This window comes from Pseudomonas sp. GL-RE-26, assembly GCF_019956275.1.
GTDB lineage: Bacteria > Pseudomonadota > Gammaproteobacteria > Pseudomonadales > Pseudomonadaceae > Aquipseudomonas > Aquipseudomonas grandcourensis.
Window position 1 is genome coordinate 1 of record NZ_JAHBDI010000083.1, and the last position, 56,808, is coordinate 56,808.

Here is a 56,808-nt window from a genome sequence, read left to right on the forward strand (position 1 = left end):
GTAATTGCTCAGCAGGCTGTCGGCCAATTTAACCAGTTCAGGATCAGGTTTGACTCGTTTGGCGCGCTTGGATTTTGGCTCGGTCATTGGATTTCCTTGGGGTAGGCAGTCTCCTGCCAAATGACCGTTTACACAAAACTAATTACACCCTCGCGGTAACGGCTACTGACGGTTTCGCTCTTACAGCGACTCACTTTTCCAAACGCCGAAAAGTAAGCAAAAGGCTTTGCCCCGACGTACGGCACCTCGCCAAGGCTCGGTGTTCCCTCGCTACGGTGTCCATCAGGGGGCATCGCCTCCGGTCTGCTTCGCGACGACCTCCTCTCGATGTGTTCGACTTCGTCGAACGGCGCTACGCGCCTAACCCCCTGATGAACACCTACGCTCGGCCTGCCGAAGGGGCAAAAGATCAAAAGCCAGATCAAGATCAAAAACCAAAGCCAAAGCCAAAGCCAAAGCCAAAGCCAAAGCCAAAGCCAAAGCAGATAGGGGTTTCTGAAAAATTGGGTACAACCAGATGGGACTCAGTTGGCTGTCAGGCCGCCATCGTCGGAACGCCGCCCGGACCAAGCCTGCTCCCACAGAAGAGCAAAGGCAGAGCAGCCCACACCACCACGTCGCTCCTCACCACTCAACAGGCCGAGCGTTAGCTCGCCTGCAGCTCTTGATCTTGATCCACCCGCCCCCTCGGCAGGCTGAGTGGAGGTGTTCATCCGGGGACTGGCGCGCAGCGCCGTTCGACGCAGTCGAACTCATTGCATGTAGGTCGAAGCGAAGCCGACCGGAGGGCAATGCCCCCGGATGAATACCGCAGCGAAGGAACGCCGAGCCTAAGCGAGGGGCCGTACGTTCGGGGCGAGACCTTTTGGTTCCTTTTGGGGCGTTTGCCAAAAGGGACTCGCTGTAAGAGCGAAACCGCCAGCCGCCGCTCCCGCAGAAACGGATATGTACTCAATCAACCAAGAACCAGGTCGGCCCGAAGGCCGCCAAGGTCAACAGCAGACTCAAGCCAAACTCTTGCTGACCACTTCAAACACATCACTGGACAACTGCCCCGAAGCCCGAATCCGCTCCAGCTCCCCCTTCATCAAAACCTGACGAGCACTGTCGTACTTGCGCCAGCGAGTCAAAGGCGCCAACTGGCGAGAAGCAATCTGCGGATTGAAGCCATTCAACTCGATCACCAGATCCGCCAGGAAGCGATACCCCGAACCGTCAGCAGCATGGAAGTTGATCAGGTTCTGCCCGGCAAACGCACCGACCAACGCCCGCACCTTGTTCGGGTTCTTGATGTTGAACGCCGGGTGCTGCATCAACGCCCTGGTCCGTGCCAGGCCACCGGGCAACACGCTGCCGGCCTGGACGCTGAACCACTGATCCATGACCAACGGATTGTCCTTGAAGTGTTCGGCGAAACTGGCCAGCGCCTTGGCCTTCTCGGCGTCGAACGGTGAATTGACCAACACGGCAAGTGCGGTCAGGCGCTCGGTCATGTTGTCGCACGCGTCGAACTGCTCCAGAGTCGCAGCCACAACTTCCGGCTTGCCGCTGAGCATCAGGTACGACAGCGCGATGTTCTGCAAGGCACGACGGGCAAAGTGCTCGGCTTCGGCCATGTACGGCGTCTGCTTCGACAATTCGCGATTGGCCTGATAACGCTGCCACAGGCCTTCGAACAACGCGTCAGCCAGTTGCTTGCGGGCAAACTCGCGTGCAGTGTGAATCGCTTCGACATCCGCCACTTCGCTGATCTCGGTCAGGTACGCCTCGCTTGGCAGCGAGAGCATTTCGGCGACCATGGCCTGATCCAGCGACTCATCCGAGAGCACCGTGCGCAGCGCCGACACCAGACGCTGATCGAGTACCAGCGCTTCGCCTTTCTGCTGCTGGGCGATCAGCTCTTGCAGCACCTGCACCGACAGTTGCTGACCGGCATCCCAGCGGTTGAAGCCGTCGCTGTCGTGCTGCATCAGGAACATCAACTGATCGCGGTTGTACGGGAAGCTCAGTTTCACCGGTGCCGAGAAGCCGCGCAGCAACGATGGCAGCGGTTGTTCGGCGATGTCGACGAAGGTGAAAGTCTGCTCGGCTTCGGTCACGGAAATGACCCGCGAGGTGCCTTGCGCGGTGGCTTCACCGGACAGACGCAGGGTAATCGCCACGCCATTGGAATCCAGCAGGCCCAGTTCGACCGGGATCACGAACGGCAGTTTTTCAACCTTGTCCGGGGTTTGCGGGCAGCTCTGGCGGAAGGTCAGGCTGTAGGTTTTTGCCGTAGCGTCGTAAGACTCGCTCACCGCCAGGCGCGGTGTGCCGGCCTGGCTGTACCAGCGCTTGAACTGGGTCAGAACAACGCCATTGGCGTCTTCCATGGCCTTGATGAAGTCATCGCAGGTCACGGCCTGGCCGTCGTGGCGTTCGAAGTACAGGTCGCTGCCTTTGCGGAAGCCTTCGGCGCCGAGCAGGGTGTGGATCATGCCGACCACTTCCGAGCCCTTTTCATACACGGTCAGGGTGTAGAAGTTGGAAATTTCGATGAAGCTGTCCGGGCGCACGGCGTGGGCCATGGGGCCGGCGTCTTCGGCGAACTGGTGGGTGCGCAGGTACGCCACGTCCTGGATGCGTTTGACCGTGGCCGAGTTCATGTCCGAGGAGAAACCGGCATCGCGGAACACGGTGAAGCCTTCCTTGAGCGACAGCTGGAACCAGTCGCGGCAGGTCACGCGGTTGCCCGACCAGTTGTGGAAGTATTCGTGGGCGACGATCGCCTCGACCCGCTGATGCGCGGCATCGGTGGCGGTTTCAGCCTTGGCCAGCACGGCGCTGGAGTTGAAGATGTTGAGGCCCTTGTTCTCCATGGCGCCCATGTTGAAGTCATTCACGGCGACGATCATGAAGATGTCCAGGTCGTACTCGCGACCGTAGACCTCTTCGTCCCAGCGCATGGATTTCTTCAGGCTGTTCATCGCGTGCTGGCACTTGTCGATGTTTTCCGGCTCGACGTAAATGCGCAGCGCCACGGTGCGCTCGCTCAGGGTGGTGAAGCTGTCTTCGACGCACCACAGGTCGCCGGCCACCAGCGCAAACAGGTACGCCGGTTTCTTGAACGGGTCTTCCCAGGTCGCCCAGTGCCGGCCTTCTTCACCGGGACCGGAAGCGATCGGGTTGCCGTTGGACAGCAGCACCGGATAGCTGTGTTGTTCGGCGACGACCGTGGTGGTGAAGGTGCTCATCACGTCCGGGCGGTCGAGGTAATAGGTGATCTTGCGAAAGCCTTCGGCCTCGCACTGGGTGCAGAACATCGTGCCGGACTTGTACAGGCCTTCCAGCGCGGTGTTGGTTTCCGGGTGGATCCGGACGCTGGTATCGACCGTGAAGGTGGTGCTGGTCGGGTGCAGGGTCAGGTGATTCTCGGTCAGCTGATACTGCGCCTCGGAAAGCGCCTGGTCGGCCAGGGTGACCGACAGCAGTTCCAGCTGCTGGCCATCCAGCACCAGCGGCGGCAGGCCCGGGCCACGCTCGGGATTGCGGCGCATCACCAGTTGCGCATGGACCAGGCTGTGGTCCTCGTACAACTCGAAGGTCAGGTGCGTTTCGTCGATCAGGTACTCGGGCGCCTGATAGTCCTTGAGGTAGATCATCTTCGGTTGTTCGGTGCGCATGCTGGAGTCCTTACTGATGCACGGCGAGCTGGTAGGCCGTGTATTTACGAATATTGATCACGCCGGTGTCGAAGATCAGGTATTGGCCCTTGACCCCCATCAGCGTGCCTTCGGCAATCGGGTTCTTGTCCAGGTTGAAGCTGACGATCTTCGCTGGGTACTGCTCGACCGGGTAGCGGATTTCCAGCGGTTCGACGTCGGTCACGGGCTGGATCGCCTGCAAGCCAAATCGCTGCTGCAACCCGAGCAAGCCTTCAGCGCAGCTGTCGAACAGCTGATCGCGGACTTCGGCCAGGTTCACCACCGCCGCATCGCCCTTGAGCAAAGCACGCCAGTTGGTCTTGTCGGCCACCTGGCTGCGGAACAGATCCTCGACGAAACCGGACTGCTGGCGGGTCGAGACGCGCATGATCGGCAAGGCCTGGCTCGCCCCTTGGTCGAGCCAGCGGGTCGGCAACTGGGTGGCGCGGGTAATCCCGACTTTCACCCCCGACGAATTGGCCAGGTACACCACGTGGTCGGTCATGCAGAACTTCTCGCCCCACTCAGGCTCCCGGCAAGTACCGGCCTCGAAGTGGCAGCGCTCCGGGCTCATGATGCACACGTCGCACTGGGCCAGCTTGGTCATGCACGGGTAGCAGTAGCCCTGGCTGAAACTGGTCTTGGTCTTGCGTCCGCAATGGGTGCAGTGGATCGCCCCCAGGTATTCCAGGCGCACCGTGGTACCGATCAACGGATTGACCGGGATCTCGGTTTCGCCCAGACGAAATGCGTATTGCACGTTCGGCCCGTCCAGGCGCGCCGACATTTTGCTGATTGCACCGCGGCCAATCTCGATCAATGGATGGCATCCGACTTGAACAGGATATTGGGCACTTGAATCGACTTGGAGCTGCATTCCTGCGGGCCCATGTAGCCCGTGCGCTGGTCCTCGGGCAGGTGCTGGACTTCCCAGGCGATCATCGCCTGCAGCGACAGCTCGCGTTGTTCGGCGGTGAGTTTGCCACCGTCGGACCATTTGCCGATTTCTACGGCCAGTTTCAGGCTCTCGTAGATATCGTGGGTGATGTTCTTGATCATTTCGTTAAAAGAGGACATTGGGTCTCCGTCTCTTTATTGCATGTTCTGAATTAGGCGGCCAGTTTACGGCGGTTATACAAACCGCCCAACAAACCGGTGAAGCATCCGATGAGTAACCCGCTGACGTGGGCCGCGTTGGCGATTTCACCGAAGCCGATCATCGACACCAGCCCGGACAGGCACAGCAGCAACCACACCAGCATCATCACCAGCACGCCACGGGGCAGGCGATAGGCCGGGTTCGGCGCCAGCAGCTGGAAGATCCAGCAATGCCCGAGCAGGCCGTACAGTACGCCGGACAAACCACCGAACAAGGTCGGGCCGCTGAAGAAATACTGGGCGAAGTTGGACACCAGGCTGAACAGCAAGGTCAGGCCGATCAGGTTGATACTGCCCTGACGCGACTCGATGCGCCGTCCCAGCTCCCAGTACCACATGCCGTTCATCGCCAGGTGCAGGATGCCGAAGTGGATCAGCATCGGCGTGACCAGGCGCCACCACTGCCCCGCCGCCAGGCTGTCGGCCAGTGGCGTGAAGTGGAGGTACTCGCCGACCACGCGGAATTCGAGGAAGGTCAGCCAGCGCATCGTTTCAAGGTTGTCGCCCAGCATGGTCACCGCGCCGACGATCATGCTAAGCAGCAATACCAGCGCGGTGGCCCTGGCGTACTTCAACTGCTCGACGAACCCCGGACGCGTGACGGTCTGTGCCAGCGGAATGTCCAGCTGCTGATCGGGGTCACCCGCCGGAAAACGTTCGTACAACGCACGCACGTCTTCACTGATGTTGTCCGGCACCCACAACACCTGCTCGCCAGCTTCCTCGCTGACCCGGTGGGGCACTTGCATGCGCTTGAGCAAGGTGACGAACCCGCTCAAGTCCACCGCCAGGGGCAGTCGCAATACCGCTACAGCACTCATTGCAGCACCTCCGGCCGCTCGACATCGACCCAGACGAATTTTTGCGGATCCAGGCGGGTTTCCTGATCCAGTCGGTAGGCAACCAGTTTGCCGTACAGCACCGCGCTGTAATCCAGGCAGGCCAGGTTCGGCCGGATCGGTGCCGGCTTGCCGCTGCGCCAGTAATGGCCGACGAACAACAGCGGCTCATCGATGCCATAGCGCAGCAAACTGTTCTTTTCGGTGGACGTCAGCGGCGTCCGGGCCACGGGTTCCGGCAGTGCATCCGGCTGGAACACGATGTCGCCGTAGGTTTTCGGATCGTCTTCCCAGAACTTGGTCCGGAAGAACGAACGTACCAGGCCGTCGCCGCTGGTCATCGTCAGGCCATGGGGCAAGCGCATGTCTGTGCCACGCAGTAGCCGGTCGAATACGGTGCAGGCAAAAGAGCCCGACTCCGCCGAGGCCTGGAGAAAATGCTCGTCGATGCAGCCGTTGGGGAACAGCGCGCGCAGCGGTTCGATCAGTCCGGCATCCCAGCAGGCGTGGACCACGCGAAAACGCCCGGCATCGACGAACAATGGCAATTTGTAGAACCATTGCTGGAAGTCCTGCCAGTCGCCCGGATGGTGTTCGAACTGGGTCAGGGTTTCGTGCAGCAGGCGGGCATGGCGCGGGGTGTGTTCGCGCACGAACTGCTTGCCGCTGCCCGGCAGCGCCGGCGTGCTCCAGCCCAGCGCATTGAACTCGTGGTTGCCCATGATGCACAGCGCCTGACCGGCCTCGACCATATCGTGGACGATATGCAGCGCCTCGCGAATCCGCGGGCCGCGGTCGATGATATCGCCGACGAACACCGCCATGCGCGAGGCATGCCGCCAGACGCCATCCTGCTTGTGATAACCGAGTCGGTCGAGCAAGTGCTCCAGGGTCAGAGCGCAACCGTGCACGTCACCGATCAGGTCGTAGCTACGCGCGGGATCGAGCATCAGTCGCCTCCACCCCCCAACTTGCTGCCCCAGCCGAGCTTGGTCCGGCAGACCTCATAGTAGTTGTGGTCCAGCGGGTGAATCAGCCGCAGTTTCTGGGCTTTCTTGCTGACGGTAATGGTGTCGCCCGGCGCGCAGGTGAAATGGTTCTGCCCGTCGCACGAGACTTGCGGGTAAATCTGCATATCCTTGGACACGACGATCTTCAGCTCACTGTTGCCATCGACCACGATGGGTCTACCCGACAAGGTATGGGGGTACATCGGCACAATCACAATAGCGTCGAGCTTGGGATGCATGATCGGCCCGCCGGCGGACAACGCGTAGGCGGTGGATCCGGTCGGCGTGGCGACGATCAGGCCGTCGGCCTTCTGGCTGCAGACGAACTGGCCGTCGATGTACAGCTCGAATTCGATCATTCGCGTGGATTTGCCGGGGTGCAGCACCACATCGTTCAGTGCATCGCCCTGGCCGATGGCCTCGCCGTGGCGACGGACTTCGGCCTGCAACAGGAAGCGGTTTTCCACCAGATAGTGGCCATCCAGCACTTCGGCGACCTTGGTTTCCAGCTCGTCGGGACGGATGTCGGTGAGGAAACCCAGGCTGCCGCGGTTGATGCCGAGCACCGGAATATTATGTTTGGCCAGTGCCCGGGCGGCACCGAGCAGGCTGCCGTCACCACCGACCACGATGACCATGTCGCAGACTTCGCCGAGCATCTTGCGCGACGAGGTTTGCAAGCCATGCCCTGGCAGCACTTCGGCGATGGTGTCTTCGAGGATCACGTGCAGGTGACGATCGAGCAGAAACCGTTTCAGTCGGCGGACGGTATCCAGCACCTGGGAACTGCCCAGGCGACCGATGATGCCGATATTGCGAAATTGCTCCATGGGGCTCCTGCGGGAATCTGCGTGGCGGCGAAATACCCGATTATGGGCGAAAGCCGCCCGTAGACAAAATCCTTTCAGCTTCAAGGGTGTGCCCGGGTTTCGGGCTATGCTCGCAAGATGATGCTATTTCCCGATTTGCTCCACCTGCCCCATCAGTTACGCCATCCCGAAGTGCGTGACCTTGCGTGGGTCATCCTCGCGCCGCCAATGCTAGGCGATACCCCGTGGCCGCAGCGTCACCCGCTGGCCGGTAGCGACTGGGTGCAGGCACCGGATCGGCTGGAGCACTGGCTGCGGCAGCTTGATCGGGACAGTTATGGCCTGCTGCATTGGCTGGCCCAGGCCCGGACCCGGCGCCTGGGTTTGTACTACGAACGCCTCTGGCAGTTCGCCGTGCAACATGCACCCGGCATTGAACTGATTGCCGCCAACCTGCCGATTCGCCGCGAAGGACACACCCTGGGTGAACTGGACATGCTGCTACGCGACCGCGACGGCGTGCATCACCTGGAATTGGCGATCAAGCTCTACCTCGGCCCGCAATCCGGTGACGGACACGACACCGCTCAGTGGCTGGGTCCGGGCTGCCACGACCGGCTCGACCGCAAACTGGCGCACCTGAGCCAGCATCAATTGCCGATTTCCGCTCGCCCCGAGAGCCGTGAAGTACTGGCGGCGCTGGATATTCAGGTGTTCAGCGCGCATTTGTGGCTGGGCGGGTACCTGCTGTATCCGTGGCCCGGTCAGGCAGCCCCGCCATCGGGTGCCCATCCGCAGCATTTGCGCGGTCGCTGGTTGCATCAAAAGGATTGGCCGGCGTTGTTGGCCCAGAGCCCGCCCGGTCGCTGGCAACCCCTGCCCCGCCACGCCTGGCTAGCGCCGGCGCATTATTCGGCGGAGCACACTTGGAACCCAGGACAGATGCAGGCGTGGCTGGATGACCTGGACCCGCTGGCGCCCGCACAACTGCTGGTACGTCTGGTGGAAAATGCCACGGGTGACTGGGAAGAGGCAGAACGGTTGTTTCTGGTGGCGGACCTTTGGCCAAATGTGCCGGGCAATGCCTGAGTTTTACTGTGTCTGAACTGGCCCCATTGCGAGCAGGCTCGCTCCCACAGGGATCTTCAGTGGATACAAAACTTGCGTATGACTGAGATCCAATGTGGGAGCGAGCCTGCTCGCGATGGGGCCAACCCGGTCTAAACGGACAACCTCGCCGAATCACATCACAAGCGAATCACATGCCCCTCCACGGGTGGGACCTGGCCATGGACCAAGCGGGAAATGACCCTTTGCGCCGCCTCGTAACCCTGACTTTCAATGACTTCCAGCAAAGGCTTTTCGCTCCCGGTCACTCGCTGGAAAAACCGCACCAACCCTTCGCCGATATGCTGGCTGACCCCTTCCGGCCCCCATTCGGCATTGCGCTTGCGGATCTGGATCGGCGCAAAAAAGAACACCGGTTGTGGCCCTTCGATAGCCGTCAGCCGTGCCTCGTCGGTACTTTGCGCAGAGCCGGCGAAACAACTGTAGAGCAGTTGTCCGGCAAAGTGCTGGTGGACCTGATCGCGCAGATTGAGGTCGCCGGAAAAATCCACGTACAGCGTAGGTCGGTCACCGGTGAGGTTGGCCAATTCGGCATAAGACACCACTTGGTCGTAACAACCGAGGTTTTCGACAAAGGCTTTGTTGCCGGCGGACGTCAGCGCCACACGCTGCAATTGCGGATGATTTTCCAGACACACGGCCGTGCCGTAGGCGGTTTTGCTGGAAGCGCTGGAGAACACCAGGCGAGTCGCATCAAAAAAATGATTGTCCGCCAGGAAGTCCGCCAACATCGATGAGGTCAGAAACAACGGCTTGAGCAGTATCTGCAGATTTTCGGTTTCAGGCCTGTAGTACAAATCCCAACTGCAGCGCGTGTATTGGTTGTACGCCGAGGTCAGCCACGACCGGTGTTCAGCTCCATCGTAAAAGCCGCGCTCGGTGACTCGTTCCGGGCGCATCCACAGGTGGCTGGCCAGCGGAAAGTAACCGTAGAAACGTTCGCCCACCTCGATGCCATCCACCGTTGATGCAATGACGTCGGCAAACCCCCAAGCCGGAACGTGACCCCAATCCACCAGGCCTGTAGGAAAGAAACCCCAGTAGTTCATTGAATCGCCATAAGCCGCGTACGTAATGTTGTTGGTGGTCAATGCGCAACGATCAATCTTCAAGATCACCTCGCCGGCTGCCGGGATCAGGCTACGCTGCTCCCGCTCTATCCGGCTCTGGTCCAGGGCGTTTTTACGGGTAATCAGCCGTGTTACCGTGGTGAAATCCTGCATGTTCGATCTCCTGCTGCGGCACAGTGGCGGGTCACTCAAGAGTAATCACAGCCGTTGAAGAGTGGGTTCGGAAACACCAAGGGCAGCTCGCCCACCCTCAATTCACGCGCCAAGCCGCTGAAACGGCCGAGTCAGGCCCGGGCGATTTTCACCGTCGAGGCCATTTACGAGGCTTTTGTTCGGATTTGGCAGTGTGTCGGCTGGTCAGGGCTGACCACCCGGGAAGTGGCATTGGAAGCCGGCGTGGCGATTGGCACGCTGTATGACTATTTCCCGAGCAAGGAAGCCCTGCTGTCGGGTTACATCCGGCATCGCCTGGATGTATTGCTGGCGCAAATGGATCAAGACGTCATCCAGCCAACCGACCTGGACTGGCAAACTCGCGTCAAGCGTCTTGTGTGCCTGACCTGCGACCCTGACGATGCCCGACAACCCCTATTCAACCATGCCGTGTCGCTCATCGAGCATCAGATCGCCGAACCCAAGCATCATCGAAGAGTGTACGAGGAACTGTCGCAAAAATGGCGTGAAGTCTTTGCTGCTTGCAGCGATTTGCCGAGAAAGCCCCCAACACCCACCATTGAAGCCTGGGTCATCATGGCTTGGGGCGGTCGCCGCTATTGCGTCACGGCGCAACCGTCGACGGAGCAAACTGCCGCCTGGCTATCGGAAATGGAAACGATGATTTGCAGCCGTTTGACGAGCGCTTCGTAGTCCGAAGCGCTGCAACGTTCAAATCAAACTTTCTTGTGCTGTTCGACCCATTGCCCATAGGCATTGATGAATTTTTGCAGGAACGGCTTGACCGACTCGGACAACTTGCCCGCCTCGTCGAACGCCGAACCGGCGTTCCCCAGATAGGCCTCCGGTTGCTGCATCACTGGCACATTGAGAAACACCATGGATTGACGCAGGTTGTGGTTTGCACCAAACCCGCCGACGGCCCCCGGCGAAACGCTGATAATGGCCCCCGGTTTACCGCTCCAGGCACTTTTGCCGTATGGACGCGACCCCACGTCAATCGCATTTTTCAACGGCGCCGGCACCGAGCGGTTGTATTCCGGGGTCACGAACAACACCGCGTCGGATGAGCTCACCTGTTGTCGGAAAGTGCTGTAGGCTGCCGGCGGTGAAGCGCCATCGATGTCTTCGTTATAGAGCGGCAGATCGCCGATTTCGACGATGTTGAGCTTGAGATTGGCCGGCGCCAACTCTATCAGGGCCCGTGCGACCTTGCGGTTGATCGATTCCTTTCTCAAGCTGCCGACCACGACGGCGATCGTATAGACGTTGCTCATAAGAGTTTCTCGACTGTCCGATATGAAGAGCTTGTAGTTATAGATGACGATTCAAGCAGTGGGCGACCGAAAACACCGCCCCTGACTATTTTTTTCCCGTAGGAAAACTTACCTCGCCCAAGCACGGTCTACAGTGCCGCAAATTGAGTGATTTATCTCCAGAGGTTCTAAGCAGATGGCAGCAGTACTCGTCGGTCAGTTCCATGCAAGAGACGCGGAAGGCCGTATTTATTCGGTGCACGAGTTCCAGGACTCCACCCCGGCGGTAGACGGTTCAAGCCCTGTCACCACCTACAAACTGGCCATTGGCGACCGTGTCAACAAGGTCGACGACAATGAATTCATGCTGGTGCAAACCGGCGTGACCATTACCCGCGAACCGCAAACCGCCAGCGTTTCATAACCCGTCGTTATGAGCAGAAGTCATATGCACGGACTTGGGGTAGGATTCAGCCACTGACTCCTCCACCTGCTGAACATGGACTTCACGCATGCGCTTACGCCATATCGAAGTGATCCAGGCGCTCTTGCAGACCGGTCACCTGGGCACCGCCGCCGAATGGCTGCAGTTGCCGGTGGCCGAAGTCGAGCGTTTGCTGCGCGACGCAGAGGATCAGTTGGGTTTCATGCTGTTCGCCAGCGTGCGCGGGCGATTGCAGGCCACCCGCGAAGCGCGGGAACTGCAGGTGGAAATTGCCCGGGTCTACGATGCGCTCGAACCGGTGCAGCGCCTGGCCAACAGCCTCCGGCAATACCTGGCGCCGCCGCTGCGCATCATCTGCACCCCGCCTCTGGCCAACCAACTGTTGCCACACAGCATCGCGGCCCTGCGCCGACGCCTGCCCGATGCGCCTTGCACGCTGCTGAGCCAGCCGACCCGCGACATCGTCAGAAGCCTGCTGCTGCGTGAAAGCGATCTGGGCCTGAGCCTGCACGACCCCGATCACGCCGACCTCGATTGCCAGATAATTGCCCAGGGCAAACTCCAGTTGCTCGCCCCCCATGGCTGGCTGCAACCGAAACAGAAATACATTTCACTGCAGGATCTGGCCGGCCAATCGATGATAGGCCTGGAGGGGCAAGACCCGCTGAGCCCGGCACTGGAAAACAAACTGCACGGCTTGCGCCCTGCCCCGGTGATCCAGACCCGGGTCCAGACGCATCAGATGATGCGCAGCATGGTCGAGGCCGGCGAAGGCCTGGCCATCGTCGACCCCTTCACCGCCCTCGGCGCCAAAGCCTCGGGACTGGACGCCTGCCCGCTGGCCCCAGCCGTCCCGATCAGTCTCTACGCCCTGACACTGAAGAACGCCGAACCTTCACCAGCCGTTCAGACCTTGTTGGCCATCATCACGGAACAAGCCGCGGCGATGCTGACGAACTGAACGGGTTTTCCAGCGGGTTTTCGAACAGTCGATACCAGAACAGCGCCACTTCGGCGGTGTTCGGATCGATGCCGCGATAGCGCAGGTGGTCGATCCCGCCAATCACGTAACCGCAGCGTTCATAGAGCCGGCAGGCCCCCAGGTTGTTGTTCTGGGTTTCGAGCATGATGCCCGGGAGTTTTTTCTTGCGGCTCCAGAACTGCGCCACATCCAGCAGGGCCTTGGCCACGCCATGCCGCCGGGCCGGTGCGTGCACCGCCAGTTCGTCGATATGGGCAAAGCCGTTCCAGTTGGTACTGACCACCAGGTGCCCCACGGGCTGGTCATCCAGATACGCCATGAAAATCGCGCTGTCGGCGCCATCGCGAAAGCTGCTGAATTCTTCGGGGTCGATGCCGTAGCACTTGCGATAAGGCGTGATCGGGGTGACCGGCCACTGTGCCACCGGCTTGCCTATTTCGGCCGCACCGTAGGCCGCGACTTCAAAACTGAAATCACTGCCCCAGATGTAGGCGGCAAAACCCTCGTCGGCAACCCGTACCGACAACCCTGGGAAATTCGGATTTATAACCGGCTGCATACTGGGAAAGGTCCTCATTCCTTGATGCAATCGACGGTGTAGCACCGCCCACTGCCCTGATCTTCGTGTTGCAATCCGTGCACATCAGCAACGAACCCCGGAAAACTGCTATCGAACGTGCGGGCAAACGCCAGGTAATCGATGATCGAGCGGGTCGACTCGGTAAAACGCTCGCCCGGCATGATCAGCGGAATGCCGGGCGGGTACGGCACCAGCATCACCGCGGCGATCCGCCCGTCCAGCGCATCGATCGACACGGCTTCGACTTCACCCCGCACCAATTGATCATAGGCGTCCGCCGGCTTCATCGCGACTTCCGGCAGTACGGTGTACATACGTTTGAGGTGCCTGGCGGTGGCATTGCTGCGATAACAGGCATGCAACTGATCGCACAGATCCCGCAGGCCCATGCCCTGATAGCGCGCGACATTCTCTTGCGCCACGCAGGGCAGGCAACTGGCCAGGCTGACGTTGGCGTCATAGCTGCGCTTGAACTCCAGCAGTTCGGTGAGCAGCGTGCTCCACTTGCCCTTGGTGATGCCCATGGAGAACAACACCAGGAACGAATACAGCCCGGTTTTCTCGACCACCAGGCCGCGCTCCCAGAGGAACTTGCTGACCACCGCCGCCGGAATCCCGCGCTCGCTGAGGGCGCCACCGGCGGTCAATCCCGGCATTACCAACGTGACCTTGATCGGGTCGAGCAACACATAATCGTCGGTCACGCCGCCAAAGCCGTGCCAGTCGGCATCGGGTTGCAGCAACCAGTCCTCGGTGACGACCCGCTCGATGCCTTGCGCCGTCGGCGGTTGCCAGATCGAGAACCACCAGTCATCGGCGGCAATGTGCTGGCGCAAGTTGGCCAGCGCCCGGCGAAAACTCAGGGCTTCGTCGAACATTTCCTGCAACAGCGAACGCCCGGCCGGCCCTTCCATCATCGCCGACGCCACATCCAGCGAGGCGATGATGCCGTACTGCGGCGAGGTCGAGATGTGCATCATGAACGCTTCGTTGAAGCGATCCCGGTCCAGCTGCCGCGCACCGCCATCGCGCACGTGAATCATCGACGCCTGGCTGAAGGCCGCCAGCAACTTGTGGGTCGAATGGGTGGTGAACACCAACGGGCTGTCTTCATCACGGGAGGTGCCCATGCCGTAGCGCCCGGCAAAGAACTCATGAAACGCCGCATAGGCGTACCAGGCCTCATCGAAGTGCAACACCTCAACGCTATTGCCCAGTTGCTGCCTGATCAGCTCGGCGTTGTAGCAGAGGCCGTCATAGGTCGAATTGGTCACCACCGCGAGCTTGACCTTCGGTGAACGACCCTTGGTCAGCGGACTGGCGTCGATCTTGGCCTGGATCGATTCGCGGCTGAACTCACTCAGTGGAATCGGGCCGATGATCCCCAGTTCATTACGCTCCGGACACAGGTACAGCGGGATCGCGCCGGTCATGATGATCGAGTGCAGCACCGACTTGTGGCAATTGCGGTCCACCAGCACCAGGTCATCGCGGGCGACCACCGAGTGCCAGACAATCTTGTTGGCCGTGGAGGTGCCATTGATCACGAAAAAGGTGTGATCGGCGCCGAAATTGCGTGCCGCGCGAGCCTCGGCTTCAGCCAGGGGGCCGGTGTGATCAAGCAAGGAACCGAGCTCGGGCACCGACACCGAAAGATCCGAGCGCAGGGTGTTTTCCCCGAAAAACTGGTGAAACGCCTGCCCGACCGGGCTTTTGTGATACGCCACACCACCGCCGTGACCCGGAGTGTGCCAGGAGTAGTTGGAGTCCGCCGTGTGTTGCACCAATGCCTTGAAAAACGGTGGCAGCAGGCCATCTAGGTATTTGCGTGCGGCGCGGGCCACCTGCCGGGCGAGAAAGGGCACGGTGTCTTCGAACAGATAAAGAATGCCGCGCAACTGATTGAGCTCGGCCATGGCGTCGGCGGGCGCGTTTTCCAGGGTCACTTTTTCGCCCAGGGCGAAGATCGGCAGATCCGGCGCGCGGACCCGCGCCAGACCGATCAGTTCGGCCATGTTTTGCAACAAATGGGAATGAGTGCTGGCGTCTTCAGAGGCAATCAACATGCAGGACAGGCCGTGGTAAGTCGACGCCACCAGACGCCCTTCGGTGTAATCCACCGCCGAAACGACGCTGAACCCCTCCTGCTCCAGCTCCCGGGCAATACCCCGCACGCGGTCGCCGGCAACACTGTCGGTCTTGATGTCGCGATGGACAATCAGGACCGGAAATTTCAAGTCTTTGTACATGAGGCTCAGTGTCCTGAGGCGGCAGACCAGAGCCTGCCAATCACCTCAGGGTAGAGTGTTGCAGAGGATGTGGCGAGCGGGATGCACCAACTTGTGGCGACAGGGGAGTTTCCCTGTGGCGAGGGAGCTTGCTCCCGCTGGAGCGCGAAGCGGTCCCATCATTCGTTCAGATAAACCGCAGAGGATGTATTTACGACTGCTTCGCAGCCGAGCGGGAGCAAGCTCCCTCGCCACAAAAAGCATTCATTGGAATGAGGAACTACGCCTGCGCTTCCGCCTCAGCCAACTGCACCCACAACGCCGGGGCACCCGCGGACTTGCCGATGATTTCCAGGCGCGCCGCATGGCGGGCCAGGTCGTCTTCGCTGGCGCGGATGATGCGCGTCGGCTGGCGGTCCGCCGGCAAACGGCGAATCTCGGTGGCCGAGTTATCCGCCCCTTCCCCCGAGCCATTGCCATCGGATGCGTTGCCGGCCAGGGACAGGCTGGTCTGCCCCCCGGTCATGGTCAGGTAGACGTCGGCGAGAATCTCGGAGTCGAGCAAGGCACCGTGCAGTTCACGGCCGGAGTTGTCGACGCCATAGCGTTTGCACAGGGCGTCGAGGCTGTTGCGCTGCCCCGGGTGACGTTCCCTGGCCATCATCAGGGTGTCGAGGATCGAGCAGTGCTGCGTGATGTCTGCGCGGTCCTGCTGGCCCATCAGGGCGAATTCGTTGTTGATGAAGCCAACGTCGAACGCCGCGTTATGGATGATCAGCTGCGCGCCCTTGATGAACTCGAAGAACTCTTCGGCCACCTCGGCAAAACGCGGCTTGCCCACGAGGAATTCGTTGGTGATGCCGTGGACACCGATGGCGCCCTCGTCACTTTCGCGATCGGGTTGCAGGTAAACGTGAAAGTGCCGGCCCGTCAGGCGTCGGCCGATCAACTCGACACAACCGATTTCGATAATCCGGTGGCCGTCGGTCACCGGCATGCCGGTGGTTTCGGTGTCGAGTACAACGGATCTGGTGGCCATCAGTGCTCAGCTCTCAATCGGTCAATCGTGCAAAAGCGCGAATCTTAACATGCTCACCGTACGGGAGGTTGATCAGCCCTGTTTGTACCCACGCACTTCATCCACGCCACGGTTGGCCAACTGGTCGGCCCGTTCGTTGCCGTGATGGCCAATGTGTCCGCGCACCCATTTCCAGGTGACTTTGTGGCGGTTGACCTGCTCGTCAAGCAGCTTCCACAGGTCAGCGTTTTTCACCGGTTCCTTCGCCGCGGTTTTCCAGCCGCGCTTCTTCCAGTTGTCCATCCACTCGTTGATGCCTTTCATCACGTACTGGGAGTCGGTCACCAGCAGCACCTCGCAAGGTCGCTTGAGTTCTTCCAGGCCACGGATCGCGCCCATCAGTTCCATGCGATTGTTGGTGGTATTGGCTTCGCCGCCCCACAGTTCCTTTTCGACGCCCTTGCACACCAGCAGTGCGCCCCAGCCGCCGGGGCCAGGGTTGCCTTTGCAGGCGCCGTCGGTGAACAGTTCTACGCTATCGCTCATGCCAATCTATCCAGAAAATGCGCTGGCCCGCCGATCGCTGACCGACGACGCCCGAAGCCGGGGCAAGCCCGGCCGCAAATGAAAAGTGTGTATTACGGTTCGATGTTGCGCCGGTTGACCTTGGCCATCGGCAACGGGATCAGCTTGCCCATCGGTTCGCGCCGCTCCTGACGGACCGGTCGCAGGCCCACCACGATCTTGCGCGCCACCAATAAATAGAAGCCGCCGCCCGACAGTTGCCAGTCACCGGCCTTGCGCTCCCAACCGGCCAGGCGGGTCTGCCACGCCGGCGACGCAAGCGGCGGACGATAGCACCCGAAGCGACGTTTCTCCAGCGCGAAGCCCAGCAGGTTCAGCCAGTCAGCGACCCGTGACGGCGAAATGCAGCGCGCCTTGCGCAGCGCATCCTGGGCAAATACATGCCGCAGACCCCAACTGCTCCAGGGATTGATGCCGATGATCAGCAAGTGCCCGCCGGGGCGTACGCTGCTGGCCGCCTCGCGAAGCAGGCCGTGGGGCGACAGGCAGAAATCCAGGCCATGCTGCAGCACCACCACATCGGTGGCATGTTCGCTCAGCGGCCAGGCCTGCTCCTCACAAACGATCTCGACCCCCGGCAACGGCGCGCCAAGGCGCACATTGCGTTGCACCTGGGGGGCCGCCGGCGGAGTCTGGGCCGAGGGACCGTAATGCACCAGATAGCCACCAAAGAACCGCCCGAGCTCGTCTTCGAGCATGCGACGCTCTTCGTCCAGCAGAAATTGCCCGAGGGGACCGGCCAGCCACTCGCGGGCCGCGCTGATCAACGCCAGCCAGTCAGGATCGGCTTGTGCGAACGCTTTATCAGTCATTGCATTCTCCAACGCGCCAGGAAGTTCTAAGATGCGCCAATGTTTTCCGCTTGGCGAATCCGACGATGATACAGATCACTGCCCTGCCCGCCTTCACCGACAACTACATCTGGTTGTTACAAGACCACGGCAGCAAGCGCTGCGCGGTCGTCGACCCGGGCGATGCCGCCCCCGTGCAAGCCTGGCTCACGGCCAATCCGGGCTGGGTACTGAGTGATATTTTGATCACTCATCACCATCATGACCACGTCGGCGGCGTCGAACAGCTGAAAAAGGCGACGGACGCGAAAGTCTATGGTCCGGCCAGCGAAACGATCCCGGCGCGGGACGTTGCGCTCAAGGACAACGACAAGGTCAGTGTGCTCGGCTGGGATTTCGATGTCCTCGCGATCCCTGGCCACACCCTGGGGCATATCGCCTATTACCATCACGGCTTGCTGTTCTGCGGCGACACCCTGTTTGCCGCCGGTTGCGGACGCTTGTTCGAAGGCACGCCACAGCAAATGTACAGCTCGCTGACACGCCTCGCCGGGTTGCCGGATGACACGCTGGTGTACTGCACCCACGAGTACACCCTCAGCAATCTGAAGTTTGCGGCGGCCGTCGAGCCGAACAACCCGGACACCGCCGAGCGCCTGGCCAAAGTCACCCGCCAACGGGAATCCGGGATCATGACGTTGCCGTCGACACTGGCGCTGGAAAAGCTCACAAACCCGTTTTTGCGCTCCGGTGAAACATCCGTTAAAGAAAAAGCGGACGAACGGACCGGCACCGATAACTCGGCGCCCGATATGGTTTTTGCTGCGCTTCGAGCGTGGAAAGACAGGTTCTAAAGGGGCTTCTCAAGATTGCAACAATTCTGAAAGGTTGACCGCGCAGGGTACGCTTTCTAGAATCGCCCGACATTTTTGCCCGGAACTTACTTCCAGCCAATGTCGTCACCTATTCGCAAAGCCATCAGTTCAGACGCATTGACCCGCTTGGCTCAAGCCATAGCGGTGGCTGTGTCCGCCACCCTGGCGGGCTGTTCCAGCCATGCGCCGCAGACCGATGCGGCGCACACGCAGAACATCGCCGCGCGCGCCAAGCAGAAGCCAATCTGGCTCAGCGAAAAACCCAGCCCGCAAATTCCCCAGGACGTCTGGGAGCGCATGCGCCAGGGCTTCCAGCTGCAGGACGGGCTGGGCGTCAACCCGCGCATCGAGCAACAGCGCCTGTGGTTCGCCAGCAATCCATCTTTCCTCGAAAACGCCGGCGAGCGTGGCAGCCTCTACATTCACTACATCGTCGAGCGCCTTGAAGAACGCAACATGCCGCTGGAACTGGCCCTGCTGCCAGTGATTGAGAGTGCCTACAACCCGATGGCCTATTCCCGGGCCGACGCGGTGGGTCTTTGGCAGTTCATCCCGTCCACCGGGCGTTATTTCAACCTGCGTCAAACCCGTTTCTATGATGGCCGTCGCGATATCACCGCGTCGACCACCGCCGCGCTTGATTACCTGACCCGCCTGCACGACATGTTCAACGGCGACTGGATGCTGGCCCTGGCGGCCTACAACGCCGGCGAAGGCACCGTCAGCCGGGCCATCGAGCGCAACGAACGCCTCGGCCTGCCGACCGACTACTGGAACCTGCCGCTGCCCTCCGAAACCCAGGCCTACGTGCCAAAGTTGCTGGCACTGTCGCAAGTGGTGATGGCGCCGGAAGCCTACGGCGTGAACCTCAACCCAATCGCCAACGAACCCTACTTCCAGGTCGTCGAAATCAACCAGCGCATGGACCTGTCCAAGGTTGCTGAAGTCGCCAACATCGACGAAGACGAACTGTTTCAGCTCAACCCGGCTTTCAAGCAACGCACCACCATCGACGGCCCGCAACATCTGCTGGTCCCGACCTCCAAGGCGCAATTGCTGACCAGCAGCCTGCAAACCATGCGTCCTGAAGAACTGATCAGCAAGAAATCGCTCAAGCCGGTCTTCGAAGGTGCCGACGACACCCAGGTCGCCAGCGTCAAGCGTTCCTACCGGGTCAAGCGGGGTGACAACCTCGGCTCCATCGCCAAGGCCAACAACGTCGACGTGCAGGACCTGCAACGCTGGAACAAACTGAACGGCAAGAACCTCAAGCCCGGCCAGACCCTGGTCATGCAGGACACCAGCAAGCGCAGCTCCGGGCGCGTCAACACCGTGATTGCAGCCAACACCAAGAAGCAACAGACCACGTACAAGGTCCAGCAAGGCGACTCGCTGTACATCGTGGCCAAGCGCTTCAACGTAGAGATGCAGCATCTCAAGCGCTGGAACCCGCGTGTCGGCCAGGCGCTCAAGCCTGGCCAGATGTTGACGGTGGCCAATCCGCATTAAAAACAGCCCCTGACTTCAGGGGCTTTTTTATGTCTTCACAGTTTTTGTGGGCTGCTCCTACAGGGTTTGTGACCTGGCCGAGATTGCGCATTAACCCCCCGTCTTTTTCCTGTCCATACAAGCTGTTACTGTACGATCCACAAAGCCCAAGCCGCCCGGACCGGATCCCCTATTTGAAGCGTCCCCTCCTCTTCCTGATCAGCCTGGCCTTGAGCTCCACCGCAAGCGCGATGATCATCGAAAGCCATGGTTATGCGCAGTTCGGCACGCTCAAGTACCCGGCACGATTTACCCACTTCGACTGGGTCAACCCGCAAGCGCCCAAGGGCGGTACGTTGCGGGTCATGGCGTTTGGCACCTTCGACACGCTCAACCCCTACACCTTCAAGGGCACCAGCCCTGTCACCACGCCGAGTTTCCTGCAATACGGCATCAACGAGCTGAACGAACCGCTGATGATCGGCACGGGGCAGTACGCGCCTTCTGGTGACGAGCCCGCGTCCAGTTATGGCCTGATCGCCCAGTCGGTGGAGTACAACGAGAACCGCAGTTGGGTGGTGTTCAACTTGCGCCCCGAAGCACGCTTCCATGACGGCACGCCGATCACCGCCTACGACGTCGCGTTCTCCTATCGCGTGCTGCTCAAGGAAGGCCATCCGCTGTATCGCACCAGCCTTCAGGAAGTGTCGCGGGTCGACATCCTCAGCCCGCAGCGCATCCGTTTCGTGTTCAAGCGTGCCGGCAATCCGCTGCTGATCCTGCGCCTGGGTGAAATGCCGGTGCTGGCACAGCACTACTGGAAAGGCCGCGACTTCAAGGCCACCACTTTCGAGCCGCCGCTGGGCAGCGGGCCGTATCGCATTACCTCGGCCACACCAGGACGACAGATCGTCTTCGAACGGGTCAAGGATTACTGGGGCAAGGACCTGGCGGTCAATCGCGGCAAGTACAACTTCGACCGCATGGAAGTCGAGTTCTACCGCGACAGCGACGTGGCGTTCGAGGCGTTCAAGGCCGGCGAATTCGATATCTACATCGAGCATCAGGCAAAGAACTGGGACACCGGCTACAACTTCCCCGCCATACGCCGCGGCGAGGTGATCAAGGCGCAGATTCCCCATCGGATCCCGACCCAGACCCAAGGCCTGTTCATGAACAGCCGCCGCCCGGCGTTCTCGGACACCAGGGTCCGCGAAGCGCTGGGGCTGATGTTCAACTTCGAGTGGACCAACCGCACGCTGTTCGGCGGCGCCTACCAACGCGCCATGAGTTACTACCCCAACAGCGAGTTCTCGGCCAGCGGTTTGCCGGTCGGGCATGAATGGCTGTTACTCAAGCCCTATCGCGAGCAACTGCCGGCCAAACTCTTTACCGAACCGTTCAGCCTGCCGCAGACCGATGGCCGCGGCATCCCCCGGGAGACCTTGCGCAAAGCCCTCGGCCTGCTTGCTGAGGCTGGCTGGAAGCTCAATGGCCAGCGCCTGCAAAACGCCGCCGGACAGCCCTTGCGCCTGGAGCTGCTGCTGGTCAACCCGAACCTGGAACGCATCCTCCAGCCTTACGTCGAGACCTTGGCCAGCATCGGCATCGATGCGCGGCTGCGCACGGTCGATCGCGCGCAATACAAGCAGCGCCTCGACCAGTTCGATTTCGACATGATTCTGATGACCCTCAACCAGACGCTCAGCCCAGGCCTGGAACAATGGCAGTACTTTCACTCCAGCCAGGCCGGGGTCAAGGGCAGCAAGAACTACGCCGGCATTGCCAACCCGGTAGTCGACCACTTGCTCGACCAGTTGCTGGCCGCCCAGACCCGCGATGAGCAGGTCGCCGCCGGCAAGGCCCTCGACCGCGTGCTGCTGTGGCAGCACTACATCGTTCCCAACTGGTACCTCAATAATCACCGTCTGGCGTACCGCAACCGGCTCGCCTTCGTCACCACGCCGCCCTACACTCTGGGCCTGAACGCGTGGTGGCTGAAATCTTCGGAGAAAGATCAATGAAACCCATCCGTGCCCTGCTCCTGCAGGCCAGCGGTCTGCTGTTCGCCGGGCTGGCCTGCGCCGCCCCGCAACATGCCGTGACCCTGTACAACGAACCGCCGAAATACCCGGCCGACTTCAAACACTTCGACTACGTCAATCCGGACGCGCCCAAGGGCGGGATTTTCCGTCAGGCCGGTTTCGGCGGATTCGACAGCCTCAACCCCTTCATCAGCAAAGGCGTGCCGGCGGACGATATCGGCATGATCTACGACACCCTGGCCAAGCAAGGCCTGGACGAACCGTTCACCGAGTACGGCTTGATCGCCCGACTGATCGAGAAAGCCCCGGACAACGCCTGGGTGCGCTTCTACCTGCGCCCCGAAGCACGCTTCCATGACGGCCATCCGATTCGCGCCGAGGACGTGGTATTCAGCTTCCAGATGCTGACCAAGGACGGCGCGCCGATGTACCGCGGCTACTACAACGACGTGGCCGAAGCGATCGCCGAAGACCCGCTGACCGTGCTGTTCAAGTTCAAGCACACCAACAACCGCGAACTGCCGCTGATCCTCGGCCAGTTGCCGGTGCTGCCCAAGCATTGGTGGGCCGACCGCGACTTCAACAAGGGCAACCTGGAAATCCCGCTGGGCAGTGGCCCGTACAAGGTCAGCGAAGTGAAGGCCGGACGCTCGGTGCGTTACGAGCGGGTCAAGGATTACTGGGGCAAGGACCTGCCGGTCAATCGAGGCTTCTACAACTTCGACGTGATGACCACCGATTACTACCGCGACAACACCGTCGCCCTGGAAGCGCTCAAGGCCGGACAGTTCGACTACTGGCTGGAAATGACCGCGAAGAACTGGGCCAATGCCTACAACACTCCGGCAGTCACCGAAGGTCGACTGGTCAAGGAACAGATTCCCAACGGCAACCCCACCGGCATGCAAGGCTTCGTGTTCAATATGCGCCGCCCGGTGTTCCAGGATGTGCGTGTGCGCCAGGCCTTGTCGCTGTTGCTGGATTTCGAATGGACCAACAAGCAACTGTTCAACGGCGCCTACGCGCGCACCCGCAGTTATTTCGAGAACTCGGAAATGGCCGCCACCGGCGCGCCTGACGCCGATCAGGTGGCGATCCTCGAACCGTTCCGCGCCAAGCTGCCGCCGCAGGTGTTCAACGAAGCGTTCCAGAACCCGACCACCGACGGCAGCGGCATGATCCGCGCCCAGCAACGGCAAGCCTATCAACTGTTGCAGGAGGCCGGCTGGCGCATCGTCGATGACAAGATGGTCGACACCACCGGCAAGCCGGTGGTCATCGAGTTCCTGTTGGCCCAGACCGAATTCGAACGGGTGCTGCTGCCGTTCAAGCGCAACCTGAGCGACCTGGGTATCGATCTGGTGATCCGCCGGGTCGACGTCTCGCAGTACATCAACCGTGTGCGCTCCCGGGACTTCGACATGATCGTCGGCAGCTTCCCGCAGTCCAACTCGCCGGGGAACGAACAGCGGGAATTCTGGATGTCGGCCGCCGCCGACAAACCCGGCAGCCGCAACTCCATGGGGCTGAAAGATCCGGTGGTCGATCAACTGGTCGAGCAACTGATCAACGCCGATTCGCGCAACAGCCTGGTGGCTCACGCCCGCGCGCTGGACCGGGTGCTGCAATGGGGCTATTACGTAATACCCAACTGGCACATCAAGACCTGGCGCGTGGCGTACTGGAATCACATCGGCCATCCCAAGGTCTCGCCTAAATACGACATCGGCACGGCCACCTGGTGGGTCAAGCCCGACATCAAGCCGGCAATAGAAGTCGAAACCACACTGCAGGCCGATCCTGCGGGCACGGAGTAATCAGATGCTGGCGTACATTTTTCGGCGACTGTTGCTGATCATTCCGACCCTGTTCGGCATCCTGCTGATCAACTTCGTGATCATCCAGGCCGCCCCGGGCGGACCGGTGGAACAGATGATCGCCAAGCTCGAAGGCTTCGAAGGCGCTACCAGCCGCATCGCCGGCGGCGGTGCCGAAGTCTCGGTGGCAGGCTCGGCCTATCGCGGCGCCCAGGGCCTGGACCCGGCACTAATCAAAGAAATCGAGCACATGTACGGCTTCGACAAATCGGCGCCGGAACGCTTGTGGATCATGGTCAAGAACTATGCGTCCCTGGATTTCGGCGACAGCTTCTTCCGCGACGCCAAGGTCATCGACCTGATCAAGGAAAAGATGCCGGTCTCGATCTCCCTCGGACTATGGAGCACGCTGATCATGTACCTGGTGTCGATCCCGCTGGGGATCGCCAAGGCCAAGCGGCACGGCAGCCACTTCGACGTCTGGACCAGTTCGGCGATCATCGTCGGCTACGCGATCCCGGCGTTCCTGTTCGCCATCCTGTTGATCGTGGTGTTCGCCGGCGGCAGTTACCTGGACTGGTTCCCCTTGCGCGGTCTGACTTCGAACAACTTCGATGAACTGAGCATGGGCGGCAAGATCCTCGACTACTTCTGGCACCTGGCGCTGCCAGTGACCGCGCTGGTGATAGGCAACTTCGCGACCATGACCCTGCTGACCAAGAACAGCTTCCTCGACGAGATCAACAAGCAGTACGTGATCACCGCACGGGCCAAAGGCCTGACCAACCACCGCGTGCTGTACGGTCATGTGTTCCGCAACGCCATGCTGCTGGTGATCGCCGGTTTCCCCTCGGCCCTCATCGGCATCTTCTTCACCGGCTCGTTGTTGGTGGAGGTGATCTTTTCCCTCGACGGCCTCGGCCTGATGAGTTTCGAGGCGGCAATCAACCGCGATTACCCGGTGGTGTTCGGCACGCTGTTCATCTTCACCCTGCTCGGACTGGTGGTGAAACTGATCGGCGACCTGACCTACACCTTTGTCGATCCGCGCATCGACTTCGAAAGCCGGGAGCATTGAGATGAACCTGTCCCCTCTCAATCGCCGACGCTTCGAACTGTTCAAGGCCAACAAGCGTGGCTGGTGGTCGCTGTGGCTGTTCCTGATCCTGTTTGGTGCAAGCCTTGGCGCCGAGCTGATCGCCAACGACAAGCCGCTGGTGGTGCACTACGACAACAACTGGTACTTCCCGGCGCTCAAGCGCTACCCGGAAACCACCTTCGGCGGCGAATTTCCGCTGGAGGCGAACTACAAGAGCCCGTACATCCGCGAACTGCTCAAGGCCAAGGACGCCTGGGTGCTGTGGGCGCCGATCCCCTACAGCTACCAGAGCATCAACTACGACCTGAAAGTCCCGGCGCCGGCCCCGCCCTCGGCGGACAACCTGCTGGGCACCGACGATCAGGGCCGTGATGTGCTGGCCCGGGTGATCTACGGTTTCCGCATTTCGGTGCTGTTCGCCCTGACCCTGACCGTGCTCAGCTCGATCATCGGCGTGATCGCCGGGGCCTTGCAGGGCTTCTACGGGGGCTGGGTGGACCTGGCCGGGCAGCGGTTCCTGGAGATCTGGTCCGGACTGCCGGTGCTGTACCTGCTGATCATCCTCGCCAGTTTCGTGCAGCCCAACTTCTGGTGGTTGTTGGGGATCATGCTGCTGTTCTCGTGGATGAGCCTGGTGGACGTGGTGCGCGCCGAATTCCTGCGCGGGCGTAACCTGGAATACGTGCGTGCCGCCCGCGCCCTGGGCATGCAGAACGGCGCGATCATGTTCCGCCACATTTTGCCCAACGCAATGGTCTCGACCATGACCTTCATGCCGTTCATCCTCACCGGCGCCATCGGTACACTGACCGCCCTGGACTTCCTCGGCTTCGGCCTGCCGGCGGGCAGCCCGTCTTTGGGTGAACTGGTGGCCCAGGGCAAATCCAACCTGCAAGCGCCGTGGCTGGGCATCAGCGCCTTTGCCGTGCTGGCCTTGATGTTGAGTTTGCTGGTATTCATCGGCGAGTCCGCTCGCGATGCCTTCGACCCGAGGAAGTGAAATGAATCAGGAAAATCTGATCGAAGTGCGCGACCTGTCCGTCGATTTCGTCGTCGGCAATCGCTGCCAGCTGGCGGTCGAAGGTGTCAGCTTCGACATCAAGCGCGGTGAAACCCTGGCTTTGGTCGGCGAGAGCGGTTCCGGTAAATCGGTAACAGCGCATTCGATCCTGCGCCTGCTGCCCTACCCGCTCGCGCGGCATCCATCCGGCACCATCATGTATTCCGGGCAGAACCTGCTGGACCTGAAGGAAAAAACCATCCGCCACATTCGCGGCAACCGGATTGCAATGATCTTCCAGGAGCCGATGACCTCGCTCAATCCCCTGCACTCGATCGAGAAACAGATCAACGAGGTGCTGGGCATCCACAAGGGCCTGACCGGCAAGGTCGCGACCAAGCGCACCCTGGAGCTGCTGGAGATGGTCGGCATCCCCGAGCCGCACAAGCGCCTCAAGGCCCTGCCCCACGAATTGTCCGGCGGCCAGCGCCAGCGGGTGATGATCGCCATGGCCCTGGCCAACGAGCCGGAACTGCTGATCGCCGACGAGCCGACCACCGCGCTGGACGTGACCGTCCAGCTGAAAATCCTCGAATTGCTCAAGGAACTTCAGGCCCGTTTGGGCATGGCTCTGCTGCTGATCAGCCACGATTTGAACCTTGTTCGAAGAATTGCGCATCGCGTATGTGTCATGCGGCAAGGTTGCATCGTCGAACAGGCATCGTGCGAAGAATTGTTCCGCGCGCCGCAGCATCCGTACACTCGGGAACTGCTGGCAGCGGAGCCCGATGGCAAGCCTGCAAGCAACGTGATCGGCCCGCCCTTGCTGGCGGTCGAGGACCTGAAAGTCTGGTTTCCGATCAAGAAAGGCCTGCTCAAGCGCACGGTGGATTACGTCAAGGCGGTCGACGGCATCAATTTCAGCCTGCCCCAGGGTCAGACCCTGGGGATCGTGGGTGAAAGCGGTTCCGGCAAATCGACCCTGGGCCTGGCGATTTTGCGGTTGATCGCCAGCAAAGGCGCCATTCGCTTTGAAGGCCAGCAGCTAGACTGCCTGACGCAGCAACAGGTACGGCCGCTGCGGCGGGAGATGCAAGTGGTGTTTCAGGACCCGTTCGGCAGCCTGAGCCCGCGGATGTGCGTAAGCCAGATCGTTGGCGAGGGCCTGCGGATCCACAAGATGGGCACCGCGGCAGAACAGGAACAAGCGATTATTGCGGCACTCAAGGAGGTAGGTCTGGATCCGGAAACCCGGCACCGCTACCCCCACGAATTTTCCGGCGGGCAACGGCAGAGAATCGCCATTGCCCGGGCATTGGTGTTAAAACCGGCGTTGATTTTGCTGGACGAGCCGACTTCGGCCCTCGACCGCACGGTACAACGCCAGGTAGTGGAGCTTTTGCGTTCACTGCAAAGCAAGTACAACCTGACGTATCTGTTTATCAGCCATGACCTGGCTGTGGTGAAAGCGCTGAGCCACCAGTTGATGGTGGTCAAGCATGGCCAAGTGGTCGAACAGGGAGACGCGCAAAGCATTTTTGCCGCCCCCCAACATCCGTATACACAGCAGTTGCTGGAAGCCGCTTTTCTGGCTCCGGCCACTGCGCAATAACCTGAAAGAGGAGCAACACATGGGTTTTCTCGCCGGTAAGCGCGTACTGATCGTCGGTGTCGCCAGCAAGCTGTCCATCGCATCCGGCATCGCTGCCGCCATGCATCGCGAGGGCGCTGAGCTTGCCTTCACTTATCAGAACGACAAACTCAAGGGTCGTGTCGAAGAGTTCGCACAAGGCTGGGGTTCGAGCCCTGAGCTGTGCTTCCCGTGCGACGTGGCCAGCGATGAAGAAATCGCCAAGGTCTTCGAAGCGTTGAGCAAGAAGTGGGACGGCCTGGACTGCATCGTGCACTCCGTCGGCTTCGCCCCGGGCGACCAACTGGACGGCGACTTCACCGAAGCCACCACCCGTGAAGGTTTCCGCATCTCCCACGACATCAGCGCCTACAGCTTCGTGGCCCTGGCCAAGGCCGGCCGCGAAATGATGAAAGGCCGCAACGGCAGCCTGCTGACCCTGTCGTACCTGGGCGCCGAGCGCACCATGCCGAACTACAACGTCATGGGCATGGCCAAGGCTTCCCTGGAAGCCGGCGTACGCTACCTGGCCGGCTCCCTGGGCCCGGACGGCACCCGCGTCAACTGCGTATCGGCAGGTCCCATCCGCACCCTCGCCGCTTCCGGCATCAAGAACTTCCGCAAGATGCTGGCCGCCAACGAAGCGCAAACCCCGCTGCGCCGCAACGTCACCATCGACGAAGTCGGCAACGCCGGCGCCTTCCTGTGCTCGGACCTGGCGTCCGGCATCAGCGGTGAAATCATGTACGTGGACGGTGGCTTCAACACCACGGCAATGGGCAGCATCGAAGAGTAATCTTCGGTCAGGCTGACCATCTCATTAAACCCGCCTGTTTTGGCGGGTTTTTTATGCACGGTCCTTTATGGGAGCAACGATCCGCTGGGCTGTTATTCGTGGAAAAACAGTATTACCCATTAAACTTCCTACCGCTGTTTGGTGCTGAAGATCCACTTCGTACATTGGAGGCCGATTTCTTCAATTGTTGTATTCTTCTTATGTTGGATGCTGAGTTTGCAAGTACGGCCACACTTAAGCTAGAAACGGAACCAGAGGGAATTTCAGAATCAGCATTCAAAGAATCTATCTTGGGAGCAGCACGGCGTGGTAAAGACCTGGCGGCCACTGCAGCCATCGGTGGTGGTGACGATGGTGGTGACGGTGCAGAACCATCTATAAAAATAAGGCGTTCATGATATTCTCGCGGAATAACGAGATACCTATCTTCTTTGAGGATAGCTCCTATTGCTTGCTCAGGCCTCCATCGCATTTGTACAGGAGTCATCATTCGATCCATTAGATCATCAGGTACAAGTACGCCGAAAGGCTGTACCGATTCCTTAGACCGGTCAGTTGGGTAATGATACGGGTCATCATTCACTTTAATAGCCTTTACACGACTACCCTCAGTCCCAAGTTTTGTTACAGTCTTTGAATCCCCCATGAAGTAACCGAGCTGCCTATAAGATGTGTTGTTATGCTTATATGTTGCACCTCGTAAAAGTTTAAGTGGGAGTATCAGAGCATGCCCTGTCGGATCAGTCCGCCCAATCGGATCCCCCTCACAATACGCATAAGCATTCAATCCCCCCTTACCAAACGGACTCCAACTGTCCGGACTGTTAAACCGCATCAACACCAGGTTAAACGCCCTATACCCATTACCCAGCAAATAATGCCCAGTCACGGGATCTGCCCGTTCACCGTTGAAACCCAACAAACTACTCAAGCCGCTTTCGGCTCGATGGTGGCCGTAGGGTGTGTAAGCGATGGGCTGCGGCAGATTGTCTTTCTGGAGCGTTTGCAGGACTGAACGTTGCTGATCAGTGGCCAGTAACGCGACGTCGATTGAGTCGCCCTGACGCTGTTGTTGCCCCAGAACCTGATCACCAGACTGGAAAATGGTCTTGCGTAATGCACCCTGTATCTCGGTGGCGAGACGGCTTTGGCAGTAAAACCGCTGATGCGCCGGGGCATTCGGTTGGGCGTGACTGGTCAGGCGATCCAGAGGATCGTAGTGATATTCGCAGAGCAGTGACCGCAGTTGATTCAACATAGGATCGATCCATTCATTGAGTATGGATAAATCACTATCTGCCCTGTTTCGTCTGTTGGGTACTAGCAGAACTGATAGGTTGAAACGGGTTGGTGCGCGCAGGCACAGCGGTGAAATCATGTACGTGGGCGGTGGTTTCAGCACCACAGGCATGGGCAGCATCGAAGAGTAATCTTCGATCGGACAAAAAATCTGACAGTTCCTGTGTTCACAATTTCTTTGGCTAACGCAACCTTCAGCGGGAAAGTATTTCGACGCAAATAGGCATCAAACAACTACAAATAATTTTCGATTAGTGCCGCACCTGCTGAAAAAAAACATAACAGAAGGAATACGATCAACACGTTTCCGTCCAATACGTCTCTAACCTCATTTCTGAGTTTTTCTAAAATCAACACCAACTCTTATAGCAGTCGCAACACGAGCAGTCGCTACACGAGGAACAGAAACCGCCACACCTTTTACCTCCATCCCTAAAGAGAGTGGTGCCGGAACGGTATAAGCATAATAAGTCTTCGGCCCTTGAACGAATACCGCTTCTACAACCTCCACTGGCCCTGCTGTCGAAGGGCCTGCCGCCCCGACAAATACCAGTTTATCGAACTGATCATCTGGGATCGAAAACCTACTGTCGTACTGCGCTATTCTCTGTGAAACAACGCTCGAAGTGGATATCTGCCCGCTTTTCACTTTTTCCGAATCTTTTAGGTAAACGGCGAAAACTTCTAGCTTTTCTGCATCTGGGCTACGAGGTGTATCCTGCATTAATTTATTTGCTTTTTCTAAGCTACTTTCAACAAAAAGCTGTTTTTTTGAAAGTGCACTTCCCTGGCCTAAAAATGGCATTGGAAGTTCTTTACCACTAACAAGTTTTTTTACAGAACTTTTTCCCCCAACAACCGCCCCCACGAAAATACCCTGATTTTTCAATTTATCCAGTGCACCTTTGACTAAAAAGTAAGGAACATGCCCAGTCGGGTCAATTCGACCCACAGGATCCCCTTCACAATACGCATAAGCATTCAATCCCCCCTTACCAAACGGACTCCAACTGTCCGGACTATTAAACCGCATCAACACCGGATTGAACGCCCTGTATCCATTACCCAGCAAATAATGCCCAGTCACGGGATCTGCCCGTTCACCGTTGAAACCCAACAAACTACTCAAGCCGCTTTCGGCTCGATGGTGGCCGTAGGGTGTGTAAGCGATGGGCTGCGGCAGATTGTCTTTCCGGAGCGTTTGCAGGACTGAACGTTGCTGATCAGTGGCCAGTAACGCGACGTCGATTGAGTCGCCCTGGCGCTGTTGTTGCCCCAGAACCTGATCACCAGACTGGAAAATGGTGTTGCGTAATGCACCCTGTATCTCGGTGGCGAGACGACTTTGGCAGTAAAACCGCTGATGCGCCGGGGTATTCGGTTGGGCATGACTGGTCAGGCGATCCAGAGGATCGTAGTGATAATCGCAGAGAAGTGACCGCAGTTGAGTCAACATAGGATCGATCCATTCATTGAGTATGGATAAATCACTATCTGCCCTGTTTCGTCTATTGGGTACTAGCAGAACTGATAGGTTGAAACATGCCGGCACAGCGGTGAAATCATGTACGTGGGCGGTGGTTTCAGCACCACAGGCATGGACTGTATCGAAGAGTAATCGTCGGATTTTTTATGCCTGCAATTTCCCGGACAAACACCATCCCCTGTGGGAGCGAGCCTGCTCGCGATTGCGGTGTATCAGCCAGAAGATATGTTGAATGAGATTGCCTCATCGCTCGCTCCCACAGGGTCAGTGTTGAGTCAGACAGCTGGCAAACAACTGCTGAATCGGCTGCATCCGTTGGCTGTAGCGCTGCAACAGCACAATCTCCCGATAGAAAGTCAGTTCACCCAGCGGGATGATCCGCACCCCGGCCCCATGCTCAAGCCACAACCCGGCCGCCGGCAACAGGGAAACACCCAAGCCGCACTCGACCATTTTCACGATAGCCTCCAGTTCATCCAGCTCCAGCGCCACCTGCACCTCGATCTGCCGTTCCCGCAGAAACCGCGTCACCAGCCGCCCGCCGAAGGAGTTGCGGTCGTAGCGCACATGAGAGTGCTTGGCGAGCAGTTGCAGCGGATCATCGCCGTCCAGGTCCGCCGGTACGATCAGCACGAAGGGCTCGCGGCGAATCACCTGCGCGGACAACTCCTTGGGCAACTCAAACGGCGGCTTGATCAGGATCGCCAGGTCCACTTCTCCCGTGTCCACCTGGCTCAGCAAGTTCAGTGACACCCCGGGCACCAGCTTGGGTTCCAGCAAAGGCGCCTGTTGGCGCAATTTCAACAATGCCTGGGGCAGCAGCCCGGTCTGGGCGGTGGCCACTGCGCCGATTTTCAGTTCGCCACGGTACTCACTGACATCGTCACTGACGGCCATGCGGCTGAAGGTCTCGAGCATTTCCCTGGCCATCGGCAACGCACGCTGCCCCGCCGCATTGAGCAGCGCCTGACGCCCGGTGCGGTCGAACAGACGAATGCCGAGGGCCTGTTCCAGATTGCGAATCTGCGCACTGACCGCCGATTGCGTCAGGCCAATGTGCATGCCGGCCGCGGCGAAGGTTCCGTAACGCGCCACGGCGATAAAGGTTTTCAGTTCTCGCAGCATGGCGACCTCGATTGATCGAAATAATTTGAGCTCGATGCAAAAAATATCGTCTTTCAATCAAAAATCACAGGGCTAAACTCGACACATTCCCACCTACACCGAGGTTCGCCTGATGCAACTGTCCCCTTTTCACCTGGCCATTCCGGTCTACGACTTGCCGGCCGCCCGACATTTCTATGGTTCAGTGTTTGGCCTGGAAGAAGGTCGTTCCAGCGACCATTGGGTGGATTTCAATTTCTTCGGCCATCAACTGGTGATTCACCTGGCACCGAAAAAACCTGCACAAGAAGCCGCGCACACCAATGCCGTGGATGGTCACGATGTGCCGGTGCCGCATTTTGGCGTGGTGCTCGGGATGGCCGAGTGGGAAGCGTTGGCCGAGCGATTGAAGTCACTGGGGACGCGCTTCGTGATTGAGCCGGGGATTCGCTTTCAGGGGCTGGCGGGTGAACAGGCGACGATGTTTCTGTTTGATCCTTGCGGGAATGCGCTGGAGTTCAAGGCGTTCAAGGACATTGGGCAGTTGTTTGCCAAATAGGTGGTGTCTGTCAGGACGCTTTCGTCGGATCGGCGCCCGGAGCAGGCTCGCTCCCACAGTGGATTTGTGGCGTTCACAAAACCTGTAGGAGCGAGCCTGCTCGCGAAGAGGCCCGCCAACACAACACCGCCCTAACGGCTCATCACAAGCTCGGCCTCCTCCAGCAGTTCCTCGATTGAGTCATGAACAATGGAGTCATACTCGACCTGGGTAACACTGAACCGAATGTCATAACTGCAATGCGCCGCAGCGTTGCGCTCATCGAGTATCTCATTGAGCCGTGCCTTGATCGCCGCAATCTCCACCACGCTGGAACCGGTCAGCAGCGCCACGAACCGGTCGCCTTCGAGTCGGCCGACCACATCGTTTTCACGAAAGCCGATCCGCAGGACATCGGCGAACGTCTTGAGCGCATCGTCACCCTTGGCCCGGCCATACAGATAGCAGATGAGTTTGAATTCATCGAGGCTGAAGTACAGCAGCGTCGCCGGGGTCTCCAGTTGCCGGCAGGCGTCCAGCCCGAGTTGGGCCAGTGCGGTGAAGCCGTGGCGATTGGACAGCAGCGTCAGCTCGTCCATGCTCGCCATCTGCACGCCTGCCAGCTCTTGCTCGGCCTGGCGAGACAGTTCGCGCAGACGTTCACGTTCCTGCTGTGGCGTAAGCAATGGGTTGGCTGATCGGCCCGATTTGCCTGTTTTGCCTGAGATCAACATCGTTCACTCCTTTGGCAGGTATGCACGTTAGAGTCGCCCGTACCCACATTGACTCCCTGTAAGCGTGCCGCTGGTCAGCTACCCGCCATCGGGCACGGTCCTCCCGCATCGGCCCAGCGCTTGAACTGGGTGACGAAGACATCGTGGGGTACCGGCACCGGCGCGCGATTGCCGCCAGGGTTCCAGCCCCACAGCACCAGCTTGTCGTCGCTGACGTGCTTGATCAGTGCGGCAAAATCCCGATCGCCGTTGCTGGAGCGATCCTTGATCATCGCGCACAGCCGGTCGGCGGGCAGGCCGATCCAGGCCATCCGGTGCGCGGCCGGTGGCAAACTCCAGTGCGGCGCACCCGGTGGCGCGTGGGGGCCGTAACTGGCAGGCGGATTGCTTTGCCCATGGCAGGTAGCACAGGGCAGCCCCGCCGAGCCCTTGCCGTCCATGCCCCGCACGACATTCATGGCGTGGGGTACGCCGGCATCGAATTGCAGCGGCGAATCCCCGGGAATGTGGCAGTTCTGGCAACGAGGGCTCTGGAAGACCTTCTGCACAGTGTCGAACGCCTGCAAGGCCTCGCGGTCATCGGCGAACACGTGGGATGCGTAGGCGACGAGAAGGACCAGGATCACCGCCCCAAGCAACCAGTGATGTCGTTTCATTTCACACCCCCGATAGCTGCAAGGGCAGCTCCCGCAGGCGCTGCCCGGTCAAGGCAAACACCGCGTTGGCCACCGCCGGCGCCATGGGTGGCACACCGGCCTCGCCGATACCACCGGGTTTGTCGCTGCTGGGCACGATATGCACTTCGACCACCGGCATTTCGTTGAGCCGCAGCACCCGATAGTCGTGGTAGTTGGACTGCACCACCTGCCCGTCCTTGAGCGTCAGCTTGCTGTGCAAGGCGAAGCTGAGGCCAAAGGTGATGCACGACTCCATCTGCGCGGCGATGCTCTGTGGATTGACCGCGATGCCGCAGTCCACAGCGCACACCACCCGATGCACACGAATGGCGAGGTTGTCCTGGGACACCTCGGCCACCTGGGCCACGTAGCTGCCGAACGACTCATGCACCGCCACACCCAACGCATGGCCGTCCGGCAGTGGCGCCGTCCAGTTGGCCTTCTCCACCGCGAGGTTCAGCACACCGAGGTGGCGCGGATGATCCTTGAGCAAGGTGCGCCGATATTCCACCGGATCCTTGCCGGCCGCCGTGGCCAGCTCATCGATCAGCGATTCCATGACAAACGCAGTGTGGGTGTGCCCCACCGAACGCAGCCACAACACGCTGATGCCGGTTTTCGGTGAGTGCAGTTCGATCTGGTGATTGGCCAGTCCTTCGAAGTAAGGGCTGTCGGCCACGCCTTCGACGGACGTCTTGTCGATGCCGTCCTTGACCATGCTCGCTTCGAGCGAGGTCCCGGCCATGATCGACTGCCCGACCATCACATGTTTCCAGGCCAGCGGCAGGCCGTCGGCGCCCAGCCCGATCCGCGCATGGTGCAGGAACGCCGAGCGGTAATAGCCGCCGCGGATGTCGTCTTCCCGCGCCCACACGGTTTTCACCGGTGCACCGGCGGCCTTGGCGACATACACCGCTTCGCTGACGAAGTCCGACGTCGGATTGGCCCGGCGCCCGAAGCCGCCGCCGAGAAACTCAGTATGGATCACCACCTGTTCCGGTTTGAGCCCGGTGATTTTCCCGGCGACCATTTGGTCCAGGGTCTGAAACTGAGTGCCGGTCCAGATTTCGCACTTGTCCTGGGTGATGCTCACCGTGCAGTTCAGCGGCTCCATCGGCGCATGGGCCAGGTAAGGCACACTGTATTCAGCATCGATCTTCTTGACCGCTTTCGCCAGCGCAGCCTGGGTATCGCCCGCCTGACCGGCGTTCAGGCCGGGGGTGGTGGCGAGCTTGCGGAAGTTTTCCAGCAACGTCTGGCTATTGAGTCCGGCGTTCGGCCCCGGATTCCACTCGATTTTCAGTGCATCGCGCCCCAGTTTCGCCGCCCAGAAATGATCGGCAATCACCGCGATGCCGGTCGGCACTTGCACCACTTTGTGCACGCCCGGAATCGCCAGCGCTTCGGCGCCTTCAAAGGATTTGACGCTACCGCCGAAGGTCGGCGAACGGGCGACCATCGCGGTCATCAGCCCGTCAAACTGCACGTCCATGCCGAATTTCGCCCGGCCAGTGATTTTCTCCGGCGTGTCCAGACGCTTGGTGGGTTTGCCGATCAGCCGCCAGTCCTTTGCGTCCTTGAGTGTGATCGAAGCCGGGTCTGGCCGTGGCAATTGCCCGGCATCATCGGCCAACTCGCCATAGGTGGCACGGTGTTCACCGGCAATGACCACCCCCGATTCGGTATGAATCTCGGAGGGCGCGACGTTGAAACGCTTGGCCGCCGCGTCGATCAACATCAGGCGCGCCGCTGCGCCGGCCTGGCGATAGCGGTCGAACTCCATCCAGGTCGAAGTCGAGCCGCCGGTGATCTGCATCCCGCCAAAGCCTGGCAGGCCGTAATCGGTGGCCGAAGCAGGGGAATGCTCGACGCGGATTTTCGTCCAGTCAGCGTCCAGTTCTTCGGCAATCAGCATGGTCAGGCCGGTCCAGATGCCCTGGCCCATTTCCGAGTGGCCGAGCAACACGGTGACGCTGTTGTCGTTGCCAATGCGCAGGAAGGCATTGGGTGCAAACACGTTGCCCTGGTTCTCCGCGCCCATGGCGAAACGGTGGGCACCGGGCATGGCAAACGCCACCACCAATCCACCACCCAGCACGGCACTGCCCTTGAGAAAACCACGGCGCGATAACGCGTTGATGCTGTTCATGGCCACCTCAACCCAGCTCGGCAGCGCGTTTGACCGCTGCGCGGATCCGCGGGTAAGTGCCGCAACGGCAGATGTTGCCGGACAGCGCCTGATCGATGTCGCTGTCGGTCGGTTGCGGAATTTTCGCCAGCAAGGCCGCCGCCGACATGATCTGCCCGGACTGGCAGTAGCCACACTGGACCACGTCGAGTTCCGCCCATGCCTGTTGGACCGGGTGCGAACCGTCTGCGGAAAGGCCTTCGATGGTGAGTATCTTCTGTCCATCAGCCACGGCCGTGGCCGGTGTGATGCACGAGCGCAGCGGTGCGCCATCGACGTGCACGGTGCAGGCCCCGCATTGGGCGATGCCACAGCCGAACTTGGTGCCGGTGAGGTGGGCGACATCGCGCAAGACCCAGAGCAGCGGCATGTCGGCGGGGACATCCAGCTCCTGATCCTGGCCATTGATGTTCAGGGTGAGCATGGCGCGGTTCCTCAGACTCAGGGTGATCTGAAGGGGCGTCGCTGCGGCCTTGTAAACCTGCGCGCGCCTCGGGCTATCCCTTCAGCTAAGCGCAAATTTGCCGACAGGCCGGGGCGCATCGACCACCGGTCATGAAAAAGCCGCCTCGAAGGGCGGCCCTGAAGGTCTTCGCTAGAGCCTCGGCCCCAATAAAATGCCGGTGTAGCGCCAGACAAAAACACCGAAAGCGCTACACCACAGCAACGCCGACAGCGCCAGACCCTGACCGGAAAACGGCACCAGCCACACTCGACACACACCCGCCAGTAGCAACAGGGCAAACCCCGCAACAACCGCCTTTGACGGCTGCAACAAGCGCCCGGTATGCCCCAGGCTGACCCGGGCGATCATCGCCAGAACCAACCCGCCGATACCGCCGACGGCCAGTGAATGGGTGGCCAGGCTTTGCTGCGGCATCCAGCCCAGGTGCCACAGCGCCATGGCCAGCGTCGCCACCGCGAGCCAGGCGTAGGCCAGGTACAGCGACCACAGCAGCGGCACCCGCCACAGGCCACGATCATGCCAGCGCCACAATCGCAGCAGATGCAAAACGCTGATCAACGCAAACATTAGCGCCAGCCAAACCCGTGGGGCGTCATTCAATCCGGCGGCAAAGGACACCGCCGCCAGCATGGCGCTGATCAGCAACACCTTGCCCGGCAACGGATGGGCCGCAGGCGCTGCGGGCCGGTTCAAGCCGCGCAGGATAAAGAACGGAATCACCCGCCCACCGATCACGCTCATCAGCGCGCCCACCAGCCACAAGGCAGCCAGCACGCCATGGCGCTGCAGATTGGCGTCTTCAACGGAGAACCCGAGCAACGTCAACGCCTGACACCCGGCCAGCAGCATCACCATCAACAGAATCGGATAATTCTCGCGCTTGCCCGCAGCCAGCAGATCGCCCCCCAACGCCCACGCCAGCAACGGCAGAAACGGAACCTGCAAGGCCAGCAACAAGGGCGCCGGTATCGGCAGGAACCAGGCCAGCCGTGCCAGTAGCCACACCAGCACCAGACCGATCAGCGGCCAGCCCTTGAGCCCCGACCGACCGGTCCAGTTGGGCACCGCCGTCAGCAGGAACCCGGCAATGATGGCCGTGGCAAATCCGAAAGGCATTTCATGTCGATGCCAGGCGAGCATGCCGCCCACCGGTTGCGCACCCGGCAAGCGGCCGTACAGCCACAAGGCCCAGATCGCGATGGCGAGGGCCGCGAACCCGGCCCCGGCCAGAAAGAAGGGTCGAAAGCCCAGGCTGAAGAGCGGTGCAGCCGCCAGTTTGCGCATCAAGCCACCACTCGGGCCGGGAATTGGCTCAGGCGATACTGCGAAAGCAGACGCATGACATAGCCGATTTTCAACAGGGTCGGGCCGAGAATGGTCATGGCGTGCATGGTCACCAGCACGGTGATCGCCAGATGGCCGTCGTAGAGATAGGCACCGTAAATGCCGGCCAGCAGCATTGCCAGCCCCGCGCCGAGCACACGGCTCGACCATTGAAGAACGTTCTGAGGGTTGCTGAAGATGTCGAACATTGTGCGTACTCCTGAAGGCGTTCAGTTGTACGTTTACCTCTTCAAGTCCCGTGCCAGGTTTTTACCCCTTTAGATCCAAGCGCTTGCGCATATACGAGTCATAAAGACACACCACAAAAATAGTCTGTTTGACTCTATATAAAGTCATTTTGACTACAGCGACGCTACCCTGCGGCAATTTTCTCGATCTACGGTACGGCCAGACGACCAGAGGCTGACTACGCTGAAAGTCCGGAACATGCGTTACCTGCAGAGGAGCTGGCACCATGCTACGCGTACAAAAACTCACGCCCTGCCTGTGGTTCGACGATCAGGCCGAAGAGGCGGCGAAATTCTATTGCTCGATCTTCGACCACTCGAAAATCACTGCCATCACTCATTACGGCCACGCCGGATTCGAGTTCCACGGCCGGCCCGAGGGTTCGGTCATGACCGTCAGCTTCGAACTCGACGGACAGAGTTTCACCGGCCTCAACGGCGGACCGCTGTTCACGTTCAGCGAGGCAGTTTCGTTTCAGGTCAATTGCCTGAGCCAGGAAGAAGTCGATCATTACTGGGGCAACCTGTCGGCCGGTGGCGCGCCCGAAGCCCAGCAATGCGGTTGGCTCAGGGACAAGTTCGGGCTGTCGTGGCAGATCGTCCCCGTCGCGATGATGGACATGATCAAGGACCCCGACACGAAGAAATCCCAACGGGCCATGCAGGCGATGATGCAGATGAAAAAACTCGATATTGCCGTACTGCAACGAGCCTTTGACGGCGAGAGCTAATACACTCGGGCGCTGACCTGCCGAGGAGTGAGCATGAAGCACGCCGTTGCCAAGAACGCCGACAAGGCCCCGCGCTTCTGGCGCGATGATGCCCTGCCCTTCATCGAAGCCCGCTCCATCGCCGACGGGCGCGAAGTCTGCTACACCCGGCACGCCCACGAGCACTTTTCCATCGGGGCGATCACCGCCGGGCGCAGCACTTATCTGCATGAGCAGTCGGCGTTCGAGGTCGACGTCGGCACGGTGGTGCTGATGAACCCCGGTGACGTCCACGCCTGCAACCCGATCGAAGACCAACCCTGGTCGTATTTGATGCTGTACGTCGATACGCCGTGGCTGACCGATTTGCAGCATCAACTCGGCTTCAGCGATGACGCGGCGTTTCGCCGTTTTTCCCTGACCCACACCCGGGACGCCCAGCTGTTTGCCGGCCTCGCGGGCTTGTATGAGGTGTTGGTCGATCCACAGCAAGACGTGCTGCGCAAACACAGCGTGGCCGTGGAGTTCTTTACCGATGTGCAGCTACGACTCAACCCGGCCGACCCGCCGCTGCGTGAACCCAACTTCAAGCTGGAGCGCGCGGCCGACTACATCCGCGACCACTGCACGCAAACCCTCAGGCTCGAAGACATTTGCGAAGCGGCGCAACTGTCACCGTCCTACCTGATCCGCGCCTTCAAACAGCATTACGGCATGACCCCCCACGCATTCCTGGTGAACCGGCGCATCCAGTTCGCCCAGGATCAATTGCGCAGCGGCAAGCTGATCGCGGATGTGGCACTGGAAGCGGGGTTCGCCGATCAGGCGCATTTTCAACGGGCGTTCAAACAGCATCTGGCGGCGACACCGGGGCAGTATCGGGGGTGAGCCTGTGGTTTTGGCTGAATCGGTGGTTTGGATAGATCTGTGGCGAGGGAGCTTGCTCCCGCCCGGCGGCGAAGCCGTCGCAAAACCTGCATGCAAGATTTGCCTGAAGGAAAGCGGGGGCCGCTTCGCAGCCCAGCGGGAGCAAGCTCCCTCGCCACAAAAGCTGTAACTTCACCACAAAACCTGGTGACTGCCGTTAGGGCAACAACAAGTACACCGCACTCACCACCAGCAACAACGCCATGGCGCGATTGAACAGGCGCATACCCGCCGGGTTGTTCAGAAAACCGCGCAAAAACGTCCCGGCATACGCCCAACATCCGACCGACGCATAGCAGATCACCAGATAAATCGCGGCGAACTGCCAGACCAGGCGCGCCTCGCCATCGGCGACAAACGCGCCCATGCCGGCCACACAGGCCAGCCAGGCCTTCGGATTGAGCCATTGCATGATGGCGCCATACAGCATCGACGGCGCCTTGGCCGATTCACTGGCCTGCACCTGCCCATTGTCGGCCGCCAGCTTGAAGGCCATGTACAACAGAAAGGCCACCCCCGCCCATTGCACCACCTGGGTCAGCGCTGGCCACCGTTGCAACAACTCATGCAGGCCCAGCCCCATCAGCACCAAAAGCAGGACAAATCCCAGGGTGGCCCCAGCCACATGACGCTGGCTGGCCCGGAAACCAAACCGTGCGCCGGAGCTCAACGCCACGATATTGACTGGCCCCGGCGTGATGGAAGCGACCAGCGCAAACGCCGCCATGGAGATCATCAGACTCATTGCACACCTTCTTCCATCGAATTGAACAAGGCCCTCAAGGTAAAGAGCCGAGCGATTCGCGTATTGAAGAAAACTGCCCTGCAGCGCTACGAGTAATAGCCGACGACGTTTTTAACCTTACCCAGGGCAACCCGCAGCGAATCCATGTCCACGGAGCCCAGCGCCAGGCGTATCGCGTGCGGCACATGGGCCGAAACCGCAAAGGGTTCGGCCGGCGACACCGACACCTGCTCGCGCATCAATGCCATGGCGATCTGGTCGGCCCGGGCGTCTTCCGCCAACGGCAGCCAGATGAAATAGGAGTTCGGGTGACTGATGGTCCTGAGCCCCGCCAGTACCTCGCGGGCCAAAGCTTGCCGGGCCCGGGCGTCCGCGCGTTTTTGCTCCTCCAGTTGGCTGACGGTGCCGTCGTCGAGCCAGGCCGTGACGATGGCGGTCATCACGCCCGGGGTGTTCCAGGTGGTCGCCATGATCGTGCGCTCGCAGGCGGCGACCCATTGCGCGGGTGCGGCGATGAAGCCAACACGCAGCCCGGTGGCGACATTCTTCGACAGACCGGACACGTACACCGTCCTCTCCGGCGCCAGCTCGGCCAGCGGTGGCGGTACGTTTTCGGCCAGGAACGCGTAGGCGGCGTCCTCGATGATCGTCAGGTCATGCCGGCGCGCAATCGCCACCAACTGCTCGCGCTGATCGAGGTCCATCACCCAGCCCAAAGGGTTGTGCAAGGTCGGCATCGAGTAGACGGCCCGTACCGAACGGCTGCGGCAGAGCTTATCCAGGGCGGGCAGATCAGGCCCGGTATCCGTGACCGGAATCGGCAATATTTCCAGATGCAGGGTTTCGGCCAGCGTCTTGAAACCGGGATAGGTCAACGCATCGGCGGCGATCACATCGCCGGGCTTGAGCAGCGTCATCATCGCCACCGCCAGGCCATGCTGGGCACCGCTGACGATCAATACCTGTTCGGCCGGCACGTTCAGCCCGCGGTCAAGCAGATGACGCGCGACCGAGGCCCGCTCGTGCAGGCGTCCCGCGTGGGGCTGATAGCGCAGGAGCGATTCCAGGTCGCCGGACAAGGCCAGCTGACGCAAGGCCGTGCGCAACAGGTCGGCCTGACCGGGCAAGGACGGGTAGTTGAAATTCAGGTCGATCATCCCCGCCGCCACCACGTGCTGCGAGATGCCCTGCCCCGGCGGCAACGAGGTTTCCCTGACAAAGGTCCCGCGTCCGGTTTCGCCGCTGACCAGGCCCATGCCCTCCAGCTCGGCATACACCCGGCTGGCGGTGACCAGTGCCAGACCGTGCTCGGTGGCCAGTTGCCGGTGAGTCGGCAGGCGCGTGCCGGGCGGCAAACGACCGGAGCGGATGTCGGCGGCAAAGGCATCCACCAGGGTCTTGTAACGGGATCGAGGCATGTCGAGATGTATCCATGACAATTTTTTGATTGTATCGATAGTCGCTCATAGGATGAGTTTCGTGCAATCAGACAATGAGCGTGAGCCAAATGGAACGGACCTCGAACCTGCAACACCGGACACTGGAAAACAGCACCAGCGGCTGGATCAACGGCCTGATCGGCGTGGTGATCTTCAGCGGCTCGCTGCCGGCGACGCGGGTGGCGGTGCTGGAGTTTGACCCGGTGTTCCTGACCGTCGCGCGCGCAACCATCGCGGCGGTCCTGGCGCTGTGCCTGCTGTGGTTATTCAAGGAAAAACGCCCGGCGCGCCAGCAACTGATACCGCTGATGATCGTAGCCCTGGGCGTGGTCATCGGCTTTCCCCTGTTGACCGCGCTGGCGCTGCAATACGTGACGTCCGCGCACTCCATCGTCTTCGTCGGCCTGTTGCCCCTGGCGACGGCGGTGTTCGGCGTCCTGCGCGGCGGCGAGCGGCCACGGGCGGCGTTCTGGATTTTCTCGGTGCTGGGCAGCCTGCTGGTGGTCGGCTTTGCCCTGTCCCAAGGGCTGACCGCCTCCCCCCAAGGCGACATCCTGATGCTGCTGGCCATCCTCGCCTGCGGCCTGGGTTATGCCGAAGGCGCGAAACTATCGCGCACGCTGGGTGGCTGGCAGGTGATCAGCTGGGCGCTGGTGCTGTCGCTGCCGGTCGTGGCAGTGCTCAGCTGGATGCGCATGCCGGCGTCGTTCACCGGCATCACCACGCCGGCGTGGTTCAGCCTGGCTTACGTCTCACTGTTCAGCATGCTGATCGGTTTCGTGTTCTGGTATCGCGGCCTGGCCCAAGGGGGCATCGCCGCCGTCGGGCAATTGCAACTGCTTCAGCCGTTTTTCGGGCTGACCCTGGCCGCCACCCTGCTGCATGAACATGTCAGCGTAGGCATGCTGGGTGTCACCGTCGCCGTGATCCTCTGCGTGGCCGGGGCGAAAAAGTTCGCCAGATAGCCCCGTGTACGGTGGTTTGCGCCCATGACTGTATGGGTCTGGCCAAGGGTGAGCCGTGATAAAAATAGCGCTCTTGCTACAGGAGCCCACCATGGACCTCGCCACCCTCACCCTGTTTCTGCCAGCCTGCTTTGCCCTCAACATGGCACCCGGCCCCAACAACCTGCTGTCGGTCAGCAATTCGACCCGCTATGGCTACCGCACCGCGTGTGTGGCCGGCATCGGCCGGTTGCTGGCGTTCGCCGGGATGATTGCCCTGGCCTCGGCGGGACTGGCGGTGGTGTTGCAAACCTCTGAGCTGCTGTTCTACGCGATCAAGATCCTCGGCGCGGCCTACCTGTTCTACCTCGCCTGGCAATTGTGGCGCGCCGATGCGGGTGTCGAAAACCTTGTCACCACTGCCCCCGTGGGCACGCTGGCGTTGGCCCGGCAGGAGTTTCTGGTCGCGGCCGGCAACCCCAAGGCCATCCTGATCTTCACCGCGTTCCTGCCACAGTTCGTCGACTCGACCCACGCCATCGGGCCGCAGTTCGTGGTGTTGGGCGCTCTGTTTCTGGTGCTGGAATGGATCGCCATCGGCGCCTACGCCTACATGGGCCTGCACATGCGCCGCTGGTTCGCCAGGCCGTCGGGCAAGCGGATATTCAACCGTTGCTGTGCAGGCTTACTGTCAGCAGCGGCTTCGGTACTGCTGATGGCCAGACGCGCTTGATCCTACGGATCATTGTGAAAATCGGAAATTCGCTGTCGATTTTCCGGTGGAGGCCATCCATAACGCGATCTATGCTGCGCCCATGAACCTACAAAAAACGCTGCTTCCGCCCCGTGCCGAGATGGTTCGCGCCATGCTCGAGCGAGACACCTCCTACGAGGGGGTGTTCTTCACGGCGGTCAAGACCACAGGCATCTTCTGCCGCCCCGGTTGCACCGCCCGCAGCCCGAAGCCGGAAAATGTCGAGTTCTTTGCCAACGCCGAACAATGCCTGGCGGCGGGCTATCGCGCCTGTCTGCGCTGCAAACCACTGGACACCGCCGCCAGCGCGCCGGACTGGGTGCAGACACTCTTCAGATCGGTAGACGCCGACCCGGAGCAGCGCTGGACCGACGCCCAACTACTGGCCCAAAGTATCGAACCACTGAAACTGCGTCGCTGGTTCAAGCAGCATTTCGGCATGACCTTCCACGCCTGGCTGCGCGCCCGACGCCTGGGCATGGCGCTGAACGGGATCAGACAGGGCGACTCCATCGACGACGTCGCCTTCGATTCCGGCTACGAATCCCTGAGCGGTTTTCGCGATGCCTTTCAGAAATCCTTTCACATCACCCCGGGCCGCGCGGCCAACAGCGAGCCGCTGTTGTTCACGCGCCTGACCACGCCGCTGGGGCCGATGATCGCCATGGCCGAACGGCGTGGGCTGGTGCTGCTGGAGTTTCTCGACCAGGCCTCGCTGAACCCTGCGGTCGAAGCGCTGCAAAACCGTTTCGGTTATGCCGTGGCGCCGGGGCACAACGCGCATTTGCAGCAGATCGAAGCGCAATTGTCCGCGTACTTCGCCGGCACGCTCACTGAATTCAGCGTGGCCTTGCACATGCCCGGCAGCGAGTTCTCCCGCCGGGTCTGGGCCGAACTGGCGAAAATCCCCTACGGCCGGACCACCACCTACGGCGCCATCGCGGCGAGCCTGGGCAAGCCCGGTGCCAGCCGGGCGGTGGGCCTGGCCAACGGGCATAACCGCTTATCGATTGTCGTGCCCTGCCACCGGGTGATCGGCGCCGACGGCTCGTTGACCGGCTACGCTGGAGGCCAGCCGCGCAAGGCGTTTCTGCTCAGGCTGGAAAACGCCGCGGTGCAGCTCACGGAGCAGCTGGCATTCTGATCCCCCCACAGTTTTTTCATAAGGAAGGAAACTCGATGGACAGGCTCGACAATCAACTGCACCAACTGCATCAAGAAGGTTTGCTGATCCTCACCAACGTCGCCGATGCCGCCGGGGCGCGGCTGGTGGAGCAACTGGGTAACAAGGCCGTGGCCACCAGCAGCGCGGCGGTGGCCTGGGTGCATGGCTATCCGGACGGCAACACCCTGCCCCTTGAGCGTCTGGTTTCGACGGTCGAGTCGATTGCCCGGGTCATTTCGGTGCCGCTGACCGTGGACATCGAAGCCGGTTATTCCGATGACCTGGAACGGGTGGCCCTGGTGGTTGATGCGGTAATCGCCGCAGGCGCTGTCGGGATCAACATCGAAGACGGTTCCTCGCCGCCGGAGTTGCTGGTACGCAAGATTGAGATCGCGCGCCAGGTGGCCGATCGACGCAACGTGAACCTGTTTATCAATGCGCGCACCGATGTTTATCTGCGGGGTCTGGTGCCCGCCGAAGATCGCGTCGCCGAAACCCTCAAGCGCGCTGCGCTGTATCAGGCGGCCGGTGCCAATGGCCTGTTTGCCGCCGGCGTTACCGCGGAGTACGAGATCAAGGCGCTGTGCCAGGGCACCTCCCTGCCACTGAATGTGCTGGGGTTCCCGGGCCTGCCATCCCCCGAAGCGCTTGAGGCACTCGGTGTACGCCGCCTGACTGCGGGTTCGGGCATCGCCGAGTTCCTCTACGGCGCCATGGCCGGCATCGCCAAAAGCTTTCTGCAAACCGGCCGGTTCGATAGCCACGACCTGAAGGCGTTGACCTATGGCGAAGTGAACGCCCTGTTGAAACCGTCCGGGAAAGCCTGAGCCCATGGCCGACGACTATCGGGCGGCCAGTGCCTTCCTGGCCGCCATCGATGACAACTGGCGCCGCCACATCGACGCCATCGGCCCGTGCCTGCACCAACCCCATGCGGCCCGTGATCCGTATGAGTCGCTGGTGCGGGCAATTGCCTATCAACAACTGCACGCCAAGGCCGGCGATGCGATTGTCGGCCGGTTGCTGGCGCTGTTCGGTTCGGATTCGTTTCCCCGGCCTGAACAGATCGTCGCCACGGATTTCGACCGACTGCGCAGTTGCGGGTTTTCCGCGAGCAAGATCGCGACCATCCAGGGCATCGCGCAAGCCTCGCTGGACGGCGTAGTGCCGGATTACGCCACGGCGCTGGCCATGGACGATGAAGCGCTGATCGAACGCCTGATCACTTTGCGCGGCGTGGGTCGCTGGACCGTGGAGATGCTGCTGATCTACAGCCTGGAACGCCCGGATATCCTGCCGGCCGATGATTTTGGCGTGCGTGAGGGTTATCGACGGCTCAAGGGGCTGGAGGTGCAGCCGACGCGCAAGCAGATGATCGAGATTGGGTTGGCGTGGAGCCCTTACCGGACGGTGGCCTCCTGGTATTTGTGGCGGGTGCCCAACCGGTAGACCTCGTTATCGTTCATCGCAGGCAAGCCAGCTCCCACAGGTCTTATGTCGAACACAAAACCTGTGGGAGCGGGCTTGCCCGCGAAGGCTTCAGCCCAGCCAATACATCACCCGAAGCTAGTTACAACCCCGACTTCAACCGACTGAACGCCCTGATCAACGCCCGGTTGAACACCTTGCCGTTGTCGTTCTTGCTGTACAGCGAAGCCTTGACCGCAGCCGTCGGATACGTCCCCGGATCATCGCGAATCGCCGGGTCGATCAAGCCGTCCGCCGCCGTGATCGCATTGGCGTAATGGATAGTGTCGGTGATCGGCGCGATCACTTCCGGAGTCATCAGGTAGTCCATCAACGCCAGGCCGGCCTTCGGGTGCGGCGCGTCCTTGGGAATGACCATGGCGTCGAACCAGATCAACGTGCCCTCCTTCGGAATCCGGTACTTGAGCGAATACGGCTTGCCCGCCGCCTCGGCCTGGCCCGCTGCGATGGCCACGTTGCCGTTCCACGACATCGCCACGCAGGTGTTGCCGTTGGCCAGGTCGCTGATGTTCAGGTCGTTGTCGAAGTAGCGAATGTACGGACGAATCTTCGCCAGTTGCTGCTCGGCCAGCTTCAGGTCATCGAGGCTCTGGCGGTTGATGTCCAGGCCCATGTACTTCATGACCGCCGCAAACACTTCATTAGGATCGTTGAGCAGGCTGACCCCGCAATCGGCAAATTTCGCGACCACGGCCGGGTTGAACAGCATCGCCCAACTGTCGGTCGGCGCGTCGGGCAGGCGCTGTTTGACGGCCTGCTCCTGATAACCCACGCCCGTGGTGCCCCAGGCGTAGATCCCGGCGTAGCGGTTGCCCGGATCGAACACCGCCATGTGCTGGCGGAACTCCTCGCCGACCCCGGCGAAATGCGGCAGTTGCTGCTTGGTTCGGTGGTCAGGAGCTGCCCTGGCCGTCGCTCTGGATGCCGCCCAGTTCGGCGATCAACGGGGCGCGATAGTGATCGAAGCGTTCGATTTCGAGGATCTTGCTGGCGACCTGGTCGTCCTTGTCCTACGGGTAGTACAGGCCGCCGCAGGCGTGGAATTCGAAGTCGATGCCGCACACTTCGCTGCTCTGGTCATTGACCACGAAGCACGGCCCGCTGTCGCGGAACCAGGTGTCATTGCAGGTCATTTCCACCACGCGCACTTGCGGCGGTGACGATCTGCACCCAGACTTTTTGTGCCGGCTTGGCACCGTTGCGCCAGACGTCGGTGCGCTCCGGCCAGCCGAGCCGGCAACCGGACTTGGCTTCGAATTCGCCGGGCAGACGGAAACCGTCCTGTTTGGGAGTGGTGTCGAGCAAGCGGGCCATGGTCAAACCTCTTCAACGGGGATTGGAATGACCACAGGCTAAGGGCGTTGGCGACCATTGCCACAAAACCGGCGTCGAAATCAGAGCCGACTGGGTAATTACCAGCCATTTCGATGTGCCGTCCGGCCATGAAGCCGGTTTGAAATTACACAGTGGTCCAGATCGTCCAACCGCCGTTTTTTCTGTCAATGACTTCCTCGCCATCGGGCTGATGGGCGCGGCGCGAGCTTGCAACTTGGTCACGGGAAGTGATTTGGCCGTAGTTGGTTTCAACGACACGGCGCTTGCCGCGCAACTTCCCATCCCTGGTTGTTCGCACCAGTTCCGACTTCAAACAGAATTAACAAGCAGTCCGTTTAGAGGCACTGCGCCAGGCAGTTCATGACCCGGTGCCGCAACTGGCCAGCGCAAATAGATAGCAGGTGCGCGAACGTGCTGTCGGTACCAAGACAGGAAAGAAAGGGGGAGATTGACGCAGGATCGATCCCAACACTTAAGCGCCGGGACAGAAGCTACGCAGCATGCTCATGGCGCGATACGTCAGAGCTGGCAAGCGATATCACGCCGGGGGCTGGTACATGCTGAGCAAACAGTAACGGACGAGTGCGTCCTGAACGCTCTGCTTGCCTCCCAAAACCAGACTTACGGCAATAGCCTGATCCGCCTCGAAAATCTCGTAGAGGACGCGGTAGCCTTCTGTGTTGAGTTCACGGTATTGCATGACACCCAGCTCGCTCAGTTGAGGACTTACGGGGTAACCATAGGGTGCGGACAAGAGCTTGTCCCCGATGTCGTCAATGACGGAGTAAACCCGCTTTTCGGCGGATTGAAGACCGTTAAAGGCGGCCAGATATTCGATCTGGTCTTCGATGCATTGTTGAGCGATTTCGGTGAAGCGGACTGTGAACTTATTCATTGAATCTCCTGTTTTTATTTGTGGGCAAATCTCCTGCTCAAACGGGCTTTCAGTTCATCAGTCGAACAGTGTTTACCTTGGGCATACTCGCGCGAACTGATTGCGAGCATTTTCACCAGGGCGATTGCTTCGTCACGGCGCTTACGCTCAACGTAAGACTCCACAACATAGGCAGGAACACCGTTTTGTGTGACGACCATTGGCTCATCAAGAGGCAGGTCAGATGCGTGTTTTTTCAAAAAGCTGATCGTTTCGACTCTCATGAGTGGAAACCTCCATCCTGGGGACGCCGGATATACCGCGCCTACATGAAACAGATCTGGACGAAACCCCACCCAGAACCTTTAGACGGCACACAAAGTGACCGTCTGCGACCATTGTACACCAAATTCAGACCAAATCAAGACCTAAAACGAACTTTATTCTTTATTTTTTGTCAATTTATTTTTTTATAATCCGACTTTCGGTGAAAAATGACTACTGCAAAGTCGCCCTACGACCTATTTGGGTAGCCCCGTTGCCGAGACAGCAGCGCTTCAACAAGACTCCAGTCGAATGCAGTCTTGTTGCTGCCCATCACCTTCCCTTTTGGACCATGACATACACCCGCACCCGGCGCATGTTGAATCCTCAACCGGAGGACGACGCGATTCTGGTGCCGGTCGAATAGCCCTGACGGTCTAGGCTGTCCAGGGTAAGTTCAGGACAGCCGGAGGCTCCCATGCAACTCGAAGGTTCCTGCCATTGCGGCGCGGTGTCGTTCAGTCTGACCTGCGCCCACCCCTACCCTTACCAGCGCTGCTACTGCTCGATCTGCCGCAAGACCCAGGGCGGTGGTGGCTATGCGATCAACCTCGGTGGCGATGCCGCCAGCCTCAAGGTTCGCGGACGCAAGCACATCGCGATTTACCATGCGCGACTCAAGGAATACGGCGACAAACGCGCCCACAGCAGCACCGCCGAACGGCATTTCTGCTCGGTCTGCGGCTCGGGTCTGTGGTTGTTCAGTCCAGAGTGGCCGGAGTTGATTCATCCGTTCGCCTCGGCCATCGATACCCCGCTGCCGGTGCCGCCAGAGCATACGCACCTGATGCTGGGTTCGAAGGCGACGTGGGTTGAGGTCCAGGCGCAACCAAGGGATAAACAGTTCGATGTGTACCCCGAAGAGTCCATCGCCCAATGGCATGAACGGTTGGGTTTGAGCCGTCCATGACTGGGTATTGCGGGATTACGCCGCTTCCGGCACACCGCTGTGAAACCGGAATTCCACGTCCGGTGACTCGATCAGTTCCTGCTCGGCGGCGCGGACCTTGTCGATCACCTGGGCGATGTCCTTGGCGTCGCCGTACTGGTAGGCCAGTTTCAGGTAACCCTGGAAATGCCGGGCCTCGCTCTTGAGCAGACCGAAGTAGAACTTGCCCAGTTCTTCGTCCAGATGCGGCACCAGCGCCTCGAAACGCTCGCAACTGCGGGCCTCGATGAACGCGCCCACCACCAGGGTGTCCACCAGCTTCACCGGCTCGTGACTGCGTACCACCTTGCGCAGCCCCGACGCATAGCGCCCGGCAGACAGCTGGCGCAGCTCGATCTTGCGTCGTTTCATCAGGCGCATGACCTGTTCGTGGTGCACCAGCTCTTCCCGGGCCAGGCGCGACATCATGTTGATCAGATCGACGTGGGAGTGATACTTGGCGATCAGGCTCAACGCGGTGCTGGCAGCCTTGAATTCGCAGTTCTTGTGGTCGATCAGCAGGGTTTCCTGATCGGCCAGCGCGGCCTGGATCCAGCCGTCGGGGGTGCGGCAGCCAAGGAACTCGTGAATTTCGGGAAGGATCATGGGGCTCACGGAAAAATAGGTTCAAAACGAAGGGCGCCGATTATACCGGCCTGCCCGCAGACCACCAGTCGCCAACCGTTGATATGCATCAAGTCCCCGAATTGCAGACAGCAACTATAGTTGTGCAACGCCGTGCTTTTTTATTTTCAGGAGATACCGCACATGCAAGCCGTTCGCAGCATTCTGGTGGTCATCGAACCCTCACCGGATGAGAGCCTGGCCCTGGCCCGCGCCAAATTGATCGCCTGCAAGACCCAGGCGCACTTGCACCTGCTGGTCTGTGACAAGAAGCATGATCACTCCGAACACCTCAGGGCGCTCAAGGAAGAGCTGCTGGAAATCGGCTACAGCGTCACCACCGAGCAGGCGTGGCGCGACACCCTGCATGACACTATCGTCGACGTTCAGCAGGCCGAAGGCTGCGGGCTGGTGGTCAAGCAGCACTTTCCCGACAGCGCGTTGAAAAAGGCCCTGTTGACCCCGGATGACTGGAAGCTGCTGCGCAGCTGTCCGGCGCCTGTGCTGCTGGTCAAGACCTCCGGTTCCTGGCAAGACAAAGTGATCCTGGCGGCCATCGACGTGGGCAACGCCGACGACGAACATCGCCACCTGCACAACACCATCATCGATCATGGCTATGACATCGCCGGCCTGGCCAAGGCCCACCTGCATGTGATCTGCGCCCACCCGTCGCCCATGCTGTCGGCGGCCGACCCGACGTTTCAACTCAGCGAAACCATCCAGGCGCGCTATCGCGAACAGTGCAAGGCGTTCCAGGCGGAATTCGACATCGACGATGATCACCTGCACATCGAGGAAGGCCCGGCGGACGTGTTGATTCCGTTCATGGTGCACAGGCTGCAGGCGGCAGTGACGGTGATCGGTACCGTGGCACGTAGCGGGTTGTCAGGGGCGTTGATCGGCAATACGGCGGAAGTGGTGCTCGATTCGGTCGAGAGCGACGTGCTGGTGCTCAAGCCGATGGAAGTGGCGGATCATCTTGAGGAGATTGCCGACAAGCATTGAAGCCGAACATGCTTTTGTGGCGAGGGGGCTTGTCGGACCGCCGCACCGCCCCGTTCGGCTGCGAAGCAGTCGCAATACTTGGTGGCACGGTGGGTCAGTAAGAATGTTAGGGGCCGCTTCGCGACCCAACGGGGGCAAGCCCCCTCGCCACATATCAGCGGCTCAGCCGCCAAAGGCATCTTTCAGGAACCCCGGCACAATGTAGCGCTGGTAATGGGCTTCGGAGAGCAGGAAAAACTCCCGATCAATGGCATCGCGCAATTCCGGCAGGTTCCACTCGCGAAACTCCGGCAGCAACACCATCCCGTAGGCTTCCAGGTTGTTGATCACCCGTGCCCCCCTGGCAATCAGCTGGTAGGCCCAGCAATATTCCGACTGATGGGGCACGAAGCGGATCTTGCGCTGCTCCAGCTGCATTCGGAGCAGTGCCGGATCGAAAATTTCCACCTTGGCGGCCATCACCTGCGACAGCAACTGCTCAAGACGCAGCCATACCGCGCGCTTTTCTTCCTCGTTGTAACCGTTCCAGTGGATCACTTCGTGGTGGAAACGCTTGCAGCCACGGCACACCAAGTCACCGTAAACAGTGGAGCAGAGGCCGACGCAGGGTGTCTTGATGGTCTGATTGGGCATAGATAGGCAAAACGCGAAAAAGCAGAACAGGCCGGCATGTTAGCCCTTTGTCGGCCATTGATCACCCCTCAAAGTTCAGCGCCCATGGAGAATCGGGCTCTGCTGAGCGTCACCACCAAAGTCCAATAAACACTGACTTACCTTTAATTTTTTTTTGCCGTAGAATCAGCCTGCCTTTTTAGGCGCCAATGTCCGTTAGAAGCTGTTTTCAAAGCGTCACGAGCACAGTCGTTCCTTCAGAGCGGTGTTGGCGAGGGGTTTTTCCAGCGGGGAAAAGCCCAACGCCAACCCTCATCAGCTCCCGTTCTGCAGGCGTAAAACTTTGAAAGCAGCTTCTGTAAGGAATTGTCGGTAATTCTGGCTAAGTGGCTCAAAACGCCATGCAGCGCATGAGTACGGCAATTTCGGGATGAGCGTCCCGGACACCCATTTGGGACCACTGATGAGGGTAATAACTGTGCTTGAAGCCTACCGCAAACATATCGAAGAGCGCGCAGCACTGGGTATCGTTCCCCAGCCGCTAAACGCCGAACAAACTGCAGGCCTGGTCGAGCTGCTGAAAAATCCCCCGGCTGGCGAAGAAGCATTCCTCGTTGACCTGATCACCAATCGCGTTCCGCCTGGAGTGGACGAAGCAGCCTATGTAAAGGCCGGCTTCCTGTCCGCCATCGCCAAAGGCGAAGCCAAATCCCCCCTGATCGACAAGAAGCGCGCTGTTGAACTGCTCGGCACCATGCAGGGCGGCTACAACATCGTGACTCTGGTTAACCTGCTGGACGACGCCGAACTGGCTCCAGTAGCTGCCAAAGAACTCAAGCACACCCTGCTGATGTTCGACGCCTTCCACGACGTCGCTGAAAAAGCCAAGAACGGTAACGTTCACGCCCAAGGCGTGCTGCAATCCTGGGCTGACGGCGAGTGGTTCGTGAAGCGCCCGACCCTGGCCGACAAGATCAGCCTGCGCGTGTTCAAGGTCACCGGCGAAACCAACACCGACGACCTGTCCCCTGCGCCTGATGCCTGGTCCCGTCCAGACATCCCGCTGCACGCCCTGGCCATGCTGAAAATGGCTCGCGACGGCATCGTGCCTGACGCACAAGGCGTCACCGGTCCGATGAAGCAGATCGAAGAAATGCGCAACGCCGGCTTCCCTATCGCCTACGTCGGTGACGTGGTCGGTACCGGTTCTTCGCGTAAATCGGCCACCAACTCCGTACTGTGGTTCTTCGGCGACGACGTTCCTTATGTACCGAACAAGCGTGCCGGCGGTTTCTGCTTCGGCAGCAAGATCGCTCCGATCTTCTACAACACCATGGAAGATGCCGGCGCACTGCCAATCGAATTCGACGTTTCCAACATGCACATGGGCGACGTGATCGACCTGTACCCGCATGCTGGCAAAGTCTGCAAGCACGGCACCGACGAAGTCCTGACCACCTTCGAAATGAAGACTCCGGTCCTGTTGGACGAAGTTCGTGCTGGCGGCCGTATTCCGCTGATCATCGGCCGTGGCCTGACCGAGAAGGCTCGCACCGAGCTGGGTCTGCCACCTTCGACCCTGTTCAAGAAGCCTGAAGCACCGGCTGAAAGCACCAAGGGTTTCACCCTGGCGCAGAAAATGGTCGGCAAGGCTTGCGGCGTGACCGGCGTTCGTCCGGGCACCTACTGCGAACCGAAGATGACCACCGTGGGTTCCCAGGACACCACCGGTCCCATGACCCGTGACGAACTGAAAGACCTGGCGTGCCTGGGCTTCTCGACCGATCTGGTGATGCAGTCCTTCTGCCACACCGCGGCTTATCCAAAGCCGATCGACGTGACCACCCACCACACCCTGCCTGACTTCATCATGACCCGCGGCGGCGTTTCCCTGCGTCCGGGCGACGGCATCATCCACTCGTGGCTGAACCGCATGCTGCTGCCAGACACCGTCGGTACCGGTGGTGACTCCCACACCCGTTTCCCGATCGGCATCTCGTTCCCGGCCGGTTCCGGTCTGGTTGCGTTCGCCGCAGCCACCGGCGTCATGCCGCTGGACATGCCTGAGTCGATCCTGGTTCGCTTCAAAGGCGAACTGCAGCCAGGCGTCACCCTGCGTGACCTGGTTCACGCCATTCCTTACTACGCGATCCAGGCTGGCCTGCTGACCGTAGAGAAGAAAGGCAAGAAGAACGCCTTCTCCGGTCGCATCCTGGAGATCGAAGGTCTGCCTAAGCTGACCGTAGAGCAAGCGTTCGAACTGTCTGACGCCTCGGCTGAACGTTCGGCTGCCGGTTGCACCATCCAGCTGTCCAAAGAGTCGATTGCCGAATACCTGCAGTCCAACATCACTCTGCTGCGCTGGATGATCGGCGAAGGCTACGGCGATGCACGTACTCTGGAACGTCGCGCTCAAGCAATGGAAGCCTGGCTGGCCAACCCTGAGCTGCTGCAAGCGGACAAAGACGCTGAATACGCTGAAATCATCGAGATCGACCTGGCCGACATCAAAGAGCCTGTGCTCTGCGCGCCGAACGATCCGGACGACGCTCGCCTGCTCTCCAGCGTTGCTGGCGAGAAGATCGACGAAGTGTTCATCGGTTCGTGCATGACCAACATCGGTCACTTCCGCGCTGCCGGCAAGTTGCTGGAACAGGTCAAGGGTCAGCTGCCAACCCGTCTGTGGCTGTCGCCGCCGACCAAGATGGACGCTCACCAGCTGACCGAAGAAGGCTACTACGGCATCTACGGCAAGGCCGGCGCTCGTATGGAAATGCCGGGCTGCTCGCTGTGCATGGGTAACCAGGCACGTGTAGAGCCGAACTCGACTGTCGTGTCGACTTCGACCCGTAACTTCCCGAACCGTCTGGGTGACGGCGCGAACGTCTACCTGGCTTCGGCTGAACTGGCGTCCGTGGCTTCCATCCTGGGTCGCCTGCCGACCGTCGAGGAGTACATGGAATACGCTGGCAAGATCGACAGCATGGCGGCCGATGTCTACCGCTACCTGTCCTTCGACCAGATCGCCGAGTTCCGTGAAGCTGCTGCGAACGCCAACATCCCGGTCGTTCAAGCCTAACGTTGCAACGCAATGAAAAACGCCGCCCATCGTGAGATGAGCGGCGTTTTTTTATGCCTGAAAATTCGCCAGTGAAGTGTGAGCTTTTTGTGGCGAGGGGGCTTGCCCCCGTTCGGCTGCGTAGCAGTCGTAAATTCGGTAAACACTGTTTAGTCATGGAAATACTGGGGCCGCTGCGCGACCCAACGGGGGCAAGCCCCCTCGCCACAAAAGCTCTCCCACAGGTTATGCGTTCAGCTTGTGGGCCTGCTGCACCGCACCATCCACACTCAACCCACTCAGCACCACCCCGCTAACCTCCACCTGCGGCAACGCCGCCAACGCCGCTTGTGCGTCGTCCTTCAGACGCGCCAGAATCAGGCGTTTGCCCTCCTGATGCACCCGCGCGAAAAACTCCTGCAACGCCTCGATGCTGGTGCCATCCAGATCTGGTGATTCCTCAAGACTGAGAATCACCGAATGAACCGGCGTTTGCGAATGCCGGATCAGACGCAAGGCACCGCCAAGAATCCGTTCGACGTTGGCAAAGAACAACGCTTCCCCCGGTCGCACAATCAACACGCCCGGCACGGCTTGTGCCGTTGGGTGGCGTTGCAGGTCGACAAAGTCGTGACTGCCATCGATGCGCCCCAGGATCTGGATATCCGCCGCCGACATCTGTTTGAGCATCAGCAACACACTGATCGCCACCGCCACCAGCAAGCCGTCCAGCACCCCCAGCACCAACACCGCAGCCACGGCGCAGATCACCAGCAAGCGGTCACGGCGCCAGATGAAATAGCGTCCCAGCGGCTGCAGGCTCAAGCCGCGCCCCAGGGCATGGATAACGATAGCGGCGAGGATCGGTTCCGGGGTCAGGGCGATGTAAGGCAGCACCGTCAGGACAATGACCAGCACCACCAGTGCCGCCACGATACCGGCCAGGCGCGAAGTGGCACCCGCCGCCTCGTTGGCCGAGGTCGCCGAATACCCCGCTCCCGCTGGCATGCCGTGGAACAGTCCGGACAACAGGTTGGAAGCCCCCAGAGCCAGCAGGTCGCGGTTCGAGTTGACCCGATCGCGATGTTTTAGAGCAAAAGAACTGATCGAGCCATAGGACTCCGCATACAGAATCATCACCATGGCGAACGCCAATTCCCCCAGACGCAGCCAGTCGGCAAACGGCAGTACCGGCAACTTCGGCACCTCCAGGCTCAGGTCAATCACGCCGATCAGCTTTACGCCATGGGCCGGCAGGTCCAGCCACTGCCCCGCCGCAATGCCGATCACCACCACCAACAAAC

52 protein-coding genes and 3 pseudogenes (1 of these 55 only partly in view) are annotated in these 56,808 nt (G+C 60.3%); 24 read left to right on the plus strand and 31 right to left on the minus strand.

Annotation, left to right across the window (positions count from 1 at the left end):
* Positions 1-1,004: 1,004 nt before the first annotated feature.
* Genes pepN through KGB07_RS27665 form a run of 6 tightly spaced genes read right to left on the minus strand, consistent with a single transcriptional unit; the run spans position 1,005 to position 7,520 of the window.
* Positions 1,005-3,662 (minus strand): aminopeptidase N, encoded by a 2,658-nt coding sequence (gene pepN / locus KGB07_RS27640; RefSeq protein WP_223467225.1) that lies wholly within the window; start codon positions 3,660-3,662, stop codon positions 1,005-1,007.
* Between the two features lie 10 nt (positions 3,663-3,672).
* Positions 3,673-4,503, minus strand: coding sequence for a DUF2797 domain-containing protein (locus tag KGB07_RS27645; protein ID WP_223467226.1), 831 nt, complete (start codon positions 4,501-4,503; stop codon positions 3,673-3,675).
* Complete coding sequence (locus tag KGB07_RS27650) at positions 4,500-4,760, minus strand: YeaC family protein (RefSeq protein WP_223467228.1); 261 nt, start codon at positions 4,758-4,760, stop codon at positions 4,500-4,502. The genes KGB07_RS27645 and KGB07_RS27650 overlap by 4 nt, the downstream gene beginning before the upstream one ends.
* Before the next feature lie 32 nt (positions 4,761-4,792).
* On the minus strand, positions 4,793-5,662 hold the full coding sequence (locus KGB07_RS27655; protein WP_046037190.1) for a rhomboid family intramembrane serine protease: 870 nt from the start codon (positions 5,660-5,662) through the stop codon (positions 4,793-4,795).
* Positions 5,659-6,630: a metallophosphoesterase gene (locus tag KGB07_RS27660; RefSeq protein ID WP_046037191.1), complete on the minus strand. Its 972-nt coding sequence runs from the start codon at positions 6,628-6,630 to the stop codon at positions 5,659-5,661. Before KGB07_RS27660 ends, KGB07_RS27655 begins: the two co-directional genes overlap by 4 nt.
* Positions 6,630-7,520, minus strand: coding sequence for an NAD(+) kinase (locus KGB07_RS27665; RefSeq protein ID WP_008016128.1), 891 nt, complete (start codon positions 7,518-7,520; stop codon positions 6,630-6,632). Before KGB07_RS27665 ends, KGB07_RS27660 begins: the two co-directional genes overlap by 1 nt.
* A gap of 117 nt (positions 7,521-7,637) precedes the next feature.
* On the opposite strand from KGB07_RS27665, the gene KGB07_RS27670 reads away from it, so the two are divergent.
* Complete coding sequence (locus KGB07_RS27670; protein WP_223467230.1) at positions 7,638-8,588, plus strand: DUF1853 family protein; 951 nt, start codon at positions 7,638-7,640, stop codon at positions 8,586-8,588.
* 158 nt (positions 8,589-8,746) lie between these two features.
* Here the strand turns inward: KGB07_RS27670 and KGB07_RS27675 are convergent, their stop codons facing one another.
* Positions 8,747-9,850: a DUF2855 family protein gene (locus KGB07_RS27675; protein ID WP_223467232.1), complete on the minus strand. Its 1,104-nt coding sequence runs from the start codon at positions 9,848-9,850 to the stop codon at positions 8,747-8,749.
* A 54-nt stretch (positions 9,851-9,904) separates the two neighbouring features.
* Here KGB07_RS27675 and KGB07_RS27680 point away from each other — a divergent pair, with 54 nt between their 5' ends.
* Entirely contained in the window at positions 9,905-10,564 is a 660-nt protein-coding gene (locus tag KGB07_RS27680; RefSeq protein WP_223467234.1) for a TetR/AcrR family transcriptional regulator, read from the plus strand.
* 23 nt (positions 10,565-10,587) lie between these two features.
* On the opposite strand, the gene KGB07_RS27685 is transcribed toward KGB07_RS27680, so the two are convergent.
* Positions 10,588-11,148 carry an NADPH-dependent FMN reductase gene (locus KGB07_RS27685; protein ID WP_046037194.1) on the minus strand — a complete coding sequence of 187 codons (561 nt, stop codon included), beginning with the start codon at positions 11,146-11,148 and terminating at the stop codon, positions 10,588-10,590.
* A 175-nt stretch (positions 11,149-11,323) separates the two neighbouring features.
* Between KGB07_RS27685 and KGB07_RS27690 the strand changes: the two genes are divergently transcribed.
* Together KGB07_RS27690 and KGB07_RS27695 are read left to right on the plus strand one after the other, a co-directional pair.
* The gene (locus KGB07_RS27690) at positions 11,324-11,551 is read left to right on the plus strand and encodes a hypothetical protein (protein ID WP_046037196.1); all 228 of its coding nucleotides are present in this window, start codon (positions 11,324-11,326) and stop codon (positions 11,549-11,551) included.
* An 88-nt stretch (positions 11,552-11,639) separates the two neighbouring features.
* Positions 11,640-12,533 carry a LysR family transcriptional regulator gene (locus tag KGB07_RS27695; protein ID WP_046037197.1) on the plus strand — a complete coding sequence of 298 codons (894 nt, stop codon included), beginning with the start codon at positions 11,640-11,642 and terminating at the stop codon, positions 12,531-12,533.
* On the opposite strand, the gene KGB07_RS27700 is transcribed toward KGB07_RS27695, so the two are convergent.
* The 5 genes from KGB07_RS27700 to KGB07_RS27720 all read right to left on the minus strand — a co-directional run bounded on the left by KGB07_RS27700 (position 12,499) and on the right by KGB07_RS27720 (position 17,777).
* The gene (locus tag KGB07_RS27700; protein WP_223467236.1) at positions 12,499-13,113 is read right to left on the minus strand and encodes a GNAT family N-acetyltransferase; all 615 of its coding nucleotides are present in this window, start codon (positions 13,111-13,113) and stop codon (positions 12,499-12,501) included. The two genes, KGB07_RS27695 and KGB07_RS27700, sit on opposite strands and share 35 nt — an antisense overlap.
* A gap of 14 nt (positions 13,114-13,127) precedes the next feature.
* A complete protein-coding gene (locus tag KGB07_RS27705; protein ID WP_046037199.1) occupies positions 13,128-15,383 on the minus strand; it encodes an Orn/Lys/Arg decarboxylase N-terminal domain-containing protein in 2,256 nt (751 codons plus the stop codon).
* Positions 15,384-15,642: 259 nt separating this feature from the next.
* Positions 15,643-16,401, minus strand: coding sequence for a DNA polymerase III subunit epsilon (gene dnaQ, locus KGB07_RS27710; RefSeq protein WP_046037200.1), 759 nt, complete (start codon positions 16,399-16,401; stop codon positions 15,643-15,645).
* Positions 16,402-16,473: 72 nt separating this feature from the next.
* Positions 16,474-16,926 carry a ribonuclease HI gene (gene rnhA, locus KGB07_RS27715; protein WP_007979123.1) on the minus strand — a complete coding sequence of 151 codons (453 nt, stop codon included), beginning with the start codon at positions 16,924-16,926 and terminating at the stop codon, positions 16,474-16,476.
* 92 nt (positions 16,927-17,018) lie between these two features.
* Entirely contained in the window at positions 17,019-17,777 is a 759-nt protein-coding gene (locus KGB07_RS27720; protein ID WP_046037204.1) for a methyltransferase domain-containing protein, read from the minus strand.
* A 65-nt stretch (positions 17,778-17,842) separates the two neighbouring features.
* Here KGB07_RS27720 and gloB point away from each other — a divergent pair, with 65 nt between their 5' ends.
* From gloB to fabI, 8 genes are all read left to right on the plus strand, one after another.
* The gene (gene gloB / locus KGB07_RS27725) at positions 17,843-18,610 is read left to right on the plus strand and encodes a hydroxyacylglutathione hydrolase (protein ID WP_046037205.1); all 768 of its coding nucleotides are present in this window, start codon (positions 17,843-17,845) and stop codon (positions 18,608-18,610) included.
* A gap of 99 nt (positions 18,611-18,709) precedes the next feature.
* Positions 18,710-20,140 (plus strand): LysM peptidoglycan-binding domain-containing protein, encoded by a 1,431-nt coding sequence (locus KGB07_RS27730; protein ID WP_046037206.1) that lies wholly within the window; start codon positions 18,710-18,712, stop codon positions 20,138-20,140.
* Between the two features lie 230 nt (positions 20,141-20,370).
* Positions 20,371-22,143: an extracellular solute-binding protein gene (locus tag KGB07_RS27735; RefSeq protein WP_223467374.1), complete on the plus strand. Its 1,773-nt coding sequence runs from the start codon at positions 20,371-20,373 to the stop codon at positions 22,141-22,143.
* The gene (locus KGB07_RS27740; RefSeq protein WP_223467238.1) at positions 22,140-23,981 is read left to right on the plus strand and encodes an extracellular solute-binding protein; all 1,842 of its coding nucleotides are present in this window, start codon (positions 22,140-22,142) and stop codon (positions 23,979-23,981) included. The genes KGB07_RS27735 and KGB07_RS27740 overlap by 4 nt, the downstream gene beginning before the upstream one ends.
* Before the next feature lie 4 nt (positions 23,982-23,985).
* Positions 23,986-25,059 carry a microcin C ABC transporter permease YejB gene (locus tag KGB07_RS27745; RefSeq protein ID WP_008051869.1) on the plus strand — a complete coding sequence of 358 codons (1,074 nt, stop codon included), beginning with the start codon at positions 23,986-23,988 and terminating at the stop codon, positions 25,057-25,059.
* Between the two features lies 1 nt (position 25,060).
* Complete coding sequence (locus tag KGB07_RS27750; RefSeq protein ID WP_046037209.1) at positions 25,061-26,080, plus strand: ABC transporter permease; 1,020 nt, start codon at positions 25,061-25,063, stop codon at positions 26,078-26,080.
* Position 26,081: 1 nt separating this feature from the next.
* A complete protein-coding gene (locus KGB07_RS27755) occupies positions 26,082-27,692 on the plus strand; it encodes an ABC transporter ATP-binding protein (protein ID WP_223467239.1) in 1,611 nt (536 codons plus the stop codon).
* A gap of 19 nt (positions 27,693-27,711) precedes the next feature.
* Entirely contained in the window at positions 27,712-28,506 is a 795-nt protein-coding gene (gene fabI, locus KGB07_RS27760) for an enoyl-ACP reductase FabI (protein ID WP_046037212.1), read from the plus strand.
* Between the two features lie 112 nt (positions 28,507-28,618).
* Here fabI and KGB07_RS27765 read toward each other — a convergent pair whose 3' ends face one another.
* The 3 genes from KGB07_RS27765 to KGB07_RS27775 form a co-directional block, all read right to left on the minus strand.
* Positions 28,619-29,764, minus strand: a complete 1,146-nt coding sequence (locus KGB07_RS27765) for an RHS repeat-associated core domain-containing protein (protein ID WP_223467241.1) — start codon at positions 29,762-29,764, stop codon at positions 28,619-28,621.
* 369 nt (positions 29,765-30,133) lie between these two features.
* A complete protein-coding gene (locus KGB07_RS27770) occupies positions 30,134-31,261 on the minus strand; it encodes an RHS repeat-associated core domain-containing protein (protein WP_223467243.1) in 1,128 nt (375 codons plus the stop codon).
* A gap of 294 nt (positions 31,262-31,555) precedes the next feature.
* The gene (locus KGB07_RS27775) at positions 31,556-32,416 is read right to left on the minus strand and encodes a LysR family transcriptional regulator (protein WP_223467245.1); all 861 of its coding nucleotides are present in this window, start codon (positions 32,414-32,416) and stop codon (positions 31,556-31,558) included.
* A 112-nt stretch (positions 32,417-32,528) separates the two neighbouring features.
* On the opposite strand from KGB07_RS27775, the gene KGB07_RS27780 reads away from it, so the two are divergent.
* Positions 32,529-32,954: a VOC family protein gene (locus tag KGB07_RS27780; RefSeq protein WP_046037214.1), complete on the plus strand. Its 426-nt coding sequence runs from the start codon at positions 32,529-32,531 to the stop codon at positions 32,952-32,954.
* A 131-nt stretch (positions 32,955-33,085) separates the two neighbouring features.
* Here the strand turns inward: KGB07_RS27780 and KGB07_RS27785 are convergent, their stop codons facing one another.
* The 6 genes from KGB07_RS27785 to KGB07_RS27810 all read right to left on the minus strand — a co-directional run bounded on the left by KGB07_RS27785 (position 33,086) and on the right by KGB07_RS27810 (position 38,530).
* The gene (locus KGB07_RS27785; RefSeq protein WP_046037216.1) at positions 33,086-33,667 is read right to left on the minus strand and encodes a GGDEF domain-containing protein; all 582 of its coding nucleotides are present in this window, start codon (positions 33,665-33,667) and stop codon (positions 33,086-33,088) included.
* A 74-nt stretch (positions 33,668-33,741) separates the two neighbouring features.
* The gene (locus tag KGB07_RS27790) at positions 33,742-34,323 is read right to left on the minus strand and encodes a hypothetical protein (protein ID WP_046037217.1); all 582 of its coding nucleotides are present in this window, start codon (positions 34,321-34,323) and stop codon (positions 33,742-33,744) included.
* A gap of 1 nt (position 34,324) precedes the next feature.
* A complete protein-coding gene (locus KGB07_RS27795; RefSeq protein WP_223467247.1) occupies positions 34,325-36,493 on the minus strand; it encodes a xanthine dehydrogenase family protein molybdopterin-binding subunit in 2,169 nt (722 codons plus the stop codon).
* A 7-nt stretch (positions 36,494-36,500) separates the two neighbouring features.
* A complete protein-coding gene (locus KGB07_RS27800; protein ID WP_046037219.1) occupies positions 36,501-36,956 on the minus strand; it encodes a (2Fe-2S)-binding protein in 456 nt (151 codons plus the stop codon).
* Positions 36,957-37,127: 171 nt separating this feature from the next.
* Positions 37,128-38,282, minus strand: coding sequence for an NnrS family protein (locus tag KGB07_RS27805; protein WP_223467249.1), 1,155 nt, complete (start codon positions 38,280-38,282; stop codon positions 37,128-37,130).
* On the minus strand, positions 38,282-38,530 hold the full coding sequence (locus KGB07_RS27810) for a transmembrane sensor/regulator PpyR (RefSeq protein WP_223467251.1): 249 nt from the start codon (positions 38,528-38,530) through the stop codon (positions 38,282-38,284). Before KGB07_RS27810 ends, KGB07_RS27805 begins: the two co-directional genes overlap by 1 nt.
* A gap of 266 nt (positions 38,531-38,796) precedes the next feature.
* Between KGB07_RS27810 and KGB07_RS27815 the strand changes: the two genes are divergently transcribed.
* Both KGB07_RS27815 and KGB07_RS27820 read left to right on the plus strand, forming a co-directional pair.
* A complete protein-coding gene (locus KGB07_RS27815; RefSeq protein WP_223467253.1) occupies positions 38,797-39,300 on the plus strand; it encodes a VOC family protein in 504 nt (167 codons plus the stop codon).
* A gap of 33 nt (positions 39,301-39,333) precedes the next feature.
* On the plus strand, positions 39,334-40,167 hold the full coding sequence (locus KGB07_RS27820; protein ID WP_223467255.1) for an AraC family transcriptional regulator: 834 nt from the start codon (positions 39,334-39,336) through the stop codon (positions 40,165-40,167).
* A 196-nt stretch (positions 40,168-40,363) separates the two neighbouring features.
* Here the strand turns inward: KGB07_RS27820 and KGB07_RS27825 are convergent, their stop codons facing one another.
* Both KGB07_RS27825 and KGB07_RS27830 read right to left on the minus strand, forming a co-directional pair.
* Complete coding sequence (locus tag KGB07_RS27825) at positions 40,364-40,951, minus strand: LysE family translocator (protein ID WP_046037225.1); 588 nt, start codon at positions 40,949-40,951, stop codon at positions 40,364-40,366.
* Between the two features lie 86 nt (positions 40,952-41,037).
* The gene (locus KGB07_RS27830; protein WP_223467258.1) at positions 41,038-42,369 is read right to left on the minus strand and encodes a PLP-dependent aminotransferase family protein; all 1,332 of its coding nucleotides are present in this window, start codon (positions 42,367-42,369) and stop codon (positions 41,038-41,040) included.
* 89 nt (positions 42,370-42,458) lie between these two features.
* Between KGB07_RS27830 and KGB07_RS27835 the strand changes: the two genes are divergently transcribed.
* From KGB07_RS27835 to KGB07_RS27855, 5 genes are all read left to right on the plus strand, one after another.
* Positions 42,459-43,355, plus strand: coding sequence for a DMT family transporter (locus tag KGB07_RS27835; RefSeq protein ID WP_223467260.1), 897 nt, complete (start codon positions 42,459-42,461; stop codon positions 43,353-43,355).
* Positions 43,356-43,446: 91 nt separating this feature from the next.
* The gene (locus tag KGB07_RS27840) at positions 43,447-44,067 is read left to right on the plus strand and encodes a LysE family translocator (protein WP_223467262.1); all 621 of its coding nucleotides are present in this window, start codon (positions 43,447-43,449) and stop codon (positions 44,065-44,067) included.
* 82 nt (positions 44,068-44,149) lie between these two features.
* Complete coding sequence (locus KGB07_RS27845) at positions 44,150-45,232, plus strand: bifunctional transcriptional activator/DNA repair enzyme AdaA (protein WP_223467263.1); 1,083 nt, start codon at positions 44,150-44,152, stop codon at positions 45,230-45,232.
* Positions 45,233-45,267: 35 nt separating this feature from the next.
* Positions 45,268-46,080: an isocitrate lyase/phosphoenolpyruvate mutase family protein gene (locus tag KGB07_RS27850; RefSeq protein ID WP_046037231.1), complete on the plus strand. Its 813-nt coding sequence runs from the start codon at positions 45,268-45,270 to the stop codon at positions 46,078-46,080.
* 4 nt (positions 46,081-46,084) lie between these two features.
* Positions 46,085-46,702: a DNA-3-methyladenine glycosylase family protein gene (locus KGB07_RS27855; protein ID WP_046037232.1), complete on the plus strand. Its 618-nt coding sequence runs from the start codon at positions 46,085-46,087 to the stop codon at positions 46,700-46,702.
* Between the two features lie 121 nt (positions 46,703-46,823).
* Here the strand turns inward: KGB07_RS27855 and KGB07_RS27860 are convergent.
* Positions 46,824-47,624, minus strand: a pseudogene (locus KGB07_RS27860) (extracellular solute-binding protein); the annotation flags it as partial.
* A 16-nt stretch (positions 47,625-47,640) separates the two neighbouring features.
* Positions 47,641-48,055 (minus strand): annotated as a pseudogene (locus KGB07_RS27865) (agmatine deiminase family protein); the annotation flags it as partial.
* A gap of 55 nt (positions 48,056-48,110) precedes the next feature.
* Between KGB07_RS27865 and KGB07_RS29805 the strand changes: the two are divergent.
* Positions 48,111-48,440 (plus strand): annotated as a pseudogene (locus KGB07_RS29805) (substrate-binding domain-containing protein); the annotation flags it as partial.
* A gap of 174 nt (positions 48,441-48,614) precedes the next feature.
* Here the strand turns inward: KGB07_RS29805 and KGB07_RS27875 are convergent.
* Positions 48,615-48,971: a type II toxin-antitoxin system RelE/ParE family toxin gene (locus KGB07_RS27875; protein WP_046037233.1), complete on the minus strand. Its 357-nt coding sequence runs from the start codon at positions 48,969-48,971 to the stop codon at positions 48,615-48,617.
* A 14-nt stretch (positions 48,972-48,985) separates the two neighbouring features.
* Positions 48,986-49,234 carry a prevent-host-death protein gene (locus KGB07_RS27880; RefSeq protein ID WP_046037234.1) on the minus strand — a complete coding sequence of 83 codons (249 nt, stop codon included), beginning with the start codon at positions 49,232-49,234 and terminating at the stop codon, positions 48,986-48,988.
* Between the two features lie 458 nt (positions 49,235-49,692).
* On the opposite strand from KGB07_RS27880, the gene KGB07_RS27885 reads away from it, so the two are divergent.
* On the plus strand, positions 49,693-50,184 hold the full coding sequence (locus KGB07_RS27885; protein ID WP_223467265.1) for a GFA family protein: 492 nt from the start codon (positions 49,693-49,695) through the stop codon (positions 50,182-50,184).
* 15 nt (positions 50,185-50,199) lie between these two features.
* Here the strand turns inward: KGB07_RS27885 and KGB07_RS27890 are convergent, their stop codons facing one another.
* Positions 50,200-50,808 carry a tRNA-(ms[2]io[6]A)-hydroxylase gene (locus KGB07_RS27890; RefSeq protein WP_223467266.1) on the minus strand — a complete coding sequence of 203 codons (609 nt, stop codon included), beginning with the start codon at positions 50,806-50,808 and terminating at the stop codon, positions 50,200-50,202.
* 162 nt (positions 50,809-50,970) lie between these two features.
* Here KGB07_RS27890 and KGB07_RS27895 point away from each other — a divergent pair, with 162 nt between their 5' ends.
* On the plus strand, positions 50,971-51,834 hold the full coding sequence (locus KGB07_RS27895) for a universal stress protein (protein ID WP_046037238.1): 864 nt from the start codon (positions 50,971-50,973) through the stop codon (positions 51,832-51,834).
* Between the two features lie 162 nt (positions 51,835-51,996).
* On the opposite strand, the gene KGB07_RS27900 is transcribed toward KGB07_RS27895, so the two are convergent.
* Positions 51,997-52,467 (minus strand): DUF1289 domain-containing protein, encoded by a 471-nt coding sequence (locus tag KGB07_RS27900; protein ID WP_046037239.1) that lies wholly within the window; start codon positions 52,465-52,467, stop codon positions 51,997-51,999.
* A gap of 457 nt (positions 52,468-52,924) precedes the next feature.
* Between KGB07_RS27900 and acnB the strand changes: the two genes are divergently transcribed.
* The gene (gene acnB, locus KGB07_RS27905; RefSeq protein WP_046037240.1) at positions 52,925-55,525 is read left to right on the plus strand and encodes a bifunctional aconitate hydratase 2/2-methylisocitrate dehydratase; all 2,601 of its coding nucleotides are present in this window, start codon (positions 52,925-52,927) and stop codon (positions 55,523-55,525) included.
* Between the two features lie 225 nt (positions 55,526-55,750).
* Here the strand turns inward: acnB and KGB07_RS27910 are convergent, their stop codons facing one another.
* Positions 55,751-56,808: the 3' portion of a SulP family inorganic anion transporter gene (locus tag KGB07_RS27910; RefSeq protein WP_223467268.1), read on the minus strand. It continues 595 nt past the right edge of the window; the window shows 1,058 of its 1,653 coding nt (coding positions 596-1,653); its start codon lies beyond the right edge, outside the window; its stop codon occupies positions 55,751-55,753.

Coding starts and splice junctions, on each gene's coding strand:
- KGB07_RS27775 (WP_223467245.1), bottom strand. CDS start 32,416: ATGCTGCGAGAACTGAAAACCTTTATCGCCGTGGCGCGTTACGGAACC.
- KGB07_RS27885 (WP_223467265.1), top strand. CDS start 49,693: ATGCAACTCGAAGGTTCCTGCCATTGCGGCGCGGTGTCGTTCAGTCTG.
- KGB07_RS27785 (WP_046037216.1), bottom strand. CDS start 33,667: ATGTTGATCTCAGGCAAAACAGGCAAATCGGGCCGATCAGCCAACCCA.
- KGB07_RS27695 (WP_046037197.1), top strand. CDS start 11,640: ATGCGCTTACGCCATATCGAAGTGATCCAGGCGCTCTTGCAGACCGGT.
- KGB07_RS27835 (WP_223467260.1), top strand. CDS start 42,459: ATGGAACGGACCTCGAACCTGCAACACCGGACACTGGAAAACAGCACC.
- KGB07_RS27790 (WP_046037217.1), bottom strand. CDS start 34,323: ATGAAACGACATCACTGGTTGCTTGGGGCGGTGATCCTGGTCCTTCTC.
- KGB07_RS27660 (WP_046037191.1), bottom strand. CDS start 6,630: ATGCTCGATCCCGCGCGTAGCTACGACCTGATCGGTGACGTGCACGGT.
- KGB07_RS27770 (WP_223467243.1), bottom strand. CDS start 31,261: ATGTTGACTCAACTGCGGTCACTTCTCTGCGATTATCACTACGATCCT.
- KGB07_RS27700 (WP_223467236.1), bottom strand. CDS start 13,113: ATGCAGCCGGTTATAAATCCGAATTTCCCAGGGTTGTCGGTACGGGTT.
- KGB07_RS27780 (WP_046037214.1), top strand. CDS start 32,529: ATGCAACTGTCCCCTTTTCACCTGGCCATTCCGGTCTACGACTTGCCG.
- KGB07_RS27805 (WP_223467249.1), bottom strand. CDS start 38,282: ATGCGCAAACTGGCGGCTGCACCGCTCTTCAGCCTGGGCTTTCGACCC.
- KGB07_RS27690 (WP_046037196.1), top strand. CDS start 11,324: ATGGCAGCAGTACTCGTCGGTCAGTTCCATGCAAGAGACGCGGAAGGC.
- KGB07_RS27830 (WP_223467258.1), bottom strand. CDS start 42,369: ATGCCTCGATCCCGTTACAAGACCCTGGTGGATGCCTTTGCCGCCGAC.
- KGB07_RS27750 (WP_046037209.1), top strand. CDS start 25,061: ATGAACCTGTCCCCTCTCAATCGCCGACGCTTCGAACTGTTCAAGGCC.
- KGB07_RS27735 (WP_223467374.1), top strand. CDS start 20,371: ATGATCATCGAAAGCCATGGTTATGCGCAGTTCGGCACGCTCAAGTAC.
- KGB07_RS27675 (WP_223467232.1), bottom strand. CDS start 9,850: ATGCAGGATTTCACCACGGTAACACGGCTGATTACCCGTAAAAACGCC.
- rnhA (WP_007979123.1), bottom strand. CDS start 16,926: ATGAGCGATAGCGTAGAACTGTTCACCGACGGCGCCTGCAAAGGCAAC.
- KGB07_RS27855 (WP_046037232.1), top strand. CDS start 46,085: ATGGCCGACGACTATCGGGCGGCCAGTGCCTTCCTGGCCGCCATCGAT.
- KGB07_RS27900 (WP_046037239.1), bottom strand. CDS start 52,467: ATGCCCAATCAGACCATCAAGACACCCTGCGTCGGCCTCTGCTCCACT.
- KGB07_RS27880 (WP_046037234.1), bottom strand. CDS start 49,234: ATGAGAGTCGAAACGATCAGCTTTTTGAAAAAACACGCATCTGACCTG.
- KGB07_RS27730 (WP_046037206.1), top strand. CDS start 18,710: ATGTCGTCACCTATTCGCAAAGCCATCAGTTCAGACGCATTGACCCGC.
- dnaQ (WP_046037200.1), bottom strand. CDS start 16,401: ATGGCCACCAGATCCGTTGTACTCGACACCGAAACCACCGGCATGCCG.
- KGB07_RS27720 (WP_046037204.1), bottom strand. CDS start 17,777: ATGACTGATAAAGCGTTCGCACAAGCCGATCCTGACTGGCTGGCGTTG.
- KGB07_RS27825 (WP_046037225.1), bottom strand. CDS start 40,951: ATGAGTCTGATGATCTCCATGGCGGCGTTTGCGCTGGTCGCTTCCATC.
- KGB07_RS27890 (WP_223467266.1), bottom strand. CDS start 50,808: ATGATCCTTCCCGAAATTCACGAGTTCCTTGGCTGCCGCACCCCCGAC.
- KGB07_RS27745 (WP_008051869.1), top strand. CDS start 23,986: ATGCTGGCGTACATTTTTCGGCGACTGTTGCTGATCATTCCGACCCTG.
- KGB07_RS27840 (WP_223467262.1), top strand. CDS start 43,447: ATGGACCTCGCCACCCTCACCCTGTTTCTGCCAGCCTGCTTTGCCCTC.
- KGB07_RS27845 (WP_223467263.1), top strand. CDS start 44,150: ATGAACCTACAAAAAACGCTGCTTCCGCCCCGTGCCGAGATGGTTCGC.
- fabI (WP_046037212.1), top strand. CDS start 27,712: ATGGGTTTTCTCGCCGGTAAGCGCGTACTGATCGTCGGTGTCGCCAGC.
- KGB07_RS27670 (WP_223467230.1), top strand. CDS start 7,638: ATGATGCTATTTCCCGATTTGCTCCACCTGCCCCATCAGTTACGCCAT.
- KGB07_RS27705 (WP_046037199.1), bottom strand. CDS start 15,383: ATGTACAAAGACTTGAAATTTCCGGTCCTGATTGTCCATCGCGACATC.
- KGB07_RS27895 (WP_046037238.1), top strand. CDS start 50,971: ATGCAAGCCGTTCGCAGCATTCTGGTGGTCATCGAACCCTCACCGGAT.
- KGB07_RS27685 (WP_046037194.1), bottom strand. CDS start 11,148: ATGAGCAACGTCTATACGATCGCCGTCGTGGTCGGCAGCTTGAGAAAG.
- KGB07_RS27650 (WP_223467228.1), bottom strand. CDS start 4,760: ATGTCCTCTTTTAACGAAATGATCAAGAACATCACCCACGATATCTAC.
- KGB07_RS27810 (WP_223467251.1), bottom strand. CDS start 38,530: ATGTTCGACATCTTCAGCAACCCTCAGAACGTTCTTCAATGGTCGAGC.
- KGB07_RS27765 (WP_223467241.1), bottom strand. CDS start 29,764: ATGTTGAATCAACTGCGGTCACTGCTCTGCGAATATCACTACGATCCT.
- KGB07_RS27875 (WP_046037233.1), bottom strand. CDS start 48,971: ATGAATAAGTTCACAGTCCGCTTCACCGAAATCGCTCAACAATGCATC.
- KGB07_RS27665 (WP_008016128.1), bottom strand. CDS start 7,520: ATGGAGCAATTTCGCAATATCGGCATCATCGGTCGCCTGGGCAGTTCC.
- gloB (WP_046037205.1), top strand. CDS start 17,843: ATGATACAGATCACTGCCCTGCCCGCCTTCACCGACAACTACATCTGG.
- pepN (WP_223467225.1), bottom strand. CDS start 3,662: ATGCGCACCGAACAACCGAAGATGATCTACCTCAAGGACTATCAGGCG.
- KGB07_RS27795 (WP_223467247.1), bottom strand. CDS start 36,493: ATGAACAGCATCAACGCGTTATCGCGCCGTGGTTTTCTCAAGGGCAGT.
- KGB07_RS27850 (WP_046037231.1), top strand. CDS start 45,268: ATGGACAGGCTCGACAATCAACTGCACCAACTGCATCAAGAAGGTTTG.
- KGB07_RS27820 (WP_223467255.1), top strand. CDS start 39,334: ATGAAGCACGCCGTTGCCAAGAACGCCGACAAGGCCCCGCGCTTCTGG.
- KGB07_RS27740 (WP_223467238.1), top strand. CDS start 22,140: ATGAAACCCATCCGTGCCCTGCTCCTGCAGGCCAGCGGTCTGCTGTTC.
- KGB07_RS27655 (WP_046037190.1), bottom strand. CDS start 5,662: ATGAGTGCTGTAGCGGTATTGCGACTGCCCCTGGCGGTGGACTTGAGC.
- KGB07_RS27815 (WP_223467253.1), top strand. CDS start 38,797: ATGCTACGCGTACAAAAACTCACGCCCTGCCTGTGGTTCGACGATCAG.
- KGB07_RS27800 (WP_046037219.1), bottom strand. CDS start 36,956: ATGCTCACCCTGAACATCAATGGCCAGGATCAGGAGCTGGATGTCCCC.
- KGB07_RS27755 (WP_223467239.1), top strand. CDS start 26,082: ATGAATCAGGAAAATCTGATCGAAGTGCGCGACCTGTCCGTCGATTTC.